This window comes from Halorhodospira abdelmalekii (genome assembly GCF_016583625.1).
GTDB classification, from domain to species: Bacteria; Pseudomonadota; Gammaproteobacteria; order Nitrococcales; family Halorhodospiraceae; genus Halorhodospira; species Halorhodospira abdelmalekii.
The window spans coordinates 1-57,671 of record NZ_NRRN01000003.1; the positions used below are offsets into that span (position 1 = coordinate 1).

A 57,671-nucleotide genomic window follows, 5' to 3' on the forward strand; every position below is an offset into this window, starting at 1 on the left:
CCCCCGCCCTCCCCAACGGCGTCAATTTGGAACCGTTTAAGAATAAGAGCTTACTTGAGACCCGCTCAACTTGAAGCCCGCTTAAGAAGCGCTTAAGAACCACTCAGGAGCCCCTTACTCGTGAGCGCAGCAGCCTGGATTGAGAGCGAACCACTTCGTCAACCGAGCCCCGCCCACCTTGAGCAGGCCCTCGCCCGGCAGCGCGAGCTAACCAAGCCACCCGGCTCGCTCGGTGCGCTAGAGCAGATCGCGGCCCACTTGGCAGCGATTCAACACACGGAGTATCCCGCCGCCGACGCCGCCCACTTTTGCCTCTTTGCTGCCGATCACGGGATCACCGCCGAGGGGGTCTCGGCAGTCGACAGCATCGTCACTCAGCAGATGCTGCTGAACTTTATCCAAGGTGGGGCCGCCATCTCTGTCCTCGCCAAGAGCCTCGGCGCCCCGCTGCGCGTCGTTGATGTCGGCACGCGCTGGCCCGGCGCGCTCCCCGGGCCGATCCACGACGCCCGCATCGCCCCTGGGACGGCCAATATGCGCCGCGCCCCGGCGATGAGCGCTGAGCAGTTCGCCGCCGCTCTGAACTGCGGCCGCGAGGCGGTCGATCTTGCCGCGGCAGAAGGGGTGCAGGTCTGGATCGCCGGCGAGATGGGGATTGGCAACACTTCGGCAGCGGCCGCCCTGAGCGCCGCGCTGCTGGAGAAGCCAGCCAGCGCCCTGGTCGGCCCCGGCACCGGTCACGACCCGGCGGGGCTGCGCCACAAGACGGCAACCATCGCTGCCGCGCTCGCTTTCCACCGCGACGACCTCGGCAACCCTGCAGCCCTGCGCAACCCATGGGAGGCCGGACGCCGGGTCGGCGGCTTGGAGATCGCGGCAATGGCCGGCAGCTATCTGCGCTGTGCCCAACTCGGTATCGCGGTGGTGCTTGATGGCTTTATCAGCGCCGCCGCCGCGTTGCTCGCCGAACGCCTGCGCCCCGGCACCCGCGCGGTGATGCTCTACGGGCATCGCTCCGCCGAGCCTGGCCACGATCGCATACTCGCCGCACTCGGCGGGCGGCCGCTGCTCGATCTCGGCATGCGGCTTGGCGAGGGCAGCGGTGCCGCTGCCGCCCTCCCCTTGCTGCGCCTCGCTTGCGCCATCCACCGCGACATGGCGACCTTCGCGCAAGCCGGGGTCCATCAAGCCGGCGATCAGGCCGGCGGTGACGGTAACGGCGCGGAGCGTCAAACCGCCCCGACTCACAACTCCCCTAACAGCGACAACCGCCGATAATAATGCAACAGCAATGATCAAGGAGCGCGCACGTGAGTGATGCCGAACGCCCGCCGCTACAGGGAGATGAACTGTGGATCGATCTGCTGCGCCACGGCGAGCCGGTCGGTGGCCGCCGCTACCGCGGTGCACAGGACGACCCACTGAGCGAGGCGGGCTGGCAGCAGATGCACGCCGCTGTCCTCGAGCCCGAGCTGCTCACCGGGGTGGTCAGCTCGCCGCTGCAGCGCTGCCGAGCCTTTGCCGAGCAGTTCGCCGCCACCCATCGGCTGCCGCTCCACTGCGAGCCTGGCTTTCGTGAGATCGGTTTTGGCGACTGGGAGGGGCTCTCTCCGGCCGAGTTGGCCATTCAAGACCCGGAGGGACAAGCCCGGTTTTGGACCGATCCGCTGCGCCATACGCCGCCGAACGCCGAACCGATGGTCGCCTTCTGCGATCGGGTCACAAGCGCTTGGGCGGCACTCACCGAGCGCTACCGCGGTGAGCACCTGCTGATCGTCGGCCACGGCGGCCTCATCCGCGTCCTGATCTCTCATCTTCTCGGCCTGCCGCTGCAGGGCTTCAATCGCCTCTATGTGCCGTACGCTTCACTGACGCGACTGCGTCTGGAACCGGGCGCCGAGCCCACACTCTATTTCCACAATCGCAGTGCTGCGACTCGAGGTGAACGGTGAACTGGGTACGCCCATTCTGGATCGCGCTGGCCTTCTTAACCCGGCTGCCAGCGCCTGAGATTACCCCGGCGAACGAGCGCGAAAGCGGCGCCTCGCTGGTCGCCTACCCCTTTGTCGGCGCGGTCATCGGCCTGCTGCTGGTGCTCGTAGCACTGCTTACGATGTTTTTGCCGACTCCGCTCCAGGCGCTCTTGATTGTGATCGCCTGGGTGCTGATCACCGGCGCCCTTCACTTAGATGGGCTGGCCGACTCGGCCGATGCCTGGGTCGGCGGCATCGGCAGCCGCACCCAGACCCTGGCACTGATGAAAGACCCGACCTGTGGCCCGGCCGGTGTCACCGCTTTGATCTTGCTGCTGCTGCTCAAGTGCGCAGCCGTGCTCGCGCTGCTCGAGGCCGGGGCTTGGCTGCTCTTGCTGCTGGCCCCGGTCGTTGCCCGAGCCGGCCTGACGGCGCTGCTGCTAACGACCCCTTACGTTCGCCCCGGCGGCCTTGGCGAGGTGCTCTCACTCTACGCGCCACCGTTGCCCACACTGAGCAGTGCGGCACTGCTCAGCGGGGCCGTGGCCGTGCTGACCGGTTGGGCCGGCATCGTTGCACTCTTGGTGGCTCTGCTGACCTTGGTGATCGCGCAGCACGCCATGGTCCGCCGCATCGGCGGCACGACCGGCGACACTGCGGGGGCGAGTGTCGAGTTGATCGAGGCCACGGCCCTTCTCAGCGCCGTCGCTTTCATTGCCGCAACCCAATAACAACCCAATAAGGTTGCCACCTCACGGCCCCGCTTCAACGCGCGGCGCCCTTCTGCTACATTGTCGCGTCTTTCACTTTTGCGCAAACACCATGGCAACGACAGCTGACGCATCGCACGACACCCCCCGAGTGGCCGTGATCGGCACCGGCGGCTGGGGCCGCAACCTCGCTCGCAATCTGCAGCAGCTCGGCGCGCTGCGGGCGATTGTCGACCCTTGTCGCGAACACCGCGACGCAATGCTGGCCGAGGCGCCTGGCGTTGCGGCTCACGCGGAGTATCAGGCCGCACTTGATGACCCGGCCATTGACGCCGTGGTGATCGCCACTCCAGTCGCCACCCACTACGCCATCGCCTACGACGCCCTTGCGGCCGATAAGGACGTCTTCGTCGAGAAGCCGCTGACGCTGCAAGCCGACGCCGCCTGGGAGCTCGTTGCCTTGGCTGAGGCGCGTCAGCGTCTGCTCATGGTTGGTCACCTGCTGCTCTTTCAACCGGCTATCGTCTGGCTGCGCGACGCATTGGCCGCTGGTCAGATCGGCGAACTCCACAGCATCCATCAACGCCGCCGTGGCCTCGGCCGCGTTCGTGACCACGAAAACGTCCTCTGGTGCCTCGGCTCACACGATATTGCTGTGCAGCGGCTGTTGCTTGGCGAGCGTTCCATCGAACGCTTAACGGCGCACGGGCAGTGCCTCCTGCAGCCGGCCATAGAAGACGACGTCCATCTCCATATCACCTACGCCGGCGGTGTACAGACGCATCTGCACTGTTCATGGCTGTGGCCGAATCGCGATCGCGGGCTGATGATCGTCGGCAGCGACGGCATGCTGGAGTACGACGAGATTGAGCAGGTGGTGACGTTGCACCGCAAAGGCGTCGACGGCGACCTCAACCCGAGCGACCGCGGCAGCGAAGTCATTCAGCGAGGCCACGATCAGCCGCTAAGGCTGGAGATGGAGCACTTTCTGGCCTGCGTAGAGCGGCGCGAGACGTGTCGCAGCGATGGGCGCTGCGGTGCTGCCGTTATCGACGTGCTGATGCAGGCCGGACAACAACTGCAACAGTTACGCCGCAACGACGACCCCACATAGGAGCGCTGGCGTGCAGATCCCGATCTATAATCCGCGACCGCAATACGACGCCCTTCGGGAAGAGCTGGAGGCAGCCGCCACACAACTGCTCGCCTCCGGGGCCTATGTACTCGGCCCGACAGTGGAGCGCTTCGAGCAGGCAGTCGCCGAGCATCTTGGCTGCCGTCACGCCATCGGCGTAAACAGCGGCACCGATGCCCTGATCATTGCCCTCGCCGCCGCTGGCGTTGGCCCGGGCGACGAGGTCGTCACCTCGCCCTTTACCTTCTTTGCCTCCGCCGAGGCGATCAGCCTCGTCGGTGCGACCCCGCGCTTTGCCGACATCGACCCGGAGACCTTCAACGTCACCGCTGCAACCCTAGAGGCGGCCTGTACGCCACGCACTAAGGGCTTGTTGCCGGTGCATATCTTCGGGCAAGGGGTCGATATGGAGGCGGTCCGAGCACTCGCCGAGCAACGCCAGCTTGTCGTGATTGAGGATGTCGCACAGGCCTTTGGCGCCCGACAGGGCGAGCGCTACCTCGGAGCCTTGGGCGATGCTGGAGCGCACTCGTTCTATCCGACCAAGAACCTCGGCGGCTTCGGCGACGGCGGAATGATCACCACCGACGATGATGCGCTCGCCGAAAAGTGCCGACTGCTGCGCCTCCACGGTTCGAATCGGCGCGATCACCACAGCATGATCGGCTACAACTCACGGCTCGATGCGATGCAGGCCGCGCTGCTTCAGGTCAAATTACCGCACGTTGCCGGGTGGAATCGCGAGCGCCAGGCGATCGCGGCGACTTACGATCAGCTGCTCGGCGACTGCCCGGCAGTGACGTGCCCGCCGGTCGCCGCGCACGGCGAGCACATCTACCACCAGTACACGGTGCGTATCGGCAACGGCGCCCGCGATGCCGTACAGCAAGCCCTGCAATCACAAGGGATCGGCTCGATGATTTACTACAGCGTGCCGGTCCACCGGCAACCGGTCTACGCTGCACTACAGGCGAGTTGCCCGATTGCCGAGCAGGCGTGCAGCGAGGTTCTTAGTCTGCCGATGTGGCCGGGAATGGGGCAGGAGCGGATCGCCCAGGTTGCCGAGTCGCTGCGCGCGGCACTCTAACCGCTCTAACTGCTGCACCCTAACAGAGAGGGTCGCGGCGCTAACGGACGTGCGCGACCTCCTGGCCCAGCATCTCGGCCGTCACCAAGACCACCCCGCCGGGGCTAACGTGGAAGCGCTCGCGATCGCGCTGCCCATCCTCGCCGATGACCATCCCCTCGGGGATGCGACACCCTTCGTCGATGATCGCCCTGCGGATACGCGCCCCGGCCTCGATCTTGACCTGCGGCAGGATCACCGAATTTTCGACAACCGCCCCGGGCCGCACGACGACCTGCGAAAAGAGCAGCGAGCGACGCACCTCGGCACCGGCAATGATATTCCCCCCGGAGACGATCGAATCGATCGCCATGCCGCGCTTCCCCTCCTGATCGTGGATAAACTTCGCCGGCGGTAGCTGCGCCTGATAGGTCCAGATCGGCCACTCATCGTCGTGCAGATCGAGCTCCGGCTCCTCTTGCACCAGCTCCTGATTGGCGTGATAGAAGGCATCGACCGTACCGACGTCGCGCCAGTAGGCCTGCTTCCCGGTTACCGGATCGCTGAAGGGATGGGCGTGGACACGATGGCGAGCGATGGCCGAAGGCAGCACATCGCGACCGAAATCGCGCGAACTCGAGAAGTTTTCCGCATCATCGCGTAGGATCCGAAAGAGATACTCGCGATTGAAGACGTAGATCCCCATCGAGACCAACGCCTGATTGGGACTGCCGGGCATCGGCTCCGGTTCGGCGGGCTTTTCGGTCAGCGCCGTGACCCGCCCACTCTCCTCGACGCTCATCACCCCGAAGGCCTTCGCCTGCTCCAGATCGACCTGCACACACCCAACTGTGACGTCGGCGTCAGACTCGACGTGGCGGGCGATCATCGCGCCGTAGTCCATCTTATAGACGTGATCACCGGCCAAGATCAGCACATAGCTCGGCTCGTGCGCCTTGATAATGTCGATGTTCTGGTAGACGGCATCGGCCGTACCGGCGTACCAGAGCGGTTTGTCCATCCGCTGCTGGGCTGGAATCAACTCGACGAACTCGCCGAACTCGCCACGTAGGAAGCCCCAGCCGCGTTGTACATGCTGAATCAGCGAGTGCGACTTATATTGAGTCAAGATGCCGACGCGGCGAATCCCGGCGTTGATGCAGTTCGACAGCGGGAAGTCGATCAGGCGAAACTTCCCCCCGAAGGGGATCGCCGGCTTCGTGCGCCAGTCGGTCAGGCTTGAGAGGCGCCCACCCCGCCCCCCGGCCATGATCAGAGCCAGCGTATCGCGCGTTAAACGGCTGACGAAGCGCGGGTCGCGCTTTAGGAACATGCCACCTCCGGAGCAGAACTAGAGTCCAGACGGCCACGAGCCGAGCCCGTATGCTACAGGCATGCTGCGAACCGCGCACCCCGAGGTGCGGCAATTTACCACCCCCGGCAGAGCTTGAGACAGGGCAGTACAGCCCCCCGTCGCGAACACAACAGACCGGTACCGAATGCCCTCGTCCGCGACCTGTACTGCCCTGTCTCAAGCTCTGCCGAGCCCCGCTGAGCAACGTGCAACGCTGGGGTCGATTATAGCGCCCTTACCGCCTGCCTGGTTGTGCCGCCTGTCCATATCGCTTGACAACTTCACGAAATTCTTCATGATCTCGGATGGGGGGCCGGAGGAATGGGCCATGCAAAAAGACTTGGAACTCTACATCCGGCGCTTAGCGCGGCAGCAGGGGCTGGCGCTCTCAGAGCTCGCCCGGCGCGCCGGTATGAGCCGGCAGGCCCTCTACGGAATCTGGAAACCGGGCCACCATCCGAGCGTGGGCACGCTCATTCGCATCGCCCGGGTGCTTGAGGTCCACCCACTAGGCCTACTGCAGCTTCTCTTCAGGGAGGAGCCGGGCGCCGCGTACGAGACCGGAGAGTCTGCCGATCCTGCACAAGTGAACTCCGGCACCGACGGCAGCGCCTTCATTCGCGATGACAACTACCCGGACGGCAGTCAGGTGCTCGCCGGGCAGAGCTTTCGTAAGGCGTGGACGATACAGAACGTCGGCGAACAGGTCTGGGAGGACCGCTTCCTGGCTTGCCAGGACAGACAGGTTCAGTTCGTCGCCATCGACGCCGGACGCGAGGTGCCGGTTGCCCAATCGCTGATCCCGGAGCAGCCGCGAGTTCCCATTCCCACCACTTACCCTGGTCAAACCGTCACCGTCGAAGTCGGCTTCACCGCGCCGAGCGCACCGAGCACGGTCATCTCTTACTGGAAGATGACCTATGAGGACGGCCGCCTCTGCTTTACAGAGTCGCGCGGCATCTGGGTTCAGGTCTCCGTGGTTACCCCCTTTGGAGCCGCAGTCAATAGGGGCGACGCCGCCACACTCATCAAGTCGCCCCACCAGCGCCCACAATAAGCCCCTAGAAAAACCGGGGACCACGCGGGCCAAGCCTGAGCCACCCTAGAAGGCGTGCGTCAAGGCGAGCTTAGCGCTGCGCCGGTCGCCCTGCACCCGCATCCCCGCCAAATAGCTCAGGTCGGTGACATTGCGCACCCGCAGATCGAGCCGCGGCCCTTGCTGCGGCCACCGGTAGCTCGCCCCGATGTCGTGCCGCCAATAGCTCTCGACCCATACCTCGCCCCCCTCACCATCGTGCCCCACCAAACGCTGATCGACGTATTCACTAGCCCACCACAGCTGCAGCGGCTGCGCCAAATACCGCTGCAAGTTGTAGCTCACCATGCCGCCGATTTGTCGCTCGGGCAGATCGGTCGAGCCGACTCGCTGAGCGACCCCGTCGGCCTGCAGGCGCTGGTCGTAGCCGCGCTGCTCAGCCAGCGTCAACTCTCCCTGCCAGTTGCCGAAATCAAGACTATAGAGTACCTCGACACCACTGGTACGCCGGTCACCGGTGATAGTAAAGGCTAGCGGATCGCCCCCTGCCGGCCCCTGGATATCTTCCTGCTCGGTACGAAAGAGCGTAAGCCGCACACGTTGCTCAGCAGCCGCAGAGTCGAGGCGCACCTGATAGCCAGCCTCGTAGACCTGCGAACGGATCGGCGGCAGCGCCTCGCCATCGACATCGTAGCGCCCGGTCAACTCCATACCGGTACCGGTGTTGGCGAAAAAATGGGCCTGCGTACTGCCGATGAGCGCCCCGATGTGCCAAGTGATGTGGTCGTCGTCGACCATCCGCTGCAGTTCCAGCGGCTCATCAGGCGTTCCGGCCGCTGCACGCACCTCGTAGCGGGTGTAGCGCACGCCGTAGCCGATCTGCCAGCGCTCAGACTCTCCCCAACGCTGCGCCCAGTAGGCCCCCGTGCGCTCACTCTCTTCTGGGCGATACTGACCAAAGAGGGTGAGCTCTTCGACATCGACCTCATCGAGGCGCGGGCGATCGAGCGCAACGGTGTAGGCGCGGAAACTCTGCCAGCGGCGAAAGTCGATCTCCGAGCGGTGGTAATCGAGACCGACCGCCAGCTGCTGCTCAACCCCCCACAACGGCCGCTCGTAATCAAGCCCGAGACGGGCATCCTCCTGCCTATAGTCGTCGTCGAGCTCAGCGTAGTAGCCGCCGAGATCGTCGGTGACCGGCAGTTGCCCCCCGGTGAAAAAACCGATTAAGGTCTCATCGCGCTCGACTCGAGCTCGTGCCCACTGCGCTGAGAGCTGCAGAGTCGGGCTCAGGCGGTGTGCCCAATAGGCTGCCAAGCGGCGATAGTCGCGTACGCTCTCCTGCTCCGCCCCCTGATAGACGACATCGTAGACCGGACCATCGGGGGTTATAACCGTGCCCATGTTGAAAGGCTGCTGGTTGCGCTGCCGCTCGTGCTCTAAGCGCAACTCGCCGTCGCGATGGTAGTGCCAGGCCAGACCTGCCAAGGCGTGGTAGCGACGGGCAGAACGATCGCCGGGGTCGGTCTCGCCATCCTGTGCCGCCAAGGTGAACCGGTAGGCCAGCCGCTCACTCCCCGGCAGGGCGTCGGTGCTATCGAAGAGCAGCCGCCGATGCGCCGGCTCACCGACCTCGACCCCGATCTCGTGGTGCGGGGTGTAGTGTGGCCGCTTACCGGTGTAGCGCAACGCCCCGCCCGGCGACGTGACCCCTTCGGTGACGGCATCCGGCCCGCTGAGCAGTTCCACCCGTTCGACGGTGTAGAGATCGCGCACGAAGAGCCGGTGGATATCGGGCTGCCCGTTCCAGCGCGGCCGGCTCAAATCGAAGCCGCGCACCCGCAGAGCGGTCTCCAGACCACCGTGCATGTTACCGGGATGGACCCCGGGGGCCATAAAGGCCAGCTCCTCAACACGCTCAGGTCGGAGTCTATCTATCGTTTCACGGTCGATCCGGCTCACGCCCACCCCTGGGCGATCGGTCACCGCTTCGGTAGCGGGCGGGAGCGCTTCGCCAGCCGATCGCCCAAGCGGGGCCTCAATGTAGAGCCTCGGCAACTCAATGGGGTACGCAGCCGCGGCAAGCGCCTCACGGGGGACCAAAAGCGAGGCCAAAAGCGGGGCCAAAAGAGAGAAACCACAGGCGCAGATGAACGCGCATGAAATGTCTTTCGACCGCGCATCTTGCCTGATGCCTCTCTGACGTCGTCGCCTATGTCCCACTGACTACCACTCCCTAGGCGTAAACCCTGACGGGTTTTGCACATCGATCTGTTCACCATTCTGGCACAACACGTGCGGCCCCCGTGCCGCGAAGACTCCGGCACACGGTGTCGCGCACTGCGCGCAGCGCCCTGCCGAATCGAGTTGCCACGCCCCCAGAGTGTAGCCGATCCGCTCGATCAGCAGTGCCCCGCAGTGGTGGCAATAGGTGCTCGAAGCGGCACGATCGTGCACGTTGCCAATGTAGACGTAACGAACGCCTTCTGCCATGGCAATCTGCCGGGCACGCCGCAGCGTCTCGATGGGGGTGGCCCGCGCCTGAACCATCTTGAAGGCCGGGTGAAAGGCGGTGAAGTGCATCGGCACCTGCGGACCGAGGTGTTCGGCCACCCAGCGCGCCATCCCAGCGATTTCACGATCGCTATCGTTCTCGCCGGGGACGAGCAACGTTGTCAACTCCAACCAAACATCGGTCTCGTAGTAAACGTACTCAAGGGTCTCAAGCACCGGAGCCAGTTGGGCACCGGTTAAGTGCCGGTAGAAGCGCTCGCTGAAGGCTTTAAGATCGATATTGGCCGCATCCATCGCGGCAAAGAACTCGCGCCGCGGCTCTTCACAGATATAACCGGCAGTCACCGCCACCGAGTCAATGCCCCGCGCCCGACACGCCGCGGCGGTATCGATGGCGTACTCATGGAAGATGACCGGATCGTTGTAAGTATAGGCAACGCTGTGCGCCCCATAGCGCACCGCCGCCTCGGCAATCTGCTCCGGCTCGGCCGGCTCGGCGAGGCGCGCCAACTCGCGCGATTTGGAGAGTTCCCAGTTTTGGCAGAACTTGCAAAAGAGATTGCAGCCGGCAGTCCCGAGCGAGAGCACCGCCGTACCGGGCAGGAAGTGATTGAGCGGTTTCTTCTCGATCGGATCGAGGTAGAGCCCGCTGCTGCGCCCGTAGGTCGTCAGCACCACCTCACCGCCTCGCTCACCGCTTCGGGCAGCGCGCACAAAACAGAGCCCGCGCTGTCCCTCGCGCAGACGGCAACAGCGCGGACAGAGCTGACACTCCAGGCGGCCATCGTCTAGGCGCTGCCAGTAGCGTGTGGCAACCGTTGCCGGATCGTGCGGATCACGCTCGCGCATCACTAACCGCCTCGCTGGAGAGGACACCAGTTGACAGAAAACTCTAGCCTAACCAAGTAGGTTGATTGTAGGGTAGAATCCATAAGTAAGGCATACTGGACTTTGTGTGAGCAAGGCCGGTCGAGTGCTCTGGTTTTAGAGTGCTCGTAGCAGCGCACAGAGGCTGACTCCTCCTTCGAGAAGGTTAATGGCCATCTTGGAGGGAGGCACGTAGAGGCCGCGGCAACCATCCCGGCCAGGAGAGTGAGGGCCATGCAAGAGCCGGTTCCAATCAGACCGCCTGCAGTAGCCGGACGTTTCTATCCGAGTGAGGCGAGCGAGCTTGAGCGCTCCGTTACGGCGCTGCTCAGAGAGGGCCTAGATGCCAGCCCCTGCCCGGAGAAACCGCCTCGTGCCATGATCCTCCCCCACGCCGGCTACCCCTTCTCAGGCAGCGCTGCGGCGCTTGGCTATGCACAGGTCTACCCCTTTCGTCACCGCTTTCGCCACGTCGTGCTGCTCGGACCCGCCCACTTCTGCGATTTGGCCGGACTGGCCGTCCCGACCGTTGCCGCCTTTGTGACCCCGCTCGGCGAAGTCACCGTCAGCAAGGCGCTGCGGACCGAGGCTCTGACCCACCCTGATGTTCGCGCCGACGACCACCCGCATGCCCGAGAGCACAGCATTGAGGTCCACCTGCCCTTTTTGCAGGTCGTATTGAGTCACTTTGATGTACTGCCGGTAGCTGTCGGCCGCAGTGATGCACCGTCGTGCGGCCGACTGATCGAGCAGTTCTGGGACGATGAGACGCTGATCGTAGTCAGCTCCGATCTAAGCCACTTCCACGATAGTGAGACCGCCCAACGCCTCGATCAGGAGACGACGACAGCCATCGAACGACTTGATTATCAACGCATTGACGGGGAAGGGGCCTGTGGAGCGGGTCCCGTGCGCGGGCTGCTTTGGTTCGCTCAACAGCAAGGTTTACAGGCCACTACTGTGACGCGCTGCAGCTCTGCCGATGTCACGGGTGATCGCAGCTCCGTGGTTGGGTATGGCAGTTATGTCTTCCACTAAGTCTTCCGCTCACCCCCCTTCGACTGGCTGGCCAGCCGGAGAATCTGGGGAGTCAGAAGGTAAGCATCGCGGCAACACCGCAGTGCTCGATATCGACAACGCACACGGTCGGCTGCTCGCTAAGCTCGCGCGCCAAGCGATCGCCTACCGCCTCACGACCGGCGGCGATCTGCCGCCCGCCAGCAAGCTACCGGATGCGCTGATGCGCCCGGCAGCGGCCTTCGTTTCGCTGCACCGCATCCCGGAAGCAACGACGGAAGGGACTCGCGATGCAGCGCTAGGGCAGCAAGAGCAGCAAGAGCAAGGACGACGGGCACAGCCGCCGAGGCAGACGGCGCAGCAGAGACAGACCGGCGAAGAGAACGAACTGCGCGGCTGCATGGGCACCCTTCTCGCTAAACAGCCACTGATTGAGAGCGCACTGAGCGCGGCACTTGAGGCCGCCCTGGCCGACCCGCGCTTTCCGCCGGTTCAGCGCGCCGAACTCGATACCCTGGCCATCAAGGTCGCGGTACTCAGCGAGCCGGAGCCCTTACTGGTCAACAGCCAGCAGGAACTGCTCAACGCACTGCGCCCCGGCGAGGACGGCCTGATTCTGCGCGATGGCCTGCGGCGGGCAACATTCCTCCCGGCGGTTTGGGAGAGCCTGCCCGATCCGCTCGATTTTGTGACGCATTTAAAGGCGAAGGCGAGTTTACCGCCCAATCACTGGTCGCCGACCCTGCAGGTGGCACGCTACCGCTCGGTCACCTTTGTCGATCCGCCGCCGCAACAACCGCAGTGATACTTGCAAGCACGCGGCGATTCTGGCTAAATGGCCGGTCTAGGAAGGGTGGCCGAGAGGTCGAAGGCGGCTGACTCGAAATCAGCTGTGGGCCCTGCCCACCGGGGGTTCGAATCCCTCCCCTTCCGCCACATTCCCTTATAATCAACGAGTTAAAAAAGCTCTCGGCCTATTGCATGCAGCACCGCAGATTGTGGGGACGGTGGAACGAGATCGGCGGCGGCAGAGCCGGAGCGCTGAGTCTCGTCGTCGTGGCGCTGCTGCTGCTCTCCGCCTGTGCCGCACTACAGGATCGGGTGCAAGAGCCTGAAGTCTCCGTCAAAGGATTCGAGGTTACAGGGTTCTCGTCCCAAGGGCTCGATCTCGATCTCAATCTGACAGCTCACAACCCGAACGCGCTCGGGCTGTCGCTGGCAGGACTCAGTTACCAGCTCGACTTGAATGACCGGGGACTGATCCGTGGGGCGAGCGATCAGCGCGTGCGTCTGCCGCGGCGCGACAGCGCCGATATCAGGCTGCCCTTGCAGCTCGATTTTAGCGATCTCGCCGATCTAGGGGCCAACCTCGGGACTCTCCTGCGGCAGGAGCAGACTGCCTACCGGCTCCGTGGCGAACTCGACTTTGGGCTCTTCTCGGTGCCGTACGACCACAGCGGCGATTTGCGTCTGCCGAGCATGCCGCGGCTGCGCGTCGAGAATCTGCGCATTGAGGAGATGAGCCTGCGCAGCGCGAAGGTGCAGATGGCGCTTGAGATCGAAAACCCGAACGACTTCCCGATCGATATCGAGCAGCTGCGCTACGCACTCGCCCTCGATGGGCGAAGCGTTGCGAGCGGCAACACCCTGGAGGGACTCAGGCTCTCAGGCGGCGATCGCAAGAGCCAAGACCTCAGCGTCGATATCGATTTTTCTGAATTTGCCGCCCTCTTCAGCAATCTGCGCCGTGGTGGCAACGTCCCGTTCGCCCTTGATGCAGCGCTAGAGCTCCCGGGGGGCGGCGAAAAGCACGCCCTACCGCTGCAGTGGGAGGGGCGGCTCGGTCTTTGAGGCGAGCCTTTCGAGAATCGAGCCCTTACCCCCTAGAGAGAGGCCTAGAGGAAGGCCGCCCACAGCGCCAAGACTAGCTCTTCAGCCGGTTGGTCGTTGATCCGCAAGCGCGCATCGGAAAACCGCAGACGCGAACTCAAGACACCGTCCTGGCGCTCAATGTAGCCTGCTGCAACGGCCTCCTCAATGATCTGCTGCCACTGCCCGCCGGGCCTGGCTACAGGTTGAGTTCTGGCCTCATCGGCCTCAATTCCAAGCTCGGCCCCAGGTTGGTCGGGTTGCCCAATCCCTAATTCGACCCCAGACTCGCCCCCGAGCCCGGTCGTATCTTCAACGGCTGCACCCATAGCCCCGAGCAGCGCGAAGAGCTGACGCTCATCAATCCGAAGCGTCACATCGAGATCGGCCCCCTCCAGAATCGCCCAGGGATTGAGCACCCGATTCGAGCGCTCGGTCAATTGGAGCCGACCGCTCAACTCCCCGGCACCGTGCTCACCGACCAAGCGCAGCGTATCGACCTGCAGCCGTGGGCCGCCATTGATAAACTCGGAAATGGCCGCCTGCGCCAGACGATCACGCTGATAGGCCGTAAGCCCGTCGGACTCCTGCAGCAAGCGATTCGCCGACAGCAGGCTCTCTGCCGTGACCTCGCTTAAGGTCGCACGCAGCTGTGCTGCGGCCAGCCGCACTTCCTCTCGATCGAGCCACCAGCGCAGCGGCCCTGAGTCCGCAGCGACGCCGAGGGTCGCCCGCTCCTGCGCCAGCTCCAGGCTATAGCGCAGCGCAACCTCCTCTCCCTGCCAGCCGAGCGCCGGCAGACCGCCACGCGCACCGTCATGACCGAGCCCACCGCTATGTAGCGACCACTCGGCTGCGCTCAGCTCCAGCCCGCCGGGCCACAGCCCCGAGGGATGGGCTTCACCAGTGATACTGAGCACAAAGTCACGCAGCTGCCCGCGATCACTGGCTCCCTGCCTCTCCCCCCCCGCAGCACCCAACGCATAGCCGAGCTCCGCGCCCCGCACCGTGGTGAAAAAGCGCTCACCGGCCGCCTCCGAGCGGTGCCGCAGCTCGACATCGGCCAGGGTCAACGCCAAGCGCTCGCCGTCGGCCTCAACCACCGTACCCGAAAAATCGCGCAGCGTGAGGCGGCCGTCGAGCTGACCGCCGAGACCGAATCGCAGTTCTAGCTCAGCTGGCGAGCCATCGAGGGGCACCCGCCACTGCATCACCTCCCCGCTCGCCTGCTCAACGCCAGCGACCGTCCCCGGAGTCAAGCGCACATCGCCGGAGGCGCGCGCCCAGGCAAAACGCGGCCCGGTCGCTTCCCACAGCAGGGGGCCGTGTTCGATGGTCAGCGGCACCTCGAAGGCGAAGGGGGCGCCGACCTCGCGCCGGTACTCCGCCGCCACCTCGCCGGAGAGCGCGATCCGCAGCTGCGCTTGGGATGACCAATGCCCACGGTCAAACTCCACCACCTCGACAGTGACTTGGTCGCTCTCGGCATCAAACTCGGCCACCGCTGAACTGAGACGCTGCTCAAGCCCGCCGCCGACCCCATAGCCGCCCACCAGCGTCAGCAGCAAGAGACCGAACAGCAACGCTACGCCGACCCCCACCACGGCCTTTTTCATAGGTTCCCCTTAGTTCCCCTTAGCCCACGTCGCTTGCTTGATCCGCCTCACCTTTCTGAGAGGCCGACTGCTCCGTCTTCCCAGGCGCGGTCTGCTGCGCAGCGCATCGAACCGCCTGCTGCGCTTGCCGTACTCGTTTAATCCACTGCACCAGATCGTGCTCGAGTTCGGTAAGCAAGTCGGTATCAACAGCTTCAGCAGCATCGGTAGCTGAGTCCACCGGCGTCGTTGCGCCCTCGCTCTGGGCCGTCTGCTGCTGCGCATACTCGCGCTCCAGCTCGCGCAGACGCAGCTCGTAGACGTGGTGAAACTCCGCCTCGATGTGCTCAATCTCAGCCTGCTTGCGCTCGCGGCACTCACGAATCAGCGCCCAGTCGATCGGCCGGGAGTCGGGCCGCGGGGCGTAGAAGAGCAAGATGGTGGCGCCGTGGTGGGCATCGAGCCACGCCACTTGCCGCAGCCCCTCCTCGATGCGCTCATCCGGCGACTCGACGCCGATCTCCAGATGCAGCCGCACGGCGTCCTTCAGCCCGCCGAGCAATTCTAAGTCGCCTGCACCCTGTGCCCCCTTATCGTGGGCACCTTGCCCGGGAGCACCGTGGGCCGCGCTCTGCAGACTCTGCAGCTCTGCGAGGGCCGCCTCCGGACGCTGATCGAGCAGCCGACGCGCCTCCTCCAGGGCCGCACTGTAGGCATCGAAGCGGGCGTGCCGCACCGCCACACAAGCACCCCGAAAGCCGGCTCGGCGGCTGACATCGCGCGCTGAGGCCAACACGCCGATGATGTCGAGCTCCTCTTCGTGGTAGAGACCGCCGTGAACCCGCACCACCCGCCGAAAGACGACCTCCTCGCCGGTGCGCGGCAGCGCGCTGGTATCGCCGCCGCGGCCGCGAAACTCGAGCGCCTGCGGGGTCGCCTCAAGCCCTTGCAACGCCCCGCCGCCGCGCGCACTGAGACCACGCTGGGTGCCGAAAAGGCCCAGTCCGACGATGGCTTCGTGGGCGGTGCTCATCGCCGCAACCAGTCGATCAACTGCTGCAGCAGCCCAGGCCCGAGGCGAGCGCCGGTAAAGCGCGTATAGAGCCAGCCGAAGATCGCCTCGATGTCAGTGTAGTCGACCCGATGCACCCGCGGCTCGCCATCCTGCGAGCCGAGCTCACCGAGGTGCAGGGTCATCAGCTGCACCTGCTGCGGCTTCGGCCACGAGTCGAGAATGCGATGGGTGCGCGGCGCCATCAGGCGCACGTAGTCTTCGCAGAGTTGACCGCGCAGCTCGGTATGGTGGCCGTACTCGGGGTGGCGGGCCTGCAGCCGCTGCAGCGACGACTCCGGCTTCGAGATCATGATGCCGAGCGACATGCGATGGCGCGCCTCAGGGAAGTAGACATCGAGGAAAGTGACCAGATTCTGGAAGAGGACGTCGTTCTCATCGCCGTGATCGGGATCGAGAATGAACATCAAGACGAGATTGATCTGATCGTTATCGAAGAGAGCCGCGACCGCTTCGACCAGATCGGGGTCGTGATCACGCTCGGCGATCACCCGCGCCATAAACTCACCAGAGACCTCGATCAGGCTCAGCTCGAGAGGGAGTTCGCGCCCCTGCAGCGGCTTGATATCGAAGGCGAGCTCGCGGATATCGCTCTCATCGACCGGGTTCGCCGGCGGGAACTTGCCCTGGTGCCAGAGGCGAATCCACTCATTGAAGGTGACCATCGGGTCCCAGCCCTGCGGGCTCCCGAGCGGGGCGATCCGCGGGTGGGCGTCAAACGGTCCAATATGGGTCAGGTAGTAGACTAGGAAAGATTGGAAGGTCGTCTTACCCGAGCCGGGAAAACCGAACGAGAGCAGATAGTTCTCGGTCTGACCCGGGAAGCGGCGGCGCTGCTCGCGCACCCACTCCTCGACCGTTACCTCTTCGGCCGGCTCGGCAGTTTGCGCATGCGCTTGGGCCTGCGCTCGTCCCGAGCCCCCTGGAGCTCCGCTGTAGGCCGCGCTGTGAGCCCCGCCGTGGGCCGCAGCATCGGCCCCGGCGCGATCGGCGTGCGCGCCGTACCCTCGCCGTCGCTCCCGTCCAGCCTCATCACCACGGTCGATCTCATCAAGATCGTCGACATCGATGATCTGGCTCTCATCGAAGCCGTCCCGCCGATACCCGCGCCCAGCCTCATCGACCTCGGCCAATTCGCCCTCGATCGTATCCTCCGCCCAGCGCGAACGTTCGCCACGCTCGGAGGAATCCTCCCAATCGGGATTGTCACGCGATTTGCGCAATCGCTTCCAGATCGCGTCCGCTCTCGCCACGAATTCACCCCCTACAGATTACGGTATCCAGCGACAGGTTACGGCGTTGCCACCCGCCCACGGCCACGCCAGCTCAGGCGCGACCCAGGCCGCCCCGGTGTTCGCCGCGGCTCCGGACGGAAGATCAGCCAAGCAAAGAGCACCGGTACAAAGTCGACAAAGAGCGCAAGTAGTGTCGTCACTGCCGTCACCCCCGGATTCGCCCGCTCGATAAAGCCATCGCGAATGCTCAAGGGGATCTCACCGAGTTGATCGAGATCGGAGTGAATCCGCGCATGCTCAACCCGCAACGACTCCGGCAGCAGCACGTTGGCCTGGCGCTCGATCTCCGTCGACTGGTTGCGCAGCTCGGCGATGATCGCAAAGTCGCGCGTCTCGACGACCGCCCGCCGCCGCTCTTCATATTCACGTCGCAGCGCGGCGAGCGGATCGGCGTGCTCAGCGAGCAGGGCCTCGATCTGCTCGGCTAAGGCGCGGACTTCGTGATAGGTCGGATCGATACCGACCACGAAGGCCTCGCGCACGATCTCGCGATAGCGCTCAAACCACGCCTCGTTCTCCTCAGCACTGGCACCGACCGCCGGCACGGCCAAGTCGCTCACCCGCTCGCCGAGCAGGGCTTCGATCTCGGCCACATGGCTCCGACAGCGCTGTCCGCACCCCGGGCGCACCGGGTCGGTCAGCTGCTGCTGGATGTTGTGCAACTCGCGCTCCAGGGTGCGGCGCTCCTCCTGCACCTCAGCGACGACCGGATGCTCAGCGAGGGCACGTCGCGTCTGCGTCAAATCGTCGCGAAAGAGCCGAAACTGCTCGACAACCGTCCGCTCGGCGACGTCGCGCTCCATAAAGCTGGTGTAGAGGAAATTGTAGTTGCTCGCCCAGCTAAAGACGACCACTACCAGAAAAAAGGCGAGCGGCACCCACGGCCCGCGTCCCTCCAAGCGGTAGTGGCGAAACATCAAATCGGTAGCAAAGAGCAGGATACCGAGCAAAACGGCGAAGAAGAGCGTCAACTCCTGCAGATGGCTGTAGTAGCCGAAATAGGAGAGATAGACGCTGATCCCCACACAGATCGCCGCAGCCGCGATGTAGAGAATGGTATAGAGGTTGCGCCCTGTCATCAGTCTGGCCCCATCGAGCTGGAATCGATCGCGCCACCGCGTAGCGTACTGCGTACCACGTCCCGCTTGGCAGCAGCCCATCGACGGCAGCCCATCAAGGGCGACCCATCAAGAGCAAGCCATCAACGGCACCCCGTCTACGGCATTCCATCAGCAGCAACCCCGGTGGCCGAGCAATTCTATCAAAACTCGCCGCCCAGATTGGCCTCGGCAGCGAACGCATCGATGCCGCGGCGTGCCAACAGGGTACCGTCTAAGCGATAGAGCTCGATCAGCGCTTTACGATAATCGACCCATACCGCCTCCTCGTTGATTTGGCTCTCGAGCAGATCGCGCTGCGCCTGCACCACGGCGAAGGCGGTCGCCTGGCCGGCGCGAAAGCGCTCCTCCTCGGCGCGCACCCGCTCCTCTTGCGCCTCTCGGGTCGCGGCACTGGCCGCAATCTGCGCCTGTGCCCGCCGCAGCTCAATGTGGGCACTCTGGACGTCGTGGCGCACCAGGCGAGCGAGGTTGTGCAGACTCAGCTCGGCCTGATCTCGCTGCAGCCGGGCCTGTTCGTGCTCGGCGCGGGGCACGCGGTTGGTCAAGGGACGCTCCAGGCGAACGCCGAGTTCGGCGTCGTAGCTCGGCCCGTCGAGCTCGCGCGGGGCCTGACTGAAGGAGTCAGCGTAGCCGCTGCGCCCGAGACTGACAAAGAGCTCCAAGCGCGGCAACAGGCCGTTGCGGGTCCGCGTCACTTGGAGCTGATCACGCTCCATCTGCAACCGCGCCTGCTCGATCTCCGGGCGCTGCTGCAGCGCCAGTGCCAGGTGCTCGCCGACCGGTGAAAGCTCGACCGGGGTGCGCTGCAGCCGACTGACGGCACGAATCGGGACATCGTCTTCAATCTGCTCCGGGGTTCCGCTCAGGCGCAGCAACTCTAAGCGCTGCCGCTCCCGTCGACTGCGCGCATCGATCAGATCCTGTTCCCGCAGGGCGCGCTCGGCCTCGAGGGCAGGTAACTCGGTCGCCGCGAGATCGCCGAGGCGGATGCGTTCGCGGGCCCGGCGGATCTCCTCCTCGGCGAGACTCAGCGACTCTTCGTAGATCGCAATCGCCCGATCGGCCTGCACAAAGTCCCAATAGGCCGTCTCGACATCGGCGATCAGGCTCGCGACAAAGCCACGCAGCTCGTGCTCTGACTCGAGCACGCCGAGCTCGGCGCGGCGGACATCGACCAGATTCACCTCACGCCCGCGCCCGCGCAGCAGCTGCTGCGTTAGCGTCAGCCCAATGCGCGTCGTGTGCAGCTCCTCGCTGCCGCCGCCAGCGGCCTGTGCTCCGGGACGATCGCCGCGCTGGGTCTCTTCAAAGCGCTGCGTCGCCGCCAATTCCCAATCTAACCCGAGCGGTAGACGACGCTGCACGCCGGCGGCGAAGGTCGCCTGATCGCGCTCAAAGTCGAAGCGCTCGCCCCTCCACGCATCGACCCGCTCCTCTCGGGCACGCCCATACCGCCCCTCGGCAAAGAGCTGAGTGGCAAAGGCGCCACGTTCGATCTCTTCGAAGGTGCCGGCTACCACCGGACCGAGCCGCTCGGCTCGCAGTGCCGGGTTGTGCTCGAGGGCGGAGAGCACCGCCGCCTCCAAGCTCAGCTCAAGCGGCTCAACCGCGGTCGCCGCTGCAGCTGCACCCTGCCCCGCGGCCCGTCCCGCGGCCGGCCTCGCAGCCTGTCCCGCAGCGGCCTGCCCCGCAGTGGCCGTCTGTCCCGCTGTAGCCTGCACCGGGGCCTGGGCGGTAGCCCCAGCAGCCCCAGCAGCCCCAGCAGCCAAGGGCGCGGCCGTCGCAACGCCTTTAAGGCCGTCAACGCCAACGACGCCACTGCCGACGAACAGTAAGGCGGCAGCAAGCACCACAGCGACTGGTTGGCTCCGCACCATCGTCACCTGTTAACCCCCCTTAGAGACGGTAGCGCCGCCCGGGGACGGGCGTGCGAGCGCGTATAGACGCGGGATTTTAAGCGGCTATGGAAGAGCGTAAAGACCAGCGGGATCACCACCAGGGTAATCAGCGTCCCGCTCAGCAGGCCGCCGAGCACAGCGCGCGCCATCGGGGCCTGCGCCTCAGCCCCCTCACCGATCCCTAAGGCTAAGGGGGTCAGGGCCAGCCCGGTCGTCATCGAGGTCATCAGCACCGGGCGCAATCGACGTCGTCCGGCAATCAGCACCGCCTGCCGGGGCGGGGCGCCGGCGCGTAGGCTGCGATTGGCGCGATCGACCAACAAGATGCCGTTGTTCACCACCAGCCCGGCGAGCAGGATGATGCCGATAAACGACTGCGCATTGAGCGTCGTCCCGGTCAACCAGAGCATAAAGACGGCACCGACGCCGGCGAAGGGGACCGTGAACATGACGACTAAGGGGTTGCGCAGCGACTCATAGAGCGAGGCCATGACCATGTAGACGAGCAAGACCGCGAGCAGCAGGGTGATGGTCAACTGTCGCAGCGCCTCGGCCTGCTCCTCGTACTCACCGCCGATCCACCAGCCGTAGCCACGCGGCAGCGCCAGACCACTCAGCGCCTCACGCACATCGACGACCACCGAACCGAGATCGCGATCGGCGATATTCGCCGTAACCGTAGTCACCCGCTGCCGATCGCGGCGCTCGATAGTCAGCGGCGACTCGCCACTGCTGACCGTCACGACGTTGCGCAGACTGATCAACTCGCCATCGCGACTCGGCACCGTCAAGTCGAGCAGCTCTTCGAGTTCGATGGTGTGGGCGCCGGCCAGGCGCACCCGGATATCGACCTCCTCACCGGCTTCGCGATAGAGACCGGCCCGCGCTCCGGCGACAGCGGCCTCAATGGTATCGGCGATGCGGGTCACTGAGACGTTCAGGTCGGCGGCCCGCACCCGGTCGATCAGCAGCTGCTCTTCGGGGGCCGAGTCATCGACGCTGAAAGAGGTGTCGGTGATGCCGTCGACACCGCCGATCGCTTCTTCGACGCGCTCAGCGATCTGATCGATCATCTCCCGCTGATGGCCAAAGACCGAGATGCTCAGCTCTTCACCGCCGGCGCCACCGGCGCCGCGCATCATCCGCATGCCGATATCGCGCACCCGCACTTCGGCCCCCGGGACGTTGCCGACGAAGGCCTCGCGCAGCGCCCGGGCGACATCGGCACTGCTGCGATCGCGCTCGGCGAGCGGCGCCAAGGTCAAATCGATGCGGCTGGTATTGCCGCCACCGACCCAGAACCCGCCTGTCCCGGTGCTCGAATCCCAGTGCCGCGCCTCCGGGACTTTCGCCGCCACCTGCTGCTCGAGAAGACGCATGCGGGCGTCCATAAACTCCAGGCTGACCCCCGGCTCCCACTCGAAGGAGACGCGGATATCGCCCTCATCGGTCGCCGGCATCATCTCCGTCCCGAGACGCGGAAAGAGCGCTACGGCCAAGAAGACCAACGCCGCGGCGAGCACTAGGGTCGCCCCGCGCTGACTCATCGCTCCGGCCAGCAGCCGCCGATAACCACGCTCCAGGCCGCGATACCAGCGCGGCTGCGGCCGCCGCCCACTCTGCGGCAGGCGGGCGGCGAGCATCGGCACCACAGTAAAGGCGACCAGCAGCGAGGCAACCAGGGCAAAGCCGACCACCCACGCCAGCTGCGCAAAGAGCGCCCCGGCCAACCCCTCCAGGAAGAGCAGCGGCAAGAAGATCGCCAGTGTCGTCAGGGTGCTCGCCGTCACCGCCGGCGCCACCTCTAAGGTCCCCTCGACCGCCGCCCGGTAAGCGGGCATCCCACGTTCGCGGCGCGCCAATACCGACTCGAGCACGACGATGGCGTTATCGACCATCAACCCGACACCGAGCGCCATCCCGCCGAGCGTCATCAGGTTCAGGGTAAATCCGGCAAAGTAGATCAGCGCAAAGGTCGTGATCAGGGAGACCGGGATCGCCACCGCCGCCACGGCCGCGGCGCGCAGATCGCGCATAAAGACCAGCATCACCAGCAGCGCCAAGACCCCGCCGAAGAGGATCATGCGCCCGAGGTTGTGCATCGATCGCTCGATGTAGACGGCGGTATCCCGCACCACCACCAGACCGACTTGCGGCAACTCGGTGCGAATGCGCTCGATCTCGGCACGCAGCGCCTGCGCCGTCGCGACGGTGTTGGCGTCGGTGCGGGCTCGCACCCCGAGCCGCACCCCCGGATCACCGTCGACCCGGATCCGACGCGTCTCGCGGGCGTAGGTATCGCGCACCTCGGCGACATCGCCGAGACGGACCCGTGCCCCATCGTCGCCGCGGCCGACGACGAGCTGCGGCAGTGCATCGAGATCGCTCAGACGCCCCGGCACCCGCAGTCCGCGCTCGTAGCGATCGTCCTCGCGGCTGCCGGCGGCGACCTCGAAATCGGCATCGCGCAAGGCGTCGCGGACATCTTCGAGCGCCAAACCGGCCGCATGCAGCCGCCCACGGTCGACGGCGATCTCGATCTCGCGGGCCAAACCGCCCCAGATATCGACCGCACCGACCCCGGGGATGCGCTCGAGGCGATCCTGGATGCGGTCCTCGGCTAAGGTGCGCAGCTCGATCGGATCGAGATCGGAGGCCAGCCCCAAGACCATAACCGGCCGATCGGACATATCGATAAAGCGCAAGCGTGGACGCTCGACCCCATCGGGCAGGCTCGGCATGACCCGGTCGATGCGCTCGCGGATGTCGTTTGCCGCCGCCTCCAGATCGGTCCCCCAGGCGAAGGAGAGCGTGACATCGCCCTGCCCCTCGGCCGAGATCGACTCGATGCGCTCGACCCCGGCGATCGGGGCAAGGGCATTCTCGATCCGCTCGACGACCTGCGACTCGACCTCCTGCGGGCCGGCCCCCTCGTAGGCTGTGGTGATGCGCACGGTCGGATAGTCGATCTGCGGCAACAGATCGATCGGCAGACGATCGAGCGAGTTCAGCCCGAGCACGACCGCGATCAGCGTCACCATGACGGTGAAGACCGGTCGTCGGGCGCAGAAGGCCGCGAGTTTCACAGCGCCTCCATGAGGTCGCCGACGATCTCGACCTTCGCCTCATCACCGATCAAGTGCTGCCCAACAGTCACCACCCGCCCCCGCAGCTCGATCGACTCGTCGTGTGGAACAACCGCCGTACGTCCATCGGCGCGCAGACCGGTCGTTACCGCGACCCGGCGCGCCCGCGGTGGGGCTGTCTCAGCGGCGTCATCGCCGTCATCGGCATCGGTGGTATCGGCAGCGGTCTCGTTCGCAGAGTCCCCCTCCTCGATTAAGAAGATCACCGTCTCGCCACCGCGCCGACTCAGTGCTGCATCCGGCACCGTGACCACGTCCTCGGCCCGCCCCACGGTGACCGCGATACGGGCGAACATCCCCGGTCGCAGCACGCCTTCGGGGTTGGGCACCTGCAGCTCGACCCGTGCCTGTCGTGTGCCGGCCCGGAACAACGGGGCAATGCGCTCGATCTCAGCTTCGAAGTGGCGCTCCGGGTGGGCAGCCACTTGCAGTTGGGCGCGCTGCCCCGCTGCCAGACGGCCGTAGTCGCGCTCCGGGACGTGAACCACGGCGCGCAACTCGGAGAGATCGAGCAGCGAGAGCAGCGGCTCATTGGCACTGACCGTAGCCCCGGGGTCGACAAAGCGCTCGGCGACGACCCGTGCCTCCCCTTCGTCGGCCTCCCAGTCGGCGCGCACCTCGGTAAAGGCCAGACGAATATTGGCAGCACTGAGGGCCGCCTGCCGCTGTGCGATGCGGGCGTGGGCCAGCTGCTCACGGCTCTCATCGATCGTGACTTGGGCTTCGGCAGCCTCCAGCTCGGCCCGGGTTGCGATCTGCCGCTCGCGCAGCTCCTCGACCCGCGCCAAATCGCGGCGCGAGCGCTCAAGGACGGCTTGCGCCTCGGCCAAATCGGCACGCGCCACCGCCAGCTCCGCATCAGCCTGAGCGACCTCTTGCTCGATCTCCCGTCGATCGAGACGGGCCAGCAACGCACCGCGCTCGACGACATCGCCGATGCGCACCGGAAGTGACCGGAGCTCACCGCCGACTTTAGCGGCGACGTCGTAGCGCACACGCGCCTCCAGGCTGCCGTCAAGGCGGCGGATATCGACCAAGTCGCGCCGCTCAATGGTGCCGACTTCGACCGCCACCGCGGGCGCACCGCGCTCCCGCGAAGGGCCGCTCTCCGACTCTGGATTGAGATAGAGTGCCAGCGCAACACCCAGCACCCCCACCGCGAGCAACCAGACCGCGTAGCGGCGGAAGGCTCGCACCACTGCTCCGTTCATGGATTGATTCCTGCTACTGATCGGACGAAAGGCGGGATTCGGCAACCGCTACGCATCACCCACCGGTTGGCTCTCATCAGGACCGTCAACAGATGAGTTCGGGTCGAGTAGACGCTGAAACTGCGCCTCATTGAGCACCGGGATGCCCAAGGCACGGGCCTGCTCCAGCTTACGCCCCGTTTGCGTACCGGCGATGACATAGTCAGTCTTACTCGAAACGCTCCCGATCACCCGTCCCCCGGCGGCCTCGATGCGCGCCTGCGCCTGCTCACGGCTGAACTGCTCTAAGGTACCGGTCAAGACCACGCGCTTACCGGCGAGCGGCGCGGCTCGCGCCTCGGCCTGCGGCTCCGGCCAGCGGACCCCGGCGGCGACCAAACGCTCGATGACCCGACGATTATCACAATCGGCGAAGAAGCCGACCACGGCCTGGGCCACCACCGGTCCGACATCCTCCAGCGCCTCAAGTTCAGCCGCCGGCGCCGCCATAAGCCGCAGCAGGGCCCGACTCGCGAGCGGGGAGTCGAACGAAAGGCCGGCCGCCTCCTGAAGCGACTCCAGGGGGGCGTGGTGCAGATCGCTGCGCAGCCGCTCTGCCCCGGCGGCGAGCCGCTGCGCGATCACTTCACCGACGTGCTGAATACCGAGCGCGTAGATCAACCGGGGCAGGCTCGTCTGCTTCGCCTGCTCAAGCGCTGCGAGCAAGTTCGCCGCCGACTTCTCCCCCATCCGCTCCAGCCCCAGCAACTGAGCGTGTTCGAGGGCAAAGAGATCAGCGACATCGGTGACGAGCCCGGTCGCGACCAGCTGCGCGATCAACTTCTCGCCGAGACCGTCGATATCGAGCGCCCGCCGCCCGGCAAAGTGCTGCAGCGCACCCTCGCGCTGGGCGGGACAGTGCAGCCCGCCAATACAACGATGCGCCGCCTCGCCGTCGAGCCGCACCACCTGCGCACCGCACTCAGGGCAGTGCGGCACCCGCTGCTCAAAGTGCCACGGCTCGGCCGTCGCGGGGCGACGCTCTAAAACCACCTGGGTGATCTCCGGGATCACATCGCCGGCCCGGCGCACCATCACGGTATCACCCTCGCGCACATCCTTGCGGGCCAGCTCATCGGCGTTGTGCAGGCTGGCGCGGGCAACCGTCACGCCGCCGATCTCGACCGGCTCGAGACGAGCCAGCGGGGTGATCTTGCCGGTGCGTCCGACCGAGGGGACGATCTCGCGCACCTGGGTGGTCGCCTCACGCGCCGGCATCTTATAGGCGATCGCCCAGCGCGGTGAGCGCGCCGTGGCCCCGAGGCGCTCGCGCGCAGCCAAGTCGTCGATCTTAATGACAACGCCGTCGATCTCGAAATCGAGGGCATCACGCCGCGCCGTCAGACGCTCGTAGTAGGCGTGGCACTCGGCCGCTCCGGAGAGGCGCTGATGCGGCTCACTGACCCGAAAGCCCCACGCTCGCAGAGACTCCAGCACCTCAAGGTGGGTAGTAAAACCGGCCGCCTGCGGCTCGCCGAGACCGAAGGCGAAAAAGCGCAGCGGTCGCTGTGCCGTCACTTGCGGGTCGAGCTGACGCAGCGAGCCGGCAGCGGCGTTGCGCGGATTGGCGAAGGGGCGCTCGCCGGCGGCCAGCCGCGCCTCGTTCAGGCGGGCGAAATCACGCTTACCGATGACCACCTCACCGCGCACTTCGCAGCGCCGTGGGAAGGGCCGCGCCCCGCGCTCGCCTGGTAGAGCGCCCGGTAGAGCGCCTGGCAGAGCGTGGCGGTCGTCTTGATCGGAACACTCCGGGGGCTCCTGCTGCCCCCCATGACGCGCCTCGGGGCTCTCCCCGTGATTCGGTCGGCCCGCACGGCGCGGGTCGCGCAGCCGTAGCGGTACGCTCTTGAGGGTACGCACGTTGGCGGTGATCTCTTCGCCCTCGCGCCCATCGCCACGGGTACCGGCACGCACCAGCACACCGTCCTCGTAGGTCAAACTCACCGAGAGGCCATCGAGTTTCGGCTCACCGACGTAGACCACCGCGGCCTGCTCGAGGCGTTCGCGAATCCGCCGGTCACTCTCAATCAGCGCCTCTTCGCTGAAGGCGTTCTCGAGTGAGAGCATCGGGGTGTCGTGGACAAGGGTGGCAAAGCCCTCGCGCGGCCCGCCGGCGATGCGTTGCGTCGGCGAGTCGGCCTGTCGATACTCAGGGAGGCGCGACTCGAGGGCCTGCAGTTCGGCAAAGAGGGCGTCGTACTCGGCATCGGCGATCGCCGGCTGATCGAGGACGTGGTAACGGTGGTCGTGCTCGGCGATGGTCGCCCGCAGCTCATCGATGCGTCTCTTGGCATCTCCCGGGGCATCTCCCGGGGCACCTCCCTGGGCGAGCTCCTTGGCAGCCCCGTCGGAGGCGATCCCGGGGGTCGATGTTGGGTCGTTTTTTTGCAAGCTCGCTGCCCTCACCCCTTCTTGTGTGTCGCGATATGCAACTGTCGCCGGTGTTCGCGCAACTGCTCGCGCAGATGTTCGGCGACTTGGCGCGTCAGCGTCGAACGGGTCCGATCGAGCAGCAGCCCATCGAGGTGGCGCGAGACGTGGTAGGCGCTCGCCATCATGGCATCGAGGGTCTCTTCACCATCGACCGGCAGCGGCAACTGCATAAAGAAGGCCAGGCCCGGGGTCTGCAGTCGGGGCAGACTCTCCTCGGGGTCGAGATAGCCCGGCTCGACCATGCTCGCCACACTAAAGAGGGTCACTCGGCCGAGTTCGCTCGTCCCGCGCCGATGCCAAATGCGGTGCTCGCCAGGGACCATGCGCACCGCCTCCAGGGCCTCGGCAACCGCCGGTCCGTCGAAACGCTCCCCTTCGCGGGCGGCGACGTAGAGCGCAACGATCTTCTCCGCCTGCGGCACATCGCCGCTACGATAGGCGTTCATCTCGACCTGCGATGCTGGTGAGAGTTTAAGCGGCTTCGGTTCGGTGCGCCGCGGCGGGGCGTCGCTAGCGGACGCCCCGGACGCCCCGGGTGATGCCGCGGCGCCAGCCGACGCAGCAGCACTGGCCGATGCGGCCGCGTAGCCGTCGCCGCTTAGCGGATCGTGGCCGGAACCGGGGCGATCGGCCTGAGCCTCCTGACTGTGCGGCTTTGCGGGCGCAACGGGGGTCTCGTAATCGGCGTAATCGGCGTGATCGGCACGCCCAGCGAGCCCTGCGCGCTCTGCGCGCTCGGCGTAGCCATCAAAATCGTCACGCTCGCCACGGTCGTCTTGACCGGCTTGCCCAGCCAACGCATCGACTTCGCCGATGTTCAAGGCGGCAGCGGCCGCCTCGCGGGCGCTCTGCCGCCCTGGCCAAGGTGCGCCGGCCTCATCGCCTTGTGCGCCACTGCGCTCCGCCCCCTCTTCTCCGGTGGCATCGGCCGCATCGGCGCGCGCCGCCGACTTGCGCCGTCCCAGCCGCCACCACGGCTGCGCCTGCTCCCACTCCTCCGCTGCCGAGTCGTACGCATGAGCAGCCGACTTAGCAGCTGGATCACTGGAGGAATCGGTCGGTAAAGCGGTGGCTCCGCCCGTGGACTCCGGATAGTTCGACTTGGTCATCGGCACACCGTCACCCTTCGCATCGGCAGTCGCTGGCCGCCCGCCTGCCTCCGCATCCAGCTCAAGGTGCGGATCACCGCGCGCTTGCTCATCGCGGCGCAACAGCTCGTCGATCCCCTGCAGCGCCTCTTCATCGATAAAGGGCGCATCGTAAGCGGCGCTGCGCTCCCCCCAGTCGCTCAGCTCTTCGTCGTCGACCAGCCTTCTCGATGCTGTCTGCGTTCCGCCGCCATCGCCCCGCGCCCGCTCCGCTGCGGCACCGACAACGCTCGCGGCGGCAGCGCTCCCCCCGGTCGACGAGGCCGCCTCACGCTCCTGTCTGCGTCGTTCGCGCCGGCGCCCGAGCAGATAGATCGCTAAGAGCACGAGCAGGCCCACGCCGAGTATGATCCAGCGCAATGGCTCCATGGCGTCGCTCCCCCTTCAGAATGCAGCGATGCAGCCGCGGTGAGGCGGCCTCCAACGTGCGGTCGCTTCAGCACGTCCCCGCGCGAGGTGGTTCTCCGCGAGGCCCCTCCTGGCCAACACCTAGGCAACTTTTCGGTAATCTCTAGGCAATTCCCCGATCCCTTCTGGCCCACCTCTGGGCCACGGAACTGTCAGCCATCGGCATAGGGTACTAAGCCTGCCGAACCCATGGCCATGGCTGCGGCCGCAATTGCCATCACCCCGCTTGTGCCAAATCCACCGCCTCATCGACGTCGACCGCCACCAGTCGTGAGACCCCAGGTTCATTCATTGTCACCCCAAGCAAGTGCGAGACCCGCTCCATCGTCGTACGGTTGTGCGTGATGAGGATAAATTGCACCCGTTCCGACATTTCGGCCACTAGGTCACAAAAGCGCCCGACGTTGGCCTCATCGAGCGGCGCATCGACCTCATCCAGCATACAGAAGGGGGCCGGATTCAGGTTAAAGATAGCGAAGACGAGGGCGACCGCGGTGAGCGCCTTCTCACCCCCGGAGAGCATGTGGATATTCGCGATGCGTTTACCCGGTGGCTGAGCTAACACCGCGACCCCGCTGGCCAACAAGTCGTCATCGGTCAACTCCAGATAGGCCCGTCCGCCGCCGAAGAGACGAGGAAAGAGACGGCCGAGCTCTTCGTTTACACGCTCATAGGTCTCGCGAAAGCGCGCCCGGGTCGCTCGATCGATCCGCCGAATCGCCCCCTCTAAGGTCTCAAGCGCTTCGCTCAGATCGGCGTGCTGCTGATCGAGGTAGCCGCACCGCTCCTCAAGCTGCGCACACTCGTCGATGGCCGCCAGGTTCACTGAACCGAGCCGTTCGATCTGTGCGCTGAGACCTTCCAGCGCGCGCGTCCAAGCAGCGATAGTCGTGCCTAAACCGCTCTCGCTGCCGGCTGCGGCCTGATCGACAGCGGGGGCGCACGTCGGCAACTGACGTGCCTCCGGCGGGCGCTCGGCTGGATCACCATCGAGGCGAGCCGCTACACTCGCCGTCTCCTCACCGAGTTCGTCTAAGGCCTGCTGCTGATGGCTACGGTGGGCGCGCAACTCACCGAGCTCGAGCTGCACGGCGGCGCTCGCCTCGCGCGCCTGCTCAGCGCGTTGCTCGGCCTCAAAGCGCAATTGCTCCTGAGCTTGTAGCTGCTGCTCGAGTTCAGCGCTGGCCTGGCGTACGCGCTGTAATTCGCGCTCGTATTCGCCGCGTTGTACCAGCAGCTGCTCGCGCTGCCGCTGCAGCGTCTCGATCGGCTCATCGGCGACCGCCAACGCCTCCTCCAGCGCCTGACAACGCTCACGATAGCGCGCGCACTGGGCCGCCGAACGCTCAAGCTGATCGGCTACCGCACGCAGCGCCGTCTCCGCCTGCTGCTGCTCAAGCGACAAGGTATAGCGCCGCTCGCGCGCTACACGCAACGCCTCGGCACTCGCCTCGAGTTGCGCACGCAGCGACTCGCGCTCCTGCTCAAGCGCCGCATCACGCTCAGCGCAAGTGGCTGCCGCGGCAGCCGCCTCCTGCGCGGCACGCGCTGCAGCCTCGCACTCGGCCGCGGCCGCGCTGCGCTGCTGCGCTAGCCGCTGCTGCTCGCTGAGTAAGGCGTGGCGGCGCGCTTGCAGCTGCTCTAAGCGCTCGCGCTGATGCTCAAGCCGCGCCTCTAGGTCAGCCTGGCGACGCTCACTGAGCGTTAATTCAGCACTGATGGCATCGCGCGCCTGCTCTGCCGCAATCACCGCCTCGCGCGCGCTCTCGACGCGCTCTGCCGCCTCTTCGACCTGCCCCTCGGCAGCAGTGAATTGCCCGCGCAACTCGGCGATCTCGCGCTCGCGCTCTAACAGCCCATCGGCCGCCTCGTCACTCCCAGGTAGGCGCAACCAATCGCGTCCGAACCAGACCCCATCGGCAGTCACCACGCTCTCCCCGCTGCGCAGATGGGGGCGCAGCGCGCGCGCCGCGCTCAGCGACTCGACACAGTAGATCCCGGCAAGCCACTCGGCCAGCCCCGGCGCATAGCCGGTGGTGATATGGACGTGGGCGGCAAGACGCTCGGCGGTGACACCACTCTCAGATGAGGGCTTAGACGGTGAGTCCGGTGAGTCCGGAGAGTGCGGATGCGGAGAGTGCGGAGACAGGCACTGAGGGGGTAGATCGATCGACGACTCGCGTAGCGGCTCAGATGGCTGCTCAGCGGATAAGCGGGTAAAGAGCGTCAGCGTCGTCCCGGGCACCAACTCCTGCGGCCACGCCTGCAGCCACTCCGGAGCCTCCAGCCTCTCCGGGCGCTCCACATCGTCCAGACAGAGGCCCTGCAGGGCCTCACCGAGCACCGCGGCGAGCGCCCGCGACCAGCGCGGGGTGACCTCAAGACATTCGGCCAGCCGCGGGCACTCCTCCCACCCTTGCTGCTCCAGCCAGCGGCTGCGCTCGCTGCGATCGCGCCCTAGAGCGGCCTCCTGCAAGGTCTCCAGCGAGGTCAGACGGGCGCGTAGGGCGCTCAAGCCCTCACGCGCCTGCTCCAACTCACCGGCGGCGTGATCACGTGCGGCGAGCGCCGCCGTGAGCTCGGCTGCGGCATCTTCCCGTTGCTCACGCTGCGTCTCAAGGGTGACCTCGGCGGCCTCAAGCGCCTCTTTTTGGCGCTCAAGCTCTTCGGCCACAGTGGTCTCATCAAGGCTTTCAAGCTCCTCGGCAAGCTGCCTTAACCGTTCATCGAGCTCACCGCTGCGCCGCTCGGCGGCGTCCTGACGCGTCTGCTCAAGCTCAGCGCGCTGTGCTGCCGCCTGCTGCTCGCTGCGCGTGCGCTCAGCGCGATCGCGCCAGGCATCGAGTGCTGCCCGAGCCTCCTGCTGCTGCCTCTCGGCTGCCTGTTCATCTTGCTCGGCGGCTGCGCACTCCGGCGCTAGCGCTGCCTGCTGTTCGGTCAATTCGACATGGCGCTGCTGATCACTGCTGCGGGTCTGTTCGAGTTCAGCGAGCGCCTGCCGCGCCTCGGCGAGCTCCTGCTGGCGACGCTGGCGCAGCTCCCCGGCACTGTGGATGCGCTCTTCCAGCGCGCTGAGCTCGTTGCCCGCCGCGTAGAAGTGCTCCTGCACGCTCTGTAGACGCTCGTTGTGCGCCTGCAGCCGCTCACGCCGGGCGACACTCTCGCTCTCGGCGTGACGTTGCTCGCTCAGGGCGGCTTGGCGGGCATTATCGTGGGTGCGTACGGTGTGTTCGAGGGCGGCGATGCGAAAGTCGAGATCGCGCACCCGCAGCAGGGCGAGCTCACCTCGGCGGTGGCGTTCGCTGGCCCGATAGCGCCGGTACTGCTCGGCGACCTTGGCCTGCTTGCGCACTTTTTCGAGCTGGCGATAGACCTCGTCGCGCAGATCGTCGAGGCGCTCAAGATTCTCGCGCGTATCGCGGATGCGCCGCTCGGTCTCGCGCCGGCGCTCTTTGTAGATCGAGATCCCGGCGGCCTCCTCGAGGTAGAGGCGCAGCTCCTCGGGCCGCGACTCGATCACGCGCGAGATCATCCCCTGCTCAATGATGGTATAGCCGCGCGGCCGCACCCCTGTCCCCAGGAAGAGATCGCTGATATCGCGGCGCCGACAGCGCGTGCCGTTCAAACTGTAGTGCGACTGCCCCTCACGGTTGACCTGGCGCTTAATGGCGATCTCGCTATAGGCGGCGTAGCGTCCTCCTAAGGCACCGGCACTGTTATCGAAGAGCAGTTCGACACTGGCCTGGCCGACCGGGGCTCGCGCCCCCGAGCCGCTGAAGATGACATCGCTCATCGAACCGCCACGTAGATGTTTAGCCGAGCTCTCCCCCATCACCCAGCGCACGGCGTCGATGACATTGGATTTTCCGCATCCATTCGGGCCGACGACGCCGTTCATCCGTCCCGGCAACGGAATGGCCGTCGGATCGACGAACGACTTGAATCCGGCAAGCTTGATGCGTTTTAGCTGCATGGATGTGGACTGATTGAGGCTAATGGGGCTCTCATTGGGGCTACTGGGACTGATGGGGCTAATGGCCTGTGGCAACCTTTCGGAGGAGGCGTCGGGGCGGTAGAATGATCAGTCTCCTATTATCCAGCCTGATTGAGCTATTGGAAAGCCATGCCGAGCCAACCGTCGCGTAGTTTAGAGACCTTCCCCAACCCTTATCCAGAGCGTCACTACACCATCCGCATGGAAATCCCGGAGTTCACCTGCCTCTGTCCGCTGACCGGGCAACCCGACTTCGCGACCCTGCACTTGGAATACATCCCCGATCAGCGCTGTGTCGAACTCAAGGCCCTGAAGCTCTACATCTGGTCGTTTCGCGATGAGGGCGCCTTTCATGAGGCGATTACCAACCACATCCTCGACGATCTGGTCGCCGCAACCGCCCCACGCTATATGAAGCTGCGCGCCCGCTTCAACGTCCGCGGCGGCATCTGGACCGATGTCGAGATCGAGCATCACGGCGCGGCCACGTCCACCGCGCCTGAGCTGCCTGAGTAGCGGCCCTGAGTCGCGGCTAGACACCGTGCCCCTGCCCTCTTCGCCGTGACCCTCGCGACCCGCTTTGCCCCGAGCCCGACGGGTGCGCTGCATCTGGGCTCTCTGGTCGCCGCCCTCGGCAGCTACCTGATCATCAAGCGCGCCGGGGGAGAATGGCACGTGCGCATCGACGATCTCGATACGCCGCGCTGCGTCCCCGGCGCCGCAGAGTCGATCTTGCGCGCCTTGGAGCAGATCGGTCTGCACTGGGACGGCCCGGTGGTCTACCAAAGCGACCGCGCCGCTGCCTACCAGGCAGCGCTCGCGACCCTTGAGGCGCGGGGTGCGCTCTACCCGTGCGCCTGCACCCGCAAGGAGGTCGCGCGAGCGGCGCAGCGTAGCGGCGGTGCCGGCTTGATCTACCCCGGTACCTGCCGCAACGGCCTGCCTCCCGGACGTCAAGGTCGCGCCTTGCGGGTCTCCACCGTTGGCAGCGCAATCACTCTGAACGACGGCGCGGCAGGGCGGATTGAGTGCCGCCTTAATGAGGAGATCGGGGATTTTATCGTCCGCCGCTCCGACGGCCTCTTCGCCTACCACCTAGCCTGCGTCGTCGACGACGCCGAAGCCGGCTTTAGCCACATCATTCGCGGTCGCGACCTGCTTGCCTGTACTCCGCCGCAGATCCACCTGCAGCGGCTGCTCGACCTGCCGCAGCCGCGCTACCATCACCTGCCCCTGGCCCTCAACGCGGCTGGCAAAAAACTCTCAAAACAGACCCACGCCCCGCCGATCGACCCTCAGCACCCCGTCCCGGCCATGGTGCAAGCCCTGCAACTCCTCGGCCTCGACCCGCCGGTCACACTGACCCGTACAGCCACCAGCGCCGGACTCATTGCCTGGGGGCTCCAGGCCCTCGCCGATGCGCCTATGTTGACCTTGGGCAACGGGCCCAGCGAAGATAGACCGCAACACGCATGGGAACCATAACGGTTACTATAATGGGCAACATCCAGACGTGTTACCGTTGGCGCCGCCGCGCCGCCTGAAACCGCCTCGCTAGACGAAGCAGAGCAGCGGCGGAACGCCGGCCCCCATCATCTCATTCGGGAGGAGAGAGAAGATGTCCGAGACGAAGGTCTACCCAGTCCCCGAGTCGATCAAGCGGGACGCCCACCTTACCTTCGAGCAGTATCAGCAAATGTACGAGCGCTCGCTGAGCGATCCCGAGGGCTTCTGGTCAGAGCAGGCAGAGCAGTTCCTCGACTGGTTCAAAAAGTGGGAGACCACCTGCCAGTGGGATCTGGATAAGGGCGATGTGCGCTTTTTCACCGGCGGCACCCTGAATGTTGCCTACAACTGCATCGACCGCCACCTTGAAACCCGCGGCGATCAGACGGCGATCATCTGGGAGGGTGACGACCCGAGCGACGACGCCCACATCACTTACCGGGATCTGCACGAGCGCGTCTGCCGCTTCGCCAACGCCATGAAGGCGCGTGGCGTCAAAAAGGGTGACCGGGTCTGCATCTATCTGCCGATGATCCCCGAGGCCGCCGTCGCCATGCTCGCCTGCACGCGCATCGGCGCCGTCCACTCGATCGTCTTCGGTGGCTTCTCCCCCGAGGCGCTGCGTGATCGCATCACCGACGCCGATGCCGAGGTCGTGATCACCTCGGATGAGGGGCTGCGCGGCGGCCGCCCGGTACCGCTGAAGGGCAACACCGATAAGGCGCTGGAGAGCTGCCCGAACGTCAAGACGGTCTTTGTGGTGCGCCGCACCGGTGGCGAGATCGCCTGGCACGATGGTCGCGACGTCTGGTACCACGAGGCGTGCGCCGAGGCCTCGACCGACTGCCCGCCGGAGCACATGGACGCCGAAGACCCGCTCTTTATCCTCTACACCTCGGGTTCGACCGGCAAGCCGAAGGGGGTGCAGCACTGCACCGGCGGCTATCTGCTCGGCACTGCCATGACCCATAAGTACATCTTCGACTACCAAGAGGGCGAGGTTTACTGGTGTACCGCCGACGTCGGCTGGGTCACCGGCCACTCCTACATCGTCTACGGGCCGCTGGCGAACGGCGCCACGACCCTGATGTTCGAAGGCGTACCGACCTACCCCGACGCCAGCCGCTTCTGGCAAGTGGTCGATAAGCACAACGTCTCGATCTTCTACACCGCACCGACGGCGGTCCGGGCGCTGATGGGGCAAGGCAACGACTTCGTCAAGAAGACCTCACGCAAGAGCCTGCGCATCCTCGGCTCGGTCGGCGAGCCGATCAACCCCGAGGCGTGGGAGTGGTACTACCACGTCGTCGGCGAGGATCGCTGCCCGATCGTCGATACGTGGTGGCAGACCGAGACCGGCTCGATCCTCATCGCGCCGCTGCCCGGTGCCATCGATCTTAAGCCCGGCTCGGCCACCCTACCCTTCTTTGGTGTTGAGCCACAGTTGGTCGACGACAAGGGCAACGTCATCGAGGGCGCCGGCCAGGGCAACCTGGTCATCAACCGCGCCTGGCCGAGCATGATGCGCACCATCTACGGCGACCATGAAAGGTTTATTACCACCTACCTGGCCGCCTACCCCGGCAAGTATTTCACTGGCGACGGGGCCCGCCGCGACGAAGACGGCTACTACTGGATCACCGGCCGGGTCGACGATGTCATCAACGTCTCGGGGCACCGCATGGGTACGGCCGAGGTCGAGAGCGCGCTGGTGCTCCACGACAAGGTCAGCGAGGCGGCCGTGGTCGGTTACCCGCACGACGTCAAGGGTCAAGGCATCTACGCCTACGTCACCCTGATGGCCGGCGAAGAGCCGAGTGACGAGCTGAAAAAGGAGCTGGTAAAGATCTGCGTCAGCGAGATCGGCCCGATTGCCAAGCCCGATATCATTCAGTTCGCCCCCGGCCTGCCGAAGACGCGCTCGGGCAAGATCATGCGCCGTATCCTGCGCAAGGTCGCGGCGAACGAGCTCGATACCTTGGGAGATACCAGCACGCTGGCCGATCCTGGGGTGGTCGATACGCTGATCGAGGAGCGGGCCAACAAGTAGAGTAAACCCGGGACGCCCGGCCGCACCCAAGCGGTCGGGGCGTCACACCGCCCAGCGGTTGAGCAGCGTTGGAACCGATGGAACGGAAGGGGACGAATAAGGAGTTTGCCTCCCCACCCAGCCGCCGGGCGGTGCCGGTCTCTGCACCGCCACTTCATGGGCACGTGCGCTCGCCGATGGGCGGTGCGGGGTGGCGATGTGTCGACGAGGGCCGTCTGAGGGCCAGTCCGCGTGCACGAAGCGACCTTTCAACAGCAGTTGCTGGCTCACCTGGCAGAGGGCGTCTTCGGCCTCGATCGCGACGGCTGCTTCACCTTCCTCAACCCGACCGCCTGTCAACTGCTCGGTTACCCGGATGAAACGACCCTGCTCGGTCGCCCCGCACACGAGGTGTTGCACCACTCAAAGGCCGATCAGCGACCACACCCGCACGCAGAGTGCGCTGTCAGCTATACGCTGCAGACCGGAGACGCGGTACAGGGGCACGAAGACCTCTTTTGGCGGCGCGATGGCAGCACCCTCGATGTCCTTCTCCAAGCCGCGCCGCTGCACGATGAGGCCGGCAACCGCTCCGGCGTCGTCGTGGCCTTCCAAGATATCAGCGAGCGCAAGCGCCTAGAGCGCGAGCTCAACCACTCGCACCGCCTGATGCACTACATCATCGAGCACAATCGCAGCGCCGTTGCGGTCCACGATACGCAGCTGCGGTACATCTATGTTAGCCAGAAGTATCTCGACGACTTCGAGCTCGAAGAGCGCGCGATTATCGGCAAACACCACTACGCCATCTTCCCCGATCTACCCGAAAAGTGGCGCCGGGTCCATCAGCGCGTGCTCCAGGGTGAGATCCTCAGCGGCGAGGACGATCTCTACCTGCGCGCCGACGGCAGGAGGTATTGGACGCAGTGGGAGTGTCGCCCGTGGCGCCTCGAAGACGGCACGATCGGCGGCATCATCGTCTACACCGAGGTCATCAATCAGCGCAAAGAGGCCGAAGAGCGGATCCAGTTCAACCTGAACCTTCAGCGGGTGATCGCTGAGATCTCAGCCGATTTTGTGCGCGCCGACGAGAACAGGCTAGATTCGGCGATCGACGAGACCTTGGCCAAGATCGGCCGACTGTTCAGCGCCGATCGCAGCTACCTCTTTCTCTTCTCGCCCGACCAGCAGACGATGCACAATACCCACGAGTGGTGTGCCGCGGGCGTGACCTCGCAACGCCCGCGAACTCAAAACATGAGCATCGCCACTATGCCGTGGTTCACTCAGCGGGTCCTCCAAGGTCAGCACGTCCACATCCGCGACGTCGCCCAGCTACCTGCCGCGGCCGTCGAAGAGCGGAAGGAGTTCTTAGCACAAGAGATCCGGTCGCTCATCTGCCTGCCGATCACCAATGAGCACGGCGTACCGACCGGCTTTATCGGTCTCGACCAGGTTCACCAGCGCCAAACCTGGTCGGAGCAGCAGATCTCCATGCTGCGGGTGATCGGCGAGATCATCGGCAACACCATCCACCGCATTGAGGCGCGCCGCGAGCTGGCACGAAGGGAAGAGAAGTACCGCCTGCTCGCTGACAACGTGAACGACGTTATCTGGGAGTTCGACCTCGATCTGAACCACACCTACGTCTCCCCTTCCCTGGAGAAACTCTTCGGCTACCGGCCCGAGGAGGTCATCGGCCGATCTGCCCATCCATTCCTAACTGACGAATCGGCTCGGATCGCTCAGCACCTCCTTACGGAGAGCCTAGCTGCGGTCGAGCGCGGCGAAGGGCCGGTGACCTTCCGCCGTGAGCTCGAGATGGTTCGCCGCGACGGCTCTCGACTCTGGACCGAGATCAACGGCCGGATTATCTGTGATGAGCACGGCTACCCGCAGGGGGTGATGGGCATTACGCGGGATATCAGCGAACGAGTCAGCCTGCTGCGGCGACTTACCGAGTCGAACCTAAAACTTGAAGCGGCCTGCCGCGCCAAAAACGACTTCCTGAACGCCGTCAGCCACGACTTACGCACCCCGCTCAACGCCATTCTCGGTTTCAACGAGTTGCTGCTCGACTCCTCGCTCGATAGTGCCCAACGCCACTACCTGAAGCTATCGCGCTCGGCCGGCCACCACCTGCTTGGACTCATCGACTCCCTACTCGATCTCTCCAAGCTTGAGAGTGGCCGCGTCGAGCTCAGCCGCGAGGTGATCGAGCTCCACCCCTTCCTGAAAGAGCAGATGGCGCTGCTCGAGACACAGGCGGCCAACAAGGCACTCGCCTTGCGCTGGACGATCGATGAGCGCGTTCCGGAACGAGTCGTCGGCGATCCCATTCGCTTCGGTCAGGTGCTCTTCAATTTGGTCATCAACGCCATCAAGTTTACCGCCCACGGATCAGTCAGTGTCACGCTGGCCCCGTACGATGAGCAACGGCTGATCGTTGCCGTCGAGGATACCGGAGCGGGGATTCCTGCAACCTTGCAGGCGAACATCTTCGAGCCTTTCCAACGCGGCTCGCTCAACGCCCAAAAGGAGCACGGCTCCGGGCTCGGGCTGGCGATCTGCCGTGAGCTGGCCCATCTGATGGGCGGTGAGCTATGGCTGCAGAGCACCCCCGGGGTTGGGTCGACCTTCTACTTCACCGCTCTCTTGCCTGCTGTCGCGAGCAGCGCCGCTGCGCCCTCCTTCACCCCAGACGCCCCGGCGCCCGCTTCGGCACCAGAACCCCATCAGCAGCACGCCTCCGCACCGACATCCGCGGCCCTGCCGGGAGCGGGACTGCACGTCCTCGTCGCCGAAGACGAACCGACCAACGCCCTGCTCATCCGCGCGTTGCTCGAGAAGTGCGGCGCCACCGTGACCATGACCGAGGATGGCCAGGCGGCCCTAAAGGCTTGGCAGCAGCGGCGCCCCGATCTCCTATTGCTCGACTACCAGATGCCGATTCTCAACGGCCCGGAGACGATCAGTGCCGTGCGCGCTGAAGAGGCGGCCAGCACAGAGCCGCCGACCCTGATCGCGATGCTCTCAGCACACGCCACCGAAGATGCCCGTCAAGCGTGCGCGCAGGCGGGTGCCGATACCTACCTCACCAAGCCGATTCAGCGCCACGCCTTGGGCGCACTGCTTGAGTGGGCCCAGCAGGAAGCGAGCAGCACACGCGCGCGCTCCCTACGCTGACCCAGCCCCCTCCGAACCGTATACTCAACGCGCCACTGCTGCACGCAAAAAAACGCCGACGACCCCGCGCGGTGCGTGGTCATCGGCGCAACCAAGCCAGTGGCCAGGAAAGCGTAGATCGAGTCGAACAGCGCCCAACCCGACTCCACAACATTGAAGGAGCACGATCCATTACTGCGTAGTCTTCGGCTGCACGTTTAGGCTGCACCGCTGACCACGCACGCAGAAGCCTAACACCCTCCTGGGAAAAAGTCGATAATCATTCTCGTTTGCTCTTGCCACTTTTGAGCACGTAGCGGCGCAGCCCCAGCGCCGACATCCACGCCGGATTGATCGCCTCATGCCCCGCCCAATCGGCCGGGTCGAGCCCCTGTTCCAGTGCATAGCCGTAAAGCCACTCGGTGTAGCGGCGCTGCAACGTCTCCGCCGAGTCGGCCTCTGGCACCTCCTGCTCCGCCCACTGCCGCGCGGCCTCTAGACCACGGCGCAGCGCCTCAAGGTGCTCCTGCGGATCGAGAAAGATGCCGAAGTGGGTCGGCGCCAGGTACTCTGGCCGCTGCGCGGCGATGTAATCGAGACTCTGCAGCCAGCGCTCCGGGACGAACTCCGGCGGCGGCATCGGCGGGATGACGCAACTCGACCCTTGTAGGCGCACCCCGCCGATATCGCCGGTAAAGCAGATATCGTCGAGCCGGTAGGTCAAGTGGTGCTCGGCGTGTCCCGGGGTATCGAGCGCTTCGAGACAGACGCCGCCGACGGCGATCTCGGCGCCATCCCCCAAGGTGGTGATCTGCTCGACCGGCACCGGGCGAAAGTCGCCCCACAACGGGTCCATATTCTCCTCGCCGTAGATGCGCGCGGCACTCGCTAACAACTTCTCCGGGGCGGCTAAGTGAGCTGCCCCCTGCGGGTGGACGCAGATCTGCGCGCCAAAGCTGGCCAAGTGCCCAGCAGCGCCAGCGTGATCGAGGTGAATATGGCTCAGCAAGACGTGCGTCACATCGGCTGGGGTCAATCCGCGCCGATGCAGTTCGAGCTCCAACCCACCGAAGGTCGAACCGGGACCGCTCTCGATAATGATGGCCCCGGTTTCATGCCGAATCAGGTAGCTGGCAATCAAGCGCGAGCGGCCCTGGAAGTGCAGATCCATGACCTCCACGGTCACGCCAGTGCGGGTGCGAACACTCTCCACGATGCTTCCCCCTTCTTACAGTGTATTGATCGTCTGTAGGTCGTCCCGGAAAGAGCCGAAGCAGCGGCGGTTTCAGCCGACTCTAGCTCTACGCTATCATGCCCGCCTGCCCGATAGAGAGGATTCGCCCCCTTGCCCCTGCTTGAACTGCGCAACGTCCAGTTGGCCCTCGGTCACCACCCGCCCCTGCTCGAACGGGTCGATTTGAGTGTCGATCCGCACGAGCGGGTCTGCCTGGTTGGGCGCAACGGCGCCGGCAAGTCGACCCTGCTGCGCCTCATTGCCGGCGATCTCGAGCCGGACGAGGGCGAGATCGCCTACGACTCGGCCACACGCATCGCTCAGCTCTCACAACGACTGCCCGAGAAGCAAGACGGCAGCGTCTATCAGCACATCGCCGCTGGCCTCGGCACACTCGGTGCCACGCTTGAGCGCTACCACCGGCTAGCGGAAGCGGTCGCCGCCGGGGAGAGCGAGTGCCTGGATGCACTGCAGGCGTGCCAGGACACCCTTGAGGCCGAGGGCGGCTGGGCCCTCAATCAGCGCATTGAGTCGATTGTCACGCGCCTGCAGCTCGACCCTGACGCCGCCATGGCGGAGCTCTCCGGCGGCCAACAACGCCGGGTGCTGCTCGGGCGCGCCCTGGTCACCGATCCCGATCTCTTGCTCCTCGATGAGCCGACCAACCATCTTGATATCGACTCCATCACCTGGCTTGAGACCTTTCTCAGCGACTGGTCCGGGGCGCTGCTCTTTATCACCCACGACCGGGCCTTTCTGCAGCGGCTTGCCACCCGCATCATCGAGATCGACCGCGGTGTGACGTACAGCTACCCCGGCGACTATCAAAACTATCTGCGCCGCCGTGAGGAGCGGCTGGAGACCGAAGAGCAGCAACGAGCCGAATTCGACAAACGGCTCGCCCGCGAAGAGGTGTGGATTCGCCAAGGGATCAAGGCGCGGCGCACGCGCAATCAGGGCCGCGTCCGTCAGCTCCAGCAACTGCGCGCCGAACGTGCCGCACGGCGCGAGCGCCTTGGCACCGCCCGCTTTCGGGTTCAGGAGGCGGAGCGCTCAGGAAAGATCGTCGTCGAGGCCTCTCAAGTCTCCTTTGCCTACGGCGCCGCGGCCGATGCCAGTGCCAGTGCCAGTGCCAAGGTCGGCGCCGCTGCCAGCCCTAACGCCGCCCCCCATACTAGCGGTGATGATGGGACCAACGCCGAACGGCTGATCATCGATCGGCTCGATACCACGATCCTGCGCGGCGATAAGGTCGGCCTCATCGGCCCCAACGGCTGCGGCAAGACGACCCTGCTGCGCCTGCTACTCGGTGAGCTAGAACCGACCGCCGGGACGATCCAGCGCGGCACCCGCCTGGAGATCGCCTACTTCGATCAGCAGCGGGCGGTACTCGATGAGGCGGCCAGCGTGCAAGATAACGTCGGCGGTGGCCAAGAGCATCTCGATATCCACGGTCAGCGTCGCCACGTCTTAAGCTATCTGCAAGATTTTCTCTTTCCAGCGCAGCGGGCTCGTCAGCCGGTCCGCGCCCTCTCCGGCGGTGAACGCAATCGGCTGCTGCTCGCCCGCCTCTTTAGTCAGCCGGCCAATCTGCTCGTGCTCGATGAACCGACGAACGATCTGGATGCCGAAACACTTGAACTGCTCGAAGAGCGCCTGCTCGAGTTTACCGGCACCGTGCTCATCGTCAGCCACGATCGCGCCTTTCTCGATGCAGTCGCCACGCAGTCACTCGCTTACGAGGGCGAGGGCCGCTTTCGTGAGTACGCCGGCGGTTACAGCGACTGGATCCGGCAGCGCCCCCAACCGCCCCCACTCACCGGGCGCAGTGCCTGTACCCCCAAGCCAGAACGCAGTCAAGATCGAGATCGAGGGCCAAGCCAGGATCCAGCCCGCACCGACTCGACAAGCGGCCGTAGAGCCCCCACCTCCGATACCACCCACGTTGGCGACGTCAGCAGTGGCACTAGCAGCGCCAACAACGTCGAAGAGAGGAGAGCGAGAGACGAGGCTGGACCACGTGGTGCCACGGCCAGCGCCGCCAAGCGGACGGCACCACCGAAACGTCTCAGCCGCTACGAAGAGCAAGAGCTCGCCGAGCTTCCGGAGCACATCGAAGCGCTTGAGCAGAAACAGGCAACACTCCACGAACAGCTCGCCGACCCAGCCCTCTATCAGCAGGCCGATGAGGCGCGGATTCGGGCACTGCAACAGGAACTCGCCACGCTTGAGGCCCAACTCACCGAAACGTATGCGCGCTGGGAAGCGCTGGAGGCGCGCAACCAGCTGTTGACGTGACCGATCCCGACTCACGGGCAACGGGCAACGGGCAACGGGCAACGGGCAACGGGCAACGGGCGCAACCCGAGCCGACACCAGAGCTGTCGCGCAACCGGTTGCTGACCGGCTCCGGCTAAGGCATGCTAGGCGGTTACCCAACGTGGAACTACGCAGTCGGGCTGCAGCAGTGCGACTACGACGCCAGGGCCACTACACCAGGACTACGCAGCAGAACCGCGGCAGCAGAACTGAGCACCAGGACTACGCCCTGGATCGGCGTAAGATCATCGGGAACCTAGCGCATGGCCACCACCCGCAAGCACCTAAGTTGGCTCCTCAACCCTCTGCAGCGCCCAGCCGTCACCGAACTCTACGAGCTACTCTCCACGCGCAGCGCAACCAGTAACGGCCTCTATCTCAACCTTGGCTACTGGGCGGAGGCAGACAACATCGACGAGGCGAGTGACGCCCTCGCGCTGCTCCTCGCCGATGCCGTTGGGATGGGACCGGAAGACAGCGTGCTCGACGTCGGTTTCGGCTTTGCCGACCAGGATCTGTTATGGATCGAGAGCCACCGTCCGCGCCACATCACCGGCCTGAACATCACGCCGCTACAGGTCGAGCTCGGGCGAGAACGCGTCGCTGAGCAGGGACTGAGTAAACGCATCGATCTGCGCGAAGGCTCGGCGACCGAGATCCCGCTGCCGGATGCCTCTGTCGATTGCATCGTGGCACTTGAGTGCGCCTTTCACTTCCGCTCGCGCGAAGATTTCTTCCGCGAGGCGTATCGCGTACTGCGCCCCGGCGGTCGACTGGCCACCGCCGACATCGTACCGCTACCCCCAGCACCGCAGGCGGCCGTCCGCCTTAAACAGCGCATCACCTGGAGCTGGGCGGCACGCAAGTTCGCAATGGCGCCAGAGAATGCCTATCCGCGGACGATCTATCGCGAGATGCTTGATGCCTGTGGCTTCGCCAAACCCAGGGTCGAATCGATTCGCGACGAGGTCTACGCCCCGTTGCACAAATGGCTCGCCGCCAACCCGCAAGCCCTCGCCCGCCTCCATCCTGCAGCTCGACTCGCCGCCCGCCTCAGTTTGCGCATCAGCCCGGAGACCGCCTACGCCGGACTCGACTACATCCTAGCGCGCGCGCGCAAGCCGAACTAGCCGGGTCGGGTGGCTGCAAGTACACAACGCCCCGCAACCACCCGACCGCTAATCAGTCGACGGACGAAAAACGATGCACTCGCGGTCGCTACCACACAGCAGCGAGCACGACTACTCAGCGCTCTCCTCCGCCTGCCTGTCGTTGCGCAGGTTCTCCAAGCCCCAGGCGGTACCGCCGAGGATCCCGACCATCGCCAGGAAGGCGCCAAAACCAGCCGCCGCCCCGCCCTCATTCCACAGGCCGACACTAGCGATGATGAGCCCAAGACCCGATACCACGCCCATGAAGATCCAAGGGGCTTGCACACCACGATAGGGATCGATCTCCATCCTTGTCACTCCTCAGTTTTGCTTGACCGTATTGCGTTTGCGCAGCGTGCGGTTGCGCGCCGTTAAGTGATCAGCAGTCACGCCTGACCTCGCAGCTGCCCTCACAGAGGAGGCCTCACAGGTGAGGCGCCCCGGGCGGACGCCAGCCACCCTCCTGCCACGTCATCTGCATGCGATTTTTCTCTTCTTGCAGCCCGCGGATCAAAGCGTAGCACATCAGTAGCATGATCAGTGAGAAGGGCAACGCGGCGATGATCGAGGCGGCTTGCAGCGCCACCAAACCACCGGCGATCAGCAACACCGCAGCCACCGCGCCCTCGGCGATCCCCCAGAAGGCGCGCTGGAAGGTCGGCGGCTCGGTGTTGCCGACCGATAGGAGCATGGTGACGACGAGGGTCGCCGAATCGGAAGAGGTCACAAAGTAGGTCGCAATCAAGATGGTGACCACCACCGCCGCTAACACAGCAATCACGCCGGGGGCAATCGCCTCAATCGTATAGTAGAGCGCGATCGTCTCATCCTCAGCCACCGCATCGACCAGACCGCCGGCGCCAAAGAGTTCCTGATAGAGCCCGGTGCCGCCGAAGACCGTCAACCACAGCATCGCCAGCAGGGTCGGCACCAATAACACCCCCAAGACGAACTCGCGGATGGTGCGCCCGCGCGAGATGCGCGCGATGAACATGCCAACAAAGGGCGCCCAGGCGATCCACCAGCCCCAGTAGAAGGCCGTCCAGCCCAACTGCCACTCATCGGCCTCACGGGCGCCGGTCGCATCGGTCCAAAAACTCAGATAGACGACGTTCTGTAGGTAGTCGCCAATCCCCTGCACGAAGCTCGTCAACAGGTAGAGGGTTGGACCAAAGCTGAGGAAGAAGAGCAAGATGACTGCACTGAGCAGCAGATTCAGCTGCGAGAGCAGCTTCACCCCGCGGCCGACCCCACTGATCACTGAGCCGACCGCAATCAGCGTCACGACCGCAATGATGATCAGCTGATTCGCCAGACTGACCTCAATCCCGAGCAGCTGCTGCAGACCGGTGTTGATCTGGATCGCCCCAAGACCGAGCGACGTCGCCACACCGAAGACCGTACCAAAGACTGCCAGCACATCGGCGGCGTGACCGATCGGGCCGTAGATGCGCTGCCCGATCAATGGATAGAGCGCCGAGCGAATGGCCAGTGGCAGCTTTTTACGGTAACAAAAGAAGGCCAAGGAGAGCGCAACGATGGCGTAGATCGCCCACGGATGCAGCCCCCAGTGGAAGTAAGTCAGACGCATCGCCGTCTCAGCGGCGTGCTTCCCCTCGTCGGCGACGGCAAAGGGATTGCCCTGAAAGTGGTAGATCGGCTCGGCAATGCTCCAGAAGAGCAGACCGATGCCCATACCGGCCCCGAAGAGCATCGAGAACCAAGCGAAGTAGGAGAACTCCGGCGGGCGGTCGTCGTCACCCAGCTTCAGATCGCCAAAGCGGCTGAAGAGGATGAAGATTGCAAAGAAGAGGAAAAAGGCGACAACCCCGATGTAGTACCACTTAAAGTGCCCAAAGACCCACTCCATGGCGACCTGGAAGACCGCCTCGGCACGCTCCGGGTCGATCGCCCCAAAGGCCAGAAAGCCACCAACGACCAACACCGCCGTCAGTGTCAGCGGAATGTTCAGTCCTTTGAGCGGTCCTACGCTCGCTCGCATCCCCATAATAGCCAGCCCCTAAAGATTGTGGTCCGTTGCTACCGCCCGGTCATCCGCACGCGGCGAGGTGCGCAGCTATATGCGGCGCTGGATGTACGGCTCGGTGTGTCGCCAGGCGCGTAGCTAGCAGCGTCCCTAGAAGTACTCTTCGCCGACGTGATCGTCGTAGCCACCGACAGCGCGATAGACCAGATCGCCACGCGGATTGCTCCGGTGATCGACCAGCGAGACCATCGGTTGACGGTTCACAGCGGTGCGCTGCCCGAGGTAGATACAGACCGGAACCCCGATGTTGGTCGTCCCGACTGTGATCCACAGCCGATCGAAGCCGAAACCACCGCCGACGAAATCGAGCTGCGTCAGAGCCTCGTCAAAGCCTGCAACGAAGTAGTTCCGCTGCTCACGACTGGCGAAGACATGGACGCGGATATAAGCGTAGAGCAGTTCGTTAACAAGCTCAGGCAGGCGGAACTCGCCGGTCACCTCGGCCCCCTCGTGGTGCTCGGCGAAGGGGTCGACATGGACGGTTAAATCCTCGGGGTGGGGATTAAAGCGCGGCAGATAGCGCACATAGGCCGAGGTATCGGCAAGCGTATAGCGAACGCGCACAATATGCATCCGCTCTACCAGATCGGCCACACTCAGCGCTGCAACCGCCGCCGGCTCAAGCACCTGATCGTGCTGCCCCTCCTCTCCGCTGAAGGCCTCTTTGTTCGCTCCCGGATCGACTCCTTCGTCTTCGCTGGCCATGAAAACCCTCCCACTTTCTGCCTTTTCTCGTCCTATCTTCGCCACGATCACCCGCTCGATGCAAGCCACCCACGTTGAAACAACCGGTGAAGCAATGCCGCAAAAGCGGAACAACCCGGGCATCGCGGCGAAGTTGCGGCAAGGATGGCTGTCAAAGATTAAAGTTGCCGAAACCACCGTAGGGGCCTATCATCGGGTCCCATGGTCACAACGACGATCGGCGCCATAGCGACTGTACTCTCGCTGCTGCTGATGATCGCAGCCGGGACCTTCGAGGCTCGAGCACAGCGTCTCGGTAAGCGGCTCGATGCAGAGAGCGCTCGCGATATCAAGTATTGGCAGCGCGGGGCGGCCAGTCTCTTCGCCATCGCCACCCTGCCCGGCTTGATCAGTCGCCCAGCACCGGAGTTTGCCGCCGCCGTCCACGACGCCCTCAGCGCACTTTCGCCGATGTTTCTCCTCCTCGGCGCTCTGTGTTTTATCGCCAGCGCCAGCAAAATCTTGCCAGCTTGGCGGCGATATCGGGAACAGCGCGCACAGGACGCCCAAAAGCAGAGACTGGCCGAACTCGGCGATCCCTTCCCCGAAGTCTCGGCGGCGATTGCTCAGAGTCTGGAGCAGTGTCTGCCAGGCATGACCGTCAAGCGCGATGTTCGGGACGGCGATGGCCACCACGCCAGTTTGCTCCTTGAGCCCAATGGCGAGGGTGAGGCCGAGGGTCGCTACATCATCTACGCCCTGCCGCGCGTTAACCTGTTCAAGGGTGAAGGCAAGGAAAAAGGGAAAGACCGCGGCAACGCGGCGCAGCGACAAGGGACGAACAGAGCGACCGAGGCCGCTGATGGCAGCCACGTCAACCTGAATCTAAACGCCGTGAGTCGCGCAGCCAAGGCCGCCTCGGCCTTCGAGGGGCGCCCGCTCCTGTGGACTCCGGCGCAGGGCAACCCCACCGGGTACTATGCACCCGTCGATTGGGAGATGCGCCCCTACGTCGTCGAAGGCAAGGACATTCACCTCGCCGAGGCGATCAAGAAATTCGAACTCGCCGGTCGCTCGGAACGGCGCCGCCGCGAGGCGCGTGAGGCCGCCCGGAAGGCGGAAGAGGGCGATCCGCGGCACCACCTGCCGGTGCGTACCGAAATCACCGCCGATAAAGCGCGAGCAGCAGCCAGCGACCGCGACGGCTGGGAGCGCTTCAACCGCCTCGCTCCCCGCCACCCGCACATGATCGAGGTCATCCGCCGCCGCGCTCGCAATATCTGCGATCTTTGTACCCAGACCATCATCCCTGAAGAGAGCGGCAAGATCGCCGTTACCGATCACGAGCATGTATGCAAGAACGATGCAACGGTCCGCATCGCCCTCAATGAGGGCCCCGAACCGGTTTCGCAGAACATGCCCGACTGTGCTCAGTGCCACTATGAGTACCCGGAACTCTACGAGTCGTGCGTCTCGCGGTTAACCACCACACACTCCGGAAAATGCCCCGACCCGCAAAAAAATGCCGAGCGTGATGCTGAACTCGATCACCGAGAGAAGCTTGCCCGCTTAGCAGGACACTGAAGCGGTCCGCTAGACGGTTCGCTCCAATAGCGCACCGATCACCCCGCGTAAGCGCGTAAGCGCTGCGCGCCTTCCGCTGACCCCTAATCGAGCGGCAGTTTCGGCCCAGCTGCGCTGCTGTGCGACCTTACCCAGCAACGCGGCAGCCTCATCTCGAGTGCAGCCCCCCTCGGGGGCGATCGTGAATAGCAGTCGCAAACCACCATCGCGCAGTAGTGGCAAGCTAGCCGCGTAGCCCCGCTGACCGTAAGCGAAGCCGGCTAGCTCGCGACGCTGCCATGCCGGCAAGCGCAGCGGTTGAAGCGCCTCGTGTTCGGCAACGCGCAAGATCTCCCACGCCACATCGGGGTCGAGGCTAGCCAGCGGCTCGCTCAGCAAGCTGCCGGCAACGGCACGCAGCCGCTGCACCGCCTCGTCCACCACGGCCTCGCCCGGGGCCTCCAGGCCCTGTGCCATGAGTGCCGCGTGCTCTCCGCTGGCTGGCTCCCGGCGCATCCCGACTGCCACACTGCTTAGCCCGCAGGCGCGCCAGAAGTGGACCAGCTCGCAAGTGGCGCCGAAACTTGTGCCGAACAGCGCAACCCCTTGCTCTACGGCATCTCGCCGCACTTGTGCCACCAACGCACGCCCAACCCCCCGGCGTTGCGCCTGTGGATGCACGGCGATACGCAAGACCCGTAGCGCTAATAGCGAGGGCGCGCGGGCGATAGCAGCGTGGGTCGCTAGCATCTGCCCGAGCAGGTGACCGCGCAGACGGCGGCGGCCTGCCCAGACGGCCTCGGCAAGCGCTGGTTCGAGTCCACCCTCCTCGGCCACCACGGCTATACCGACAACGCTCGCCCCTACACACGCGCCGTAGAGACGAATCCCTGGAGCATCGAGCCACTGGCGCAGATCGAGCGGACGGGTCCGGTAGTGGGCCGCCACCAACAGTCCAAGGCTCTGTTTCAGGAGTCGTTCATCAGCGGCTAGGCGGTCGCGTTCAAACCGCTCGATATGCACAGCGGCTTCGTCGTCGACTTCGTGGACAGACACTTCGGCGGGCTCTTCGGCGGGCTCTTCGGCGGGCTCTTCGGCGGGCTCTTCGATGGCTGCAGCGTTGCGAGACGAAGGAAGCACGATCTGTGAGGCCGGTTCAGCAGCCAACAGCAGCACTTCGCTGAGCCACGCCTCGAGACGATCGCCAGCCGCCCAGCGAATCGGCGTCTGCAGTTTGATCTCGCGCCACTGCGGAGTCATCGCAGTCAGATCGGCCCGAAAGCGGACATCGAAACCGCGCCCGGTCCCTTCGTAGCCGTGCACAGTCGTTGCGAAAGCAATCCGCGGTGCCCGCCGCAGGAGTGCTTTGAGCAGCGCCACCGGGAGACCGGCTGCTTCATCGACCACGACCCAGGCGGTGCGCAACGCCTCACTCAGGCTCTGCGGACTGCCCTGTTGGCCCGGTAGTTGGCCGGGTTGGTCCAGTTGGGCGAGTTCACCCTCGCACGCATCGCCGTAATGGTCACGGCGTCGATCGCCACCCCCACGACCCCCACGACCAACCCCATCAGCGAGCAGATCGCCATCAAGCCCACCGCCCTGCTCTAAGGCATCGCGCAAGGCCGCCGGCTCGATATAGCGCACTGTACTGCCGTCGGCAGCGCGCAGTATGCGACGCCCGTGCCGCTCACCGCCGATACGCGCCTGGGCGTGGCAAAACACCGCTTCAGCCGCCTCCAGGCTCGGCGCCGTCACCACGACGGCGCGCCGCCGCCCACCGCCGAGCACCTCACCGATCGCTAAGCCGAGGGCCGCCGATTTGCCCCGGCCGCGATCGGCGCTGAGCACCACCGGGCGCCGCCGATGACCTGTTGCCCCACGCACCAGCGCAGCGACCGCCGTGCGCTGATCGCTACTGCAGCAGCCGCGCTCATCGCTCTCGAGAGCCGGCGCCGGCGCTATCGTTAAGGGCGGCAGCGGATCGTTCGGCCGGTAGCACTCGATCCACGGCGCCGCCTGCAGCGCCGTCACAAAGCGCTGCAGGAAGCGTCCGCCGGCCTCATTCAGCGAACGCCCAGCCGGCAACAATCGCTCCAACACCGCATCGGGCTGCTGTTGCCACGTCTGCCACTCTGGGGTCAGCAGCACCAGCACCCCACCGCCCCGCAACGAGCCAACCGCTGCGGCCAAAGCGTCGGGGTCCAGCCCCGCGTGAGCATCGAAGACGATCAATGCCTGTGTCGTGCCGAGGACCCGCCGAAAGTGCTGCGGCGAGTAGGCCTGAACCCCGGCGGGCGCCGCCGGCCCGAGCCACAGCGCCTCCGTGGCCGCCCCCGCTAACAGGCGACCTGCCGCCGCCCGCCCCCAAGCTGCCGGCCCTGCTAGGCAGAGCAGACGGCGACTCACGGCAACGCTCGCCACAGCGCCTCGAGCCGCTTCTCGGAGACCTTCTCACGCGTCCCGACCTCTTGCGCAAAGAGCGAGACCCGGTACTCCTCCAGCAGCCAGCGCAACTGCTCAAGCTGCGGGTCGGGCACGCCGCGCTCAGCGCGCGCCGCCAAGCGCTGATGGACCCGCTCGTGCCAGGGACGGATGGTGCGCAGCGGCAGGCGATCCTTACTCGGTGTGCGCTGTAGCTTATCGATGCGCTGCTCCAGCGCCTTTAAATAACGCGGCAGGGCGGAGAGCTGAGCCGCCGGCGTCTGCTCAATAAAGCCGGGGTAGATCAGAGTGCCTAAGTGCGCCTCGATATCTTGCAGGCTCTCCAACAGCGCCGGCTGACGAAGCCGCTTGAGCGATTTGCGTACACTCTGGTAGCGAGTGAGCACTTCGTCGAGATCGCGGCAGAGGCGCTGCGCCGTCGGCACGAGCTCAGCGCGACCGGCAGCGAGCCGTTCGGTAAAGAGCTCGGGCTCGCGCGGCATCTCACCCTCAAGAAAGCAGCGATCGAAGGCGGCTCGCAGCACTGCATCGCGCAACTCATCGTCGCTGCCAAGGCCGTGGTACTTCAGCCGCAGTGCGCGCAACTCATCGAGCTTACGCAACATACGCACCTGCTGCGGCAGCGCCAGCATGAAGAGGCGCCGCACCCCAGCGTGGCAGACCCGCGCTGCCTCCTCGGCCGAGTCACACAGGGTTAGGGCGACAGACTCTCGCTCATCGCGCAGCGCCGGATAGGCGTGCACCTTCACCCCGGCTTGCTCTAGAGTAATGTGGTGCGGCAGTGCGCCGAAGTCCCAGCTTTTGATGCCGCTGCGCTGCCACTCGGTCTTACGCTCGCTGCCATTTGCGGCCTGGCTGAGTGCCGTCCTGGCCTGCTCGCCGAACTCGCGCTGGAGTGCGGCAAGGTCGCGCCCGCAGGCCAAAACTTCGCCGTTGCGGTCGATCACCCGAAACGACATCTGCAGGTGCACGGGCAACTCGACCGCCTCGAGCGCGCCAGCGGGCAACTCAACACCGGTCATCCGCTGCAGCTCGCGCGCCGTGGCATCGAGCAAGGAGCCCTCACCGGCGGGGATCGACTCAAGCACCGCGCGGGCAAACTCCGGGGCGGGTACAAAGTGGCGCCGCAGCCGCTTCGGCAGCCCACGAATCAGGGCGGTGACCTTTTCGTGACGCAGCCCCGGAACCAGCCACTCGAACGGCGCCGGGGTCAAGGCGTTCAGGGCTGCGATCGGCACCATAGCCGTCACCCCATCTTCGCTCGTCCCCGGCTCTAAGTGGTAGGCCAACGGCAACTCGATGCCGGCGACCTGCACCGTATCGGGAAAGTGCTCCGCGGTGGTGGGCGGTGCCGCTGCCCCCTGACGCAGCAGATCGGCGCGACTCATGTGGAGAAGCTGTGGCTCCTTGCGCTCAGCACGCCGCCGCCACTTTTCAAACGCCGCGGCATCGCAGATATTCTCAGGGATACGAGCGGCGTAGAAGGCGGCCCACTGCTCGGCATCGGCGAGCAGGTCGCGGCGCCGGCTCTTCGCCTCCAGGCGTTCGATCTCTTCGGCCAGCGCCTGATTGTGGCGCAGAAAGTCGCCGCGGGTGCGCACCGCACCGGCGACTAGACCGTCGTATAAAAAGATCTGGCGGGCGCGCTCGCGATCGATGCGTGCGTAGTTGACCTTCCGCCCGCTGACGAGCACCAGCCCAAAGAGGGTGACCTGCTCCTCGGCCACCACACGCCCAGCGCGCCGCTGCCAGCGCGGCTCACTGTAGCTGCGCGAGACCAAATGCAGTGCGGCCGCCTCGATCCACTCCGGCCGTACCGCGGCCACGGTACGCGCGAAGAGCCGCCGCGTCTCCAGCAGCTCACCGGCCATGATCCAGCGCGGGCGTTTGTTCGCCAGCCCCGAGCCGGGGAAGATCTGCAGTTTCACGCCGCGCGTCCCGAGCCAGGTTCGCTCTTCGTGGTGGCGAGCCACTTGGGTGGCAAAACCGGTCAGCAGGGCACGATGGATCGCCTCGTAGCGCTCATCAATCGCCCCTTCTGTGGAGGCTGTAGAGGCTGCAGGAGCCGTGGATGTCGACGCAGACGCCGGTGTCGATCCCTTCGACGACGGCGATGGCGATTTCACCGCCGCTGGTGCTGATGCCGCTACGGCACGCCGGCGACGGCGCCGCTGCCCCGGTTCTGCCTCCTGCAGCATCTCGGCGAATTGGCGCCGCACCTCGGCCCACTCGCGCAGTCGTTGCGGGGCGAGAAAGTGCTCGCGGCACCATTGTGTCAGTTGCCGCCGCGTACACGCCTGTCGCTGTTGTTGGTAGTCGTGCCAAAGATTGAGCAGCGCTACGAAGTCGCTCTGCGCATCGTACCAGCGCCCATGCGCCCGATCGGCCGCCTCTTGGGCCTCCAGCGGCCGCTCACGCGGATCTTGGATCGCCAGCGCCGCAGCGATGATCAACACCTCGCGTTCGACGCCGTGCTCCCGCCCAGCGAGTAAAATCCGGGCAATGCGCGGATCGGCCGGAATGCGCGCCAAGTGCCGGCCGCGCGCAGTGAGGCGACGCTGCTCATCGACCGCCTCCAGCTCAAAGAGCAGGCGCAGTGCATCGTTGATATAGCGCTGCTCAGGCGGCTCGATAAAGGGGAAGCGCTCGATCTCGCCGAGACCGAGCGCCTTCATCTGCAGGATCACTCCGGCGAGGTTGGTGCGCAGAATCTCCGGATCGGTGAAGCGCGGCCGGCTGGCGTAGTCCTCCTCAGCGTAGAGGCGGATGCAGATCCCCGGTGCTTCGCGCCCGCAGCGTCCAGCACGCTGATCGGCCGAGGCCTGCGCGATCGGCTCGATCGGCAGCCGCGAGACCTTGGTGCGGTGGCTGTAGCGACTGATCCGCGCCCGTCCCGAATCGACCACGTAGCGGATACCGGGGACTGTTAGCGAGGTCTCGGCGACATTCGTCGCCAGGACCACGCGGCGCCCACCGCCGCGGCGAAAGACGCGCTGCTGCTCAGCGCTCGATAGCCGGGCATAGAGCGGCAAGATCTCGGTCGCCGCCGGCGGCTGCCGGCGCAGCGCCTCGGCACACTCACGGATCTCGCGCTCACCGGAGAGAAAGACCAAGACGTCGCCGGGGCCGGCGCGCGTGAGTTCGTGGACGGCATCGACGACGGCCTGCGGCAACTCCACACCGTCACGCTCTTCAAAGGGGCGGTAGCGCACCTCGACTGGGTAGGTCCGTCCCGAGACCTCAAAGACGGGGGCGTCGTCGAAGTGCTCGGCGAAACGCTGCGGATCGATGGTCGCCGAGGTGACGATCAGCTTCAGATCAGGGCGCTCGGGCAGCAGCCGCTTTAGGTAGCCGAGCAAGAAGTCGATGTTGAGGCTGCGTTCATGCGCCTCATCGATGATGAGGGTATCGTAAGCCTCCAGCCGGGGATCGGATTGGATCTCGGCAAGCAACATCCCGTCGGTCAGAACCTTGACCTGCGTCTGTGCGCTGACCTGATCGGTGAAACGGACCTTATAGCCGACCCCTCCGCCGAGTTCGCAGCCGGTCTCCTCCGCGAGCCGGGCCGCCAGCGACCGGGCGGCGATGCGCCGCGGCTGGGTGTGACCGATGCGCCGCTGCACACCCCGCCCGAGCTCCAGGGCCATCTTCGGCAGCTGGGTCGACTTACCGGAGCCGGTCGCCCCGCAGACGATCACCACCGGATGCGCACGGATGGCCGCCAACAGCTCGGGACGTGACTCAACAACCGGTAACCGCGGATCGTACTCAAGCTGCAACATACGCCAAAGAGTGCTATTCAAGCACGCCCTCGCGATCGCGGAGACCGAGCCTGCTGCACACTAGAGACACCATTACGCCTCATTATTGCCGCCGCTGATTGCCCGATAACGCCGCGGTGGAAAGTGCAACGGAGTCACCTCCCAAGCCGTCTCGGCACACTCGAGGATGAGCATCGAAGGCCCCGTGCCGACCCGCACCCGCCCGGCCGCCCCAGGGTTCAGCACCCACGGCAACACGCTATCGTCGATACTCAGCTCATGGGTGTGGCCACAAACGATCGCCCGGACCTCGGGTATTTCACTGCGCAACCGCTCGTTACGCGCCACCGCGGCGACGCTCTCACCGTGGAGGACGGCCAACTGTCCGCCCGGCAGATCGAGGGTCAACCGCTCGGGTAGGTTCTCAAGCATGTGCTCTTCGTGCGCCGGCCACGTCTCCGGATCATCGACATTGCCACGCACGGCGTAGACCTCTTCGCGCGGTTGCATCGCACAAAGCACCTCGGCCCCGCCAATATCGCCAGCGTGCACCGCCAAATCGCATTCGGCCAGTTGATCAGCAATGCGCGGATCGAGAAAACCGTGCGTATCGGCAACAATACCAATTCGCATATAAGCCCTTCCCGGTGCGCCCAGACAGCGCCCCTGATCGTGCTAACTCGGGCGGAGACCCGATCCTGTGCAGTAGATGGTCACAGCTGTGTTCTTACTTGACCGCAAAGGCAGCGTCAATGGCTGCCCGCAGGTCAGTATAGGCTGTGGTAACGGGGAAGTGCGGGAACTGCTCGGCAATCTCCGGCGGTGGCTGGAAGAAGATCCCGGCATCGGCAGCGCCGAGCATGCGCGTGTCGTTGTAGGAGTCACCGGCTGCCACCACGCGGAAGTTCAGCTCCTGCAGGGCGCGCACGGCCTGGCACTTGTGGTCTTCCAAGCGGATAATGAAATCGTCGATGCGCCCCTGTTCGCTCACTTTGAGGCTGTGGCAAAAGAGCGTCGGCCAACCGAGCTGGGCCATGAGCGGACGGGCGAACTCATAGAAGGTATCCGAGAGGATGATCACCTGATAGTCGGCGCGCAATCCATCAAGAAACTCGCGCGCCCCCGGTAGCGGCTCAAGACCGGCAACCACCGCTTGGATGTCGGCCAACCCCAAGCCGTGCCGCTCCATATCGGCCAACCTCAGCGTCATCAACTCGTTATAGTCGGCGATATCGCGCGTCGTCGCCCGAAAGGCGTCGACCCCGGTAATATCGGCGAGATTGATCCAGATCTCCGGCACCAGCACGCCTTCCAGATCGAGACAGACGATGTTCAAGCGCATTCCCTCCTGACGAGCAGCCCCACCGACAACGACAAGAATAGCGGGGCCGACAATCTAGTCCTTATCTGCCGCATGTGCAAGGGGAGCACAGCCGCACGAGCAACCCGGAGAACCACCCGCGCCCCCTCTTCCCACGGAAACCCCGTTAGGAGTACAGCGCTAAGGCCTTGTCCCACGCATCCACTTAGGTAAACTGAACTTTTACCCCTGTTCAAAAGATGGAGTCCTATCGATGTCTCAACGTTTCCCCACTGGACCGACTGGGCGAAGCACCACAGCCGCCAGCACTGCGACAGCCGACCGGCAGCAGGCGCTCGCAACCAATCGCCTCATCCGCAACACCTACGGCCTGCTCGCCCTGACGTTGGCGTTTAGCGCCCTGACCGCTGGCTTTGCGGTCCTCTCCGATGCACCACGTCTGAACATCTTTATCGTCCTCGGCGGCTTTTTCGGGCTGCTCTTCCTAACCCAGTATCTGCGCAACAGCATCTGGGGACTGGCCTCGGTCTTCGCCCTAACCGGTTTCATGGGCTTCACGCTCGGGCCGATTATCAATTTCTACCTCGGTCTGCCCAACGGCGGCCAGACGGTAATGACGGCCTTCGGCGGCACAGCGGCGATCTTTATCGGCCTCTCGGCCTACGCCCTGATCAGCCGGCGTGACTTCAGCTTCATGCGCGGCTTCCTCTTTGCCGGCATTCTGGTCGCCTTCCTGGCAGCCCTTGCGGCCTACTTCCTGCAGATGCCGAACCTCTCGCTGGCCGTCAGCGTGATGTTCATGGTCCTGATGAGCGGTTTGATCCTCTATCAGACCAGCGAACTGGTCAACGGCGGTGAGACCAACTACATCATGGCCACCGTGACGCTCTATATTGCTATTTACAATCTCTTTTTGAGCTTGCTGCAGCTGCTCGGGCTGGCTAGCGACTAGGAGAGAGGCCTTCAATCCGTTGGCGCTTAGAGCGCCGGAGGGGCATGCGAAGCGGCTCACCGTGCGGTTTTCGCGTCCATGCGGCGCAGCGAAGCACCGGAGTCAACCCGTAAGGGCGTTCGCTTGGAGCGAACGGGCGAGCGCACATGGATGTGCGATCGCTCGCCTTCCGGTGCAAGCCCGCCGCATAGCGCACCGCACGGTGAGTGGCAAGCGTGCCCCCGGTGGCGAGATCCAGTAGCGGGATCCGGTAGCGAGATCCGGTAGCGGCACGTAGCGCTCTTGTTCTAGTTAAGCGGAGCCGGTGTCAACACTCTGTTCAAGACCCCTCACCTTCTCCCAGCCAGCGCCGTCCGCCCATATACGGCACCAGCACCTCGGGCACCGCCACCCGACCATCGGCTTGCTGATAGTTCTCGAGGATCGCCACCAAACAACGTCCGGCGGCCACTCCAGAGCCGTTGAGCGTATGCAGCAGCTCCGGTTTGCCGGTCTCTGGATTGCGCCAACGCGCCTTGAGCCGCCGCGCCTGGAAATCGGTAAAGTTCGAGCACGAGGAGATCTCGCGGTAGCGCTGCTGCGCCGGCAGCCACACC

39 protein-coding genes and 1 tRNA gene (1 of these 40 running past the window's edge) are annotated in these 57,671 nt (G+C 65.1%); 18 read left to right on the forward strand and 22 right to left on the reverse strand.

Translation table 11 applies throughout. From position 1 onward, the window contains the following. The first annotated feature begins 120 nt into the window (after positions 1 to 120). The 5 genes from cobT to CKO15_RS01130 all read left to right on the forward strand — a co-directional run bounded on the left by cobT (position 121) and on the right by CKO15_RS01130 (position 4,905). Positions 121 to 1,278: a nicotinate-nucleotide--dimethylbenzimidazole phosphoribosyltransferase gene (gene cobT / locus CKO15_RS01110; protein ID WP_200191650.1), complete on the forward strand. Its 1,158-nt coding sequence runs from the start codon at positions 121 to 123 to the stop codon at positions 1,276 to 1,278. A 32-nt stretch (positions 1,279 to 1,310) separates the two neighbouring features. Then, complete coding sequence (locus CKO15_RS01115; protein ID WP_338035968.1) at positions 1,311 to 1,952, forward strand: histidine phosphatase family protein; 642 nt, start codon at positions 1,311 to 1,313, stop codon at positions 1,950 to 1,952. Continuing rightward, a complete protein-coding gene (locus CKO15_RS01120; RefSeq protein ID WP_200191652.1) occupies positions 1,949 to 2,704 on the forward strand; it encodes an adenosylcobinamide-GDP ribazoletransferase in 756 nt (251 codons plus the stop codon). The genes CKO15_RS01115 and CKO15_RS01120 overlap by 4 nt, the downstream gene beginning before the upstream one ends. Positions 2,705 to 2,795: 91 nt before the next feature. Beyond that, complete coding sequence (locus tag CKO15_RS01125; protein ID WP_200191654.1) at positions 2,796 to 3,797, forward strand: Gfo/Idh/MocA family protein; 1,002 nt, start codon at positions 2,796 to 2,798, stop codon at positions 3,795 to 3,797. Positions 3,798 to 3,807: 10 nt separating this feature from the next. Next, entirely contained in the window at positions 3,808 to 4,905 is a 1,098-nt protein-coding gene (locus CKO15_RS01130; RefSeq protein WP_200191656.1) for an aminotransferase class I/II-fold pyridoxal phosphate-dependent enzyme, read from the forward strand. A gap of 40 nt (positions 4,906 to 4,945) precedes the next feature. On the opposite strand, the gene glgC is transcribed toward CKO15_RS01130, so the two are convergent. Then, positions 4,946 to 6,217, reverse strand: coding sequence for a glucose-1-phosphate adenylyltransferase (glgC, locus tag CKO15_RS01135; protein ID WP_200191658.1), 1,272 nt, complete (start codon positions 6,215 to 6,217; stop codon positions 4,946 to 4,948). 349 nt (positions 6,218 to 6,566) lie between these two features. Here glgC and CKO15_RS01140 point away from each other — a divergent pair, with 349 nt between their 5' ends. Next, on the forward strand, positions 6,567 to 7,295 hold the full coding sequence (locus tag CKO15_RS01140) for an NBR1-Ig-like domain-containing protein (RefSeq protein ID WP_200191660.1): 729 nt from the start codon (positions 6,567 to 6,569) through the stop codon (positions 7,293 to 7,295). A 45-nt stretch (positions 7,296 to 7,340) separates the two neighbouring features. Here CKO15_RS01140 and CKO15_RS01145 read toward each other — a convergent pair whose 3' ends face one another. Beyond that, a complete protein-coding gene (locus CKO15_RS01145) occupies positions 7,341 to 9,497 on the reverse strand; it encodes a TonB-dependent siderophore receptor (RefSeq protein ID WP_338035969.1) in 2,157 nt (718 codons plus the stop codon). 3 nt (positions 9,498 to 9,500) lie between these two features. Further along, a complete protein-coding gene (amrS, locus tag CKO15_RS01150; protein WP_200191664.1) occupies positions 9,501 to 10,637 on the reverse strand; it encodes an AmmeMemoRadiSam system radical SAM enzyme in 1,137 nt (378 codons plus the stop codon). Positions 10,638 to 10,889: 252 nt separating this feature from the next. On the opposite strand from amrS, the gene amrB reads away from it, so the two are divergent. The 4 genes from amrB to CKO15_RS01170 all read left to right on the forward strand — a co-directional run bounded on the left by amrB (position 10,890) and on the right by CKO15_RS01170 (position 13,523). Beyond that, entirely contained in the window at positions 10,890 to 11,693 is an 804-nt protein-coding gene (gene amrB / locus CKO15_RS01155; RefSeq protein ID WP_200191666.1) for an AmmeMemoRadiSam system protein B, read from the forward strand. 82 nt (positions 11,694 to 11,775) lie between these two features. Next, a complete protein-coding gene (gene amrA / locus CKO15_RS01160; RefSeq protein ID WP_200191668.1) occupies positions 11,776 to 12,477 on the forward strand; it encodes an AmmeMemoRadiSam system protein A in 702 nt (233 codons plus the stop codon). A gap of 42 nt (positions 12,478 to 12,519) precedes the next feature. Then, positions 12,520 to 12,608 (forward strand) — tRNA-Ser (locus CKO15_RS01165). A gap of 45 nt (positions 12,609 to 12,653) precedes the next feature. After that, positions 12,654 to 13,523, forward strand: a complete 870-nt coding sequence (locus CKO15_RS01170) for an LEA/WHy family protein (RefSeq protein ID WP_200191670.1) — start codon at positions 12,654 to 12,656, stop codon at positions 13,521 to 13,523. A gap of 44 nt (positions 13,524 to 13,567) precedes the next feature. Here CKO15_RS01170 and CKO15_RS01175 read toward each other — a convergent pair whose 3' ends face one another. The 10 genes from CKO15_RS01175 to CKO15_RS01220 form a co-directional block, all read right to left on the reverse strand. Continuing rightward, complete coding sequence (locus CKO15_RS01175) at positions 13,568 to 15,157, reverse strand: DUF945 family protein (protein ID WP_200191672.1); 1,590 nt, start codon at positions 15,155 to 15,157, stop codon at positions 13,568 to 13,570. A 19-nt stretch (positions 15,158 to 15,176) separates the two neighbouring features. Then, positions 15,177 to 16,169 carry a hypothetical protein gene (locus CKO15_RS01180; protein WP_200191674.1) on the reverse strand — a complete coding sequence of 331 codons (993 nt, stop codon included), beginning with the start codon at positions 16,167 to 16,169 and terminating at the stop codon, positions 15,177 to 15,179. Beyond that, positions 16,166 to 17,461, reverse strand: a complete 1,296-nt coding sequence (locus CKO15_RS01185) for a hypothetical protein (RefSeq protein WP_200191676.1) — start codon at positions 17,459 to 17,461, stop codon at positions 16,166 to 16,168. The genes CKO15_RS01180 and CKO15_RS01185 overlap by 4 nt, the downstream gene beginning before the upstream one ends. 38 nt (positions 17,462 to 17,499) lie before the next feature. Beyond that, on the reverse strand, positions 17,500 to 18,582 hold the full coding sequence (locus CKO15_RS01190) for a hypothetical protein (RefSeq protein ID WP_200191678.1): 1,083 nt from the start codon (positions 18,580 to 18,582) through the stop codon (positions 17,500 to 17,502). A gap of 182 nt (positions 18,583 to 18,764) precedes the next feature. Continuing rightward, entirely contained in the window at positions 18,765 to 20,501 is a 1,737-nt protein-coding gene (locus CKO15_RS01195; protein ID WP_200191680.1) for a TolC family protein, read from the reverse strand. Positions 20,502 to 20,503: 2 nt separating this feature from the next. Then, the gene (locus tag CKO15_RS01200; RefSeq protein ID WP_200191682.1) at positions 20,504 to 23,608 is read right to left on the reverse strand and encodes an efflux RND transporter permease subunit; all 3,105 of its coding nucleotides are present in this window, start codon (positions 23,606 to 23,608) and stop codon (positions 20,504 to 20,506) included. Beyond that, positions 23,605 to 24,879 (reverse strand): efflux RND transporter periplasmic adaptor subunit, encoded by a 1,275-nt coding sequence (locus CKO15_RS01205; RefSeq protein ID WP_200191684.1) that lies wholly within the window; start codon positions 24,877 to 24,879, stop codon positions 23,605 to 23,607. The genes CKO15_RS01200 and CKO15_RS01205 overlap by 4 nt, the downstream gene beginning before the upstream one ends. A 48-nt stretch (positions 24,880 to 24,927) precedes the next feature. Beyond that, a complete protein-coding gene (gene ligA, locus CKO15_RS01210; protein WP_420842106.1) occupies positions 24,928 to 27,198 on the reverse strand; it encodes an NAD-dependent DNA ligase LigA in 2,271 nt (756 codons plus the stop codon). A gap of 122 nt (positions 27,199 to 27,320) precedes the next feature. Beyond that, complete coding sequence (locus CKO15_RS01215; protein WP_200191686.1) at positions 27,321 to 28,868, reverse strand: cell division protein ZipA C-terminal FtsZ-binding domain-containing protein; 1,548 nt, start codon at positions 28,866 to 28,868, stop codon at positions 27,321 to 27,323. A 256-nt stretch (positions 28,869 to 29,124) separates the two neighbouring features. After that, a complete protein-coding gene (locus CKO15_RS01220; RefSeq protein ID WP_200191688.1) occupies positions 29,125 to 32,880 on the reverse strand; it encodes a coiled-coil domain-containing protein in 3,756 nt (1,251 codons plus the stop codon). Positions 32,881 to 33,030: 150 nt separating this feature from the next. On the opposite strand from CKO15_RS01220, the gene queF reads away from it, so the two are divergent. The 4 genes from queF (at position 33,031) to CKO15_RS01240 (ending at position 39,622) form a co-directional block, all read left to right on the forward strand. Further along, a complete protein-coding gene (gene queF / locus CKO15_RS01225) occupies positions 33,031 to 33,417 on the forward strand; it encodes a preQ(1) synthase (RefSeq protein WP_200191690.1) in 387 nt (128 codons plus the stop codon). Between the two features lie 45 nt (positions 33,418 to 33,462). Then, entirely contained in the window at positions 33,463 to 34,386 is a 924-nt protein-coding gene (gene gluQRS / locus CKO15_RS01230) for a tRNA glutamyl-Q(34) synthetase GluQRS (protein ID WP_200191691.1), read from the forward strand. Positions 34,387 to 34,519: 133 nt separating this feature from the next. Further along, positions 34,520 to 36,457 (forward strand): acetate--CoA ligase, encoded by a 1,938-nt coding sequence (gene acs / locus CKO15_RS01235; RefSeq protein WP_200191694.1) that lies wholly within the window; start codon positions 34,520 to 34,522, stop codon positions 36,455 to 36,457. Positions 36,458 to 36,688: 231 nt separating this feature from the next. Further along, on the forward strand, positions 36,689 to 39,622 hold the full coding sequence (locus CKO15_RS01240; RefSeq protein ID WP_200191696.1) for a PAS domain S-box protein: 2,934 nt from the start codon (positions 36,689 to 36,691) through the stop codon (positions 39,620 to 39,622). Between the two features lie 259 nt (positions 39,623 to 39,881). On the opposite strand, the gene CKO15_RS01245 is transcribed toward CKO15_RS01240, so the two are convergent. Next, positions 39,882 to 40,814 carry an MBL fold metallo-hydrolase gene (locus CKO15_RS01245; protein ID WP_200191698.1) on the reverse strand — a complete coding sequence of 311 codons (933 nt, stop codon included), beginning with the start codon at positions 40,812 to 40,814 and terminating at the stop codon, positions 39,882 to 39,884. 132 nt (positions 40,815 to 40,946) lie between these two features. Between CKO15_RS01245 and abc-f the strand changes: the two genes are divergently transcribed. Next, positions 40,947 to 43,133: a ribosomal protection-like ABC-F family protein gene (abc-f, locus tag CKO15_RS01250; RefSeq protein WP_200191700.1), complete on the forward strand. Its 2,187-nt coding sequence runs from the start codon at positions 40,947 to 40,949 to the stop codon at positions 43,131 to 43,133. A 284-nt stretch (positions 43,134 to 43,417) separates the two neighbouring features. Then, positions 43,418 to 44,284 (forward strand): class I SAM-dependent methyltransferase, encoded by an 867-nt coding sequence (locus CKO15_RS01255; protein WP_200191704.1) that lies wholly within the window; start codon positions 43,418 to 43,420, stop codon positions 44,282 to 44,284. 111 nt (positions 44,285 to 44,395) lie between these two features. On the opposite strand, the gene CKO15_RS01260 is transcribed toward CKO15_RS01255, so the two are convergent. From CKO15_RS01260 to CKO15_RS01270, 3 genes are all read right to left on the reverse strand, one after another. Beyond that, entirely contained in the window at positions 44,396 to 44,614 is a 219-nt protein-coding gene (locus CKO15_RS01260) for a hypothetical protein (protein ID WP_200191706.1), read from the reverse strand. 115 nt (positions 44,615 to 44,729) lie between these two features. Beyond that, complete coding sequence (locus CKO15_RS01265; RefSeq protein ID WP_242464465.1) at positions 44,730 to 46,313, reverse strand: BCCT family transporter; 1,584 nt, start codon at positions 46,311 to 46,313, stop codon at positions 44,730 to 44,732. Positions 46,314 to 46,442: 129 nt separating this feature from the next. Then, the gene (locus CKO15_RS01270) at positions 46,443 to 47,057 is read right to left on the reverse strand and encodes a hypothetical protein (protein WP_242464466.1); all 615 of its coding nucleotides are present in this window, start codon (positions 47,055 to 47,057) and stop codon (positions 46,443 to 46,445) included. A gap of 201 nt (positions 47,058 to 47,258) precedes the next feature. Here CKO15_RS01270 and CKO15_RS01275 point away from each other — a divergent pair, with 201 nt between their 5' ends. After that, on the forward strand, positions 47,259 to 48,620 hold the full coding sequence (locus tag CKO15_RS01275) for a hypothetical protein (RefSeq protein ID WP_200191708.1): 1,362 nt from the start codon (positions 47,259 to 47,261) through the stop codon (positions 48,618 to 48,620). A 9-nt stretch (positions 48,621 to 48,629) separates the two neighbouring features. On the opposite strand, the gene CKO15_RS01280 is transcribed toward CKO15_RS01275, so the two are convergent. From CKO15_RS01280 to thrH, 4 genes are all read right to left on the reverse strand, one after another. Continuing rightward, positions 48,630 to 51,005 (reverse strand): tRNA(Met) cytidine acetyltransferase TmcA domain-containing protein, encoded by a 2,376-nt coding sequence (locus tag CKO15_RS01280; RefSeq protein ID WP_200191710.1) that lies wholly within the window; start codon positions 51,003 to 51,005, stop codon positions 48,630 to 48,632. Further along, the gene (hrpA, locus tag CKO15_RS01285; protein ID WP_200191786.1) at positions 51,002 to 54,823 is read right to left on the reverse strand and encodes an ATP-dependent RNA helicase HrpA; all 3,822 of its coding nucleotides are present in this window, start codon (positions 54,821 to 54,823) and stop codon (positions 51,002 to 51,004) included. The genes CKO15_RS01280 and hrpA overlap by 4 nt, the downstream gene beginning before the upstream one ends. A 72-nt stretch (positions 54,824 to 54,895) precedes the next feature. Next, on the reverse strand, positions 54,896 to 55,435 hold the full coding sequence (locus tag CKO15_RS01290) for a metallophosphoesterase family protein (protein ID WP_200191713.1): 540 nt from the start codon (positions 55,433 to 55,435) through the stop codon (positions 54,896 to 54,898). Between the two features lie 94 nt (positions 55,436 to 55,529). Next, positions 55,530 to 56,144: a bifunctional phosphoserine phosphatase/homoserine phosphotransferase ThrH gene (gene thrH / locus CKO15_RS01295; RefSeq protein WP_242464467.1), complete on the reverse strand. Its 615-nt coding sequence runs from the start codon at positions 56,142 to 56,144 to the stop codon at positions 55,530 to 55,532. 232 nt (positions 56,145 to 56,376) lie between these two features. On the opposite strand from thrH, the gene CKO15_RS01300 reads away from it, so the two are divergent. Further along, positions 56,377 to 57,075 (forward strand): Bax inhibitor-1/YccA family protein, encoded by a 699-nt coding sequence (locus CKO15_RS01300; RefSeq protein ID WP_200191715.1) that lies wholly within the window; start codon positions 56,377 to 56,379, stop codon positions 57,073 to 57,075. A gap of 319 nt (positions 57,076 to 57,394) precedes the next feature. On the opposite strand, the gene serS is transcribed toward CKO15_RS01300, so the two are convergent. Next, positions 57,395 to 57,671, reverse strand: partial view of a serine--tRNA ligase gene (gene serS, locus CKO15_RS01305; protein ID WP_200191717.1) — the 3' end only. Its footprint extends 1,013 nt past the window's final position; 277 of the gene's 1,290 nt are visible here — the last part of the coding sequence; its start codon lies beyond the right edge, outside the window; it ends in the stop codon at positions 57,395 to 57,397.

Bases quoted from the DNA above. Each gene is read 5' to 3' on its own strand.
- CKO15_RS01125 (WP_200191654.1), top strand. From the start codon at position 2,796: ATGGCAACGACAGCTGACGCATCGCACGACACCCCCCGAGTGGCCGTG.
- glgC (WP_200191658.1), bottom strand. From the start codon at position 6,217: ATGTTCCTAAAGCGCGACCCGCGCTTCGTCAGCCGTTTAACGCGCGAT.
- CKO15_RS01140 (WP_200191660.1), top strand. From the start codon at position 6,567: ATGCAAAAAGACTTGGAACTCTACATCCGGCGCTTAGCGCGGCAGCAG.
- amrS (WP_200191664.1), bottom strand. From the start codon at position 10,637: ATGCGCGAGCGTGATCCGCACGATCCGGCAACGGTTGCCACACGCTAC.
- amrB (WP_200191666.1), top strand. From the start codon at position 10,890: ATGCAAGAGCCGGTTCCAATCAGACCGCCTGCAGTAGCCGGACGTTTC.
- CKO15_RS01170 (WP_200191670.1), top strand. From the start codon at position 12,654: ATGCAGCACCGCAGATTGTGGGGACGGTGGAACGAGATCGGCGGCGGC.
- CKO15_RS01175 (WP_200191672.1), bottom strand. From the start codon at position 15,157: ATGAAAAAGGCCGTGGTGGGGGTCGGCGTAGCGTTGCTGTTCGGTCTC.
- CKO15_RS01180 (WP_200191674.1), bottom strand. From the start codon at position 16,169: ATGAGCACCGCCCACGAAGCCATCGTCGGACTGGGCCTTTTCGGCACC.
- CKO15_RS01190 (WP_200191678.1), bottom strand. From the start codon at position 18,582: ATGACAGGGCGCAACCTCTATACCATTCTCTACATCGCGGCTGCGGCG.
- CKO15_RS01195 (WP_200191680.1), bottom strand. From the start codon at position 20,501: ATGGTGCGGAGCCAACCAGTCGCTGTGGTGCTTGCTGCCGCCTTACTG.
- CKO15_RS01205 (WP_200191684.1), bottom strand. From the start codon at position 24,879: ATGAACGGAGCAGTGGTGCGAGCCTTCCGCCGCTACGCGGTCTGGTTG.
- CKO15_RS01215 (WP_200191686.1), bottom strand. From the start codon at position 28,868: ATGGAGCCATTGCGCTGGATCATACTCGGCGTGGGCCTGCTCGTGCTC.
- CKO15_RS01220 (WP_200191688.1), bottom strand. From the start codon at position 32,880: ATGCAGCTAAAACGCATCAAGCTTGCCGGATTCAAGTCGTTCGTCGAT.
- queF (WP_200191690.1), top strand. From the start codon at position 33,031: ATGCCGAGCCAACCGTCGCGTAGTTTAGAGACCTTCCCCAACCCTTAT.
- acs (WP_200191694.1), top strand. From the start codon at position 34,520: ATGTCCGAGACGAAGGTCTACCCAGTCCCCGAGTCGATCAAGCGGGAC.
- CKO15_RS01255 (WP_200191704.1), top strand. From the start codon at position 43,418: ATGGCCACCACCCGCAAGCACCTAAGTTGGCTCCTCAACCCTCTGCAG.
- CKO15_RS01260 (WP_200191706.1), bottom strand. From the start codon at position 44,614: ATGGAGATCGATCCCTATCGTGGTGTGCAAGCCCCTTGGATCTTCATG.
- CKO15_RS01265 (WP_242464465.1), bottom strand. From the start codon at position 46,313: ATGGGGATGCGAGCGAGCGTAGGACCGCTCAAAGGACTGAACATTCCG.
- CKO15_RS01270 (WP_242464466.1), bottom strand. From the start codon at position 47,057: ATGGCCAGCGAAGACGAAGGAGTCGATCCGGGAGCGAACAAAGAGGCC.
- CKO15_RS01275 (WP_200191708.1), top strand. From the start codon at position 47,259: ATGGTCACAACGACGATCGGCGCCATAGCGACTGTACTCTCGCTGCTG.
- hrpA (WP_200191786.1), bottom strand. From the start codon at position 54,823: ATGTTGCAGCTTGAGTACGATCCGCGGTTACCGGTTGTTGAGTCACGT.
- CKO15_RS01290 (WP_200191713.1), bottom strand. From the start codon at position 55,435: ATGCGAATTGGTATTGTTGCCGATACGCACGGTTTTCTCGATCCGCGC.
- thrH (WP_242464467.1), bottom strand. From the start codon at position 56,144: ATGCGCTTGAACATCGTCTGTCTCGATCTGGAAGGCGTGCTGGTGCCG.
- CKO15_RS01300 (WP_200191715.1), top strand. From the start codon at position 56,377: ATGTCTCAACGTTTCCCCACTGGACCGACTGGGCGAAGCACCACAGCC.